The sequence below is a fragment of the Micromonospora parathelypteridis genome (genome assembly GCF_014201145.1).
GTDB classification, from domain to species: domain Bacteria; phylum Actinomycetota; class Actinomycetes; order Mycobacteriales; family Micromonosporaceae; genus Micromonospora; species Micromonospora parathelypteridis.
In genome coordinates this window covers 2,577,906-2,635,013 of sequence record NZ_JACHDP010000001.1, presented here as the reverse complement: position 1 = coordinate 2,635,013, position 57,108 = coordinate 2,577,906, and the positions used below count along the sequence as shown (strand labels likewise).

At 71.6% G+C, this 57,108-nt stretch carries 51 protein-coding genes (2 of these 51 running past the window's edge); 26 read left to right on the top strand and 25 right to left on the bottom strand.

Features of this window, described 5'->3' with window-relative positions:
* From HNR20_RS11645 to HNR20_RS11615, 7 genes are all read left to right on the top strand, one after another.
* Positions 1-42, top strand: the final stretch of a protein-coding gene (locus HNR20_RS11645) for an efflux RND transporter periplasmic adaptor subunit (protein WP_184178969.1). Its footprint begins 1,350 nt before the window's first position; only the last 42 of its 1,392 coding nucleotides appear in the window; its start codon lies beyond the left edge, outside the window; the stop codon is at positions 40-42.
* The gene (locus HNR20_RS11640; RefSeq protein WP_184178967.1) at positions 39-935 is read left to right on the top strand and encodes an ABC transporter ATP-binding protein; all 897 of its coding nucleotides are present in this window, start codon (positions 39-41) and stop codon (positions 933-935) included. The genes HNR20_RS11645 and HNR20_RS11640 overlap by 4 nt, the downstream gene beginning before the upstream one ends.
* A complete protein-coding gene (locus tag HNR20_RS11635; protein ID WP_184178965.1) occupies positions 932-2,116 on the top strand; it encodes an ABC transporter permease in 1,185 nt (394 codons plus the stop codon). The genes HNR20_RS11640 and HNR20_RS11635 overlap by 4 nt, the downstream gene beginning before the upstream one ends.
* A 212-nt stretch (positions 2,117-2,328) precedes the next feature.
* Entirely contained in the window at positions 2,329-2,538 is a 210-nt protein-coding gene (locus HNR20_RS11630; protein WP_110563213.1) for a helix-turn-helix domain-containing protein, read from the top strand.
* 214 nt (positions 2,539-2,752) lie between these two features.
* Complete coding sequence (locus HNR20_RS11625) at positions 2,753-2,854, top strand: 30S ribosomal protein bS22 (protein WP_007465623.1); 102 nt, start codon at positions 2,753-2,755, stop codon at positions 2,852-2,854.
* Between the two features lie 122 nt (positions 2,855-2,976).
* Positions 2,977-4,053: an NAD-dependent epimerase/dehydratase family protein gene (locus HNR20_RS11620; RefSeq protein ID WP_184178963.1), complete on the top strand. Its 1,077-nt coding sequence runs from the start codon at positions 2,977-2,979 to the stop codon at positions 4,051-4,053.
* The gene (locus HNR20_RS11615; RefSeq protein WP_229687088.1) at positions 4,050-5,048 is read left to right on the top strand and encodes a lysophospholipid acyltransferase family protein; all 999 of its coding nucleotides are present in this window, start codon (positions 4,050-4,052) and stop codon (positions 5,046-5,048) included. Before HNR20_RS11620 ends, HNR20_RS11615 begins: the two co-directional genes overlap by 4 nt.
* Positions 5,049-5,057: 9 nt before the next feature.
* Here the strand turns inward: HNR20_RS11615 and HNR20_RS11610 are convergent, their stop codons facing one another.
* From HNR20_RS11610 to HNR20_RS11600, 3 genes are all read right to left on the bottom strand, one after another.
* A complete protein-coding gene (locus HNR20_RS11610; RefSeq protein WP_184178961.1) occupies positions 5,058-5,933 on the bottom strand; it encodes an HAD family hydrolase in 876 nt (291 codons plus the stop codon).
* A gap of 125 nt (positions 5,934-6,058) precedes the next feature.
* Entirely contained in the window at positions 6,059-6,946 is an 888-nt protein-coding gene (locus HNR20_RS11605; protein ID WP_184178959.1) for a DUF5667 domain-containing protein, read from the bottom strand.
* Between the two features lie 280 nt (positions 6,947-7,226).
* Positions 7,227-8,177: an ECF subfamily RNA polymerase sigma factor, BldN family gene (locus HNR20_RS11600; protein WP_184178957.1), complete on the bottom strand. Its 951-nt coding sequence runs from the start codon at positions 8,175-8,177 to the stop codon at positions 7,227-7,229.
* A 646-nt stretch (positions 8,178-8,823) separates the two neighbouring features.
* On the opposite strand from HNR20_RS11600, the gene HNR20_RS11595 reads away from it, so the two are divergent.
* Positions 8,824-9,078 (top strand): glutaredoxin family protein, encoded by a 255-nt coding sequence (locus HNR20_RS11595; protein WP_110563209.1) that lies wholly within the window; start codon positions 8,824-8,826, stop codon positions 9,076-9,078.
* A 20-nt stretch (positions 9,079-9,098) separates the two neighbouring features.
* Positions 9,099-9,761: an HAD family hydrolase gene (locus HNR20_RS11590; protein WP_184178955.1), complete on the top strand. Its 663-nt coding sequence runs from the start codon at positions 9,099-9,101 to the stop codon at positions 9,759-9,761.
* Here the strand turns inward: HNR20_RS11590 and HNR20_RS11585 are convergent.
* On the bottom strand, positions 9,742-10,395 hold the full coding sequence (locus tag HNR20_RS11585) for a response regulator transcription factor (protein WP_184178953.1): 654 nt from the start codon (positions 10,393-10,395) through the stop codon (positions 9,742-9,744). The genes HNR20_RS11590 and HNR20_RS11585 overlap by 20 nt on opposite strands.
* A 58-nt stretch (positions 10,396-10,453) precedes the next feature.
* On the bottom strand, positions 10,454-11,758 hold the full coding sequence (locus HNR20_RS11580) for a sensor histidine kinase (protein WP_184178951.1): 1,305 nt from the start codon (positions 11,756-11,758) through the stop codon (positions 10,454-10,456).
* Between the two features lie 370 nt (positions 11,759-12,128).
* Here HNR20_RS11580 and HNR20_RS11575 point away from each other — a divergent pair, with 370 nt between their 5' ends.
* Genes HNR20_RS11575 through hemB form a run of 5 tightly spaced genes read left to right on the top strand, consistent with a single transcriptional unit; the run spans position 12,129 to position 17,840 of the window.
* Positions 12,129-12,899 carry a redox-sensing transcriptional repressor Rex gene (locus HNR20_RS11575; RefSeq protein ID WP_184178949.1) on the top strand — a complete coding sequence of 257 codons (771 nt, stop codon included), beginning with the start codon at positions 12,129-12,131 and terminating at the stop codon, positions 12,897-12,899.
* Positions 12,896-14,293, top strand: a complete 1,398-nt coding sequence (locus tag HNR20_RS11570) for a glutamyl-tRNA reductase (RefSeq protein ID WP_184178947.1) — start codon at positions 12,896-12,898, stop codon at positions 14,291-14,293. The genes HNR20_RS11575 and HNR20_RS11570 overlap by 4 nt, the downstream gene beginning before the upstream one ends.
* Positions 14,290-15,258, top strand: coding sequence for a hydroxymethylbilane synthase (gene hemC / locus HNR20_RS11565; RefSeq protein WP_184178945.1), 969 nt, complete (start codon positions 14,290-14,292; stop codon positions 15,256-15,258). Before HNR20_RS11570 ends, hemC begins: the two co-directional genes overlap by 4 nt.
* Positions 15,255-16,835 (top strand): bifunctional uroporphyrinogen-III C-methyltransferase/uroporphyrinogen-III synthase, encoded by a 1,581-nt coding sequence (locus tag HNR20_RS11560; RefSeq protein ID WP_110563202.1) that lies wholly within the window; start codon positions 15,255-15,257, stop codon positions 16,833-16,835. Before hemC ends, HNR20_RS11560 begins: the two co-directional genes overlap by 4 nt.
* A 21-nt stretch (positions 16,836-16,856) precedes the next feature.
* Entirely contained in the window at positions 16,857-17,840 is a 984-nt protein-coding gene (gene hemB / locus HNR20_RS11555; protein WP_184178943.1) for a porphobilinogen synthase, read from the top strand.
* A 122-nt stretch (positions 17,841-17,962) separates the two neighbouring features.
* Here hemB and HNR20_RS11550 read toward each other — a convergent pair whose 3' ends face one another.
* The 5 genes from HNR20_RS11550 to HNR20_RS11530 form a co-directional block, all read right to left on the bottom strand.
* Positions 17,963-18,904 carry a CU044_5270 family protein gene (locus HNR20_RS11550; RefSeq protein ID WP_184178941.1) on the bottom strand — a complete coding sequence of 314 codons (942 nt, stop codon included), beginning with the start codon at positions 18,902-18,904 and terminating at the stop codon, positions 17,963-17,965.
* A 17-nt stretch (positions 18,905-18,921) separates the two neighbouring features.
* Positions 18,922-19,491, bottom strand: a complete 570-nt coding sequence (locus HNR20_RS11545; protein ID WP_184178939.1) for an RNA polymerase sigma factor — start codon at positions 19,489-19,491, stop codon at positions 18,922-18,924.
* Between the two features lie 182 nt (positions 19,492-19,673).
* Complete coding sequence (locus HNR20_RS11540) at positions 19,674-22,952, bottom strand: lamin tail domain-containing protein (protein WP_184178937.1); 3,279 nt, start codon at positions 22,950-22,952, stop codon at positions 19,674-19,676.
* 93 nt (positions 22,953-23,045) lie between these two features.
* Positions 23,046-24,062: a GNAT family N-acetyltransferase gene (locus HNR20_RS11535; protein WP_184188328.1), complete on the bottom strand. Its 1,017-nt coding sequence runs from the start codon at positions 24,060-24,062 to the stop codon at positions 23,046-23,048.
* A 72-nt stretch (positions 24,063-24,134) separates the two neighbouring features.
* Positions 24,135-25,535, bottom strand: coding sequence for a lytic murein transglycosylase (locus tag HNR20_RS11530; protein ID WP_373291030.1), 1,401 nt, complete (start codon positions 25,533-25,535; stop codon positions 24,135-24,137).
* A gap of 160 nt (positions 25,536-25,695) precedes the next feature.
* Between HNR20_RS11530 and HNR20_RS11525 the strand changes: the two genes are divergently transcribed.
* Positions 25,696-25,911, top strand: a complete 216-nt coding sequence (locus HNR20_RS11525) for an FmdB family zinc ribbon protein (protein WP_184178933.1) — start codon at positions 25,696-25,698, stop codon at positions 25,909-25,911.
* 152 nt (positions 25,912-26,063) lie between these two features.
* Complete coding sequence (locus HNR20_RS11520) at positions 26,064-28,904, top strand: ATP-binding protein (RefSeq protein ID WP_184178931.1); 2,841 nt, start codon at positions 26,064-26,066, stop codon at positions 28,902-28,904.
* 97 nt (positions 28,905-29,001) lie between these two features.
* Here the strand turns inward: HNR20_RS11520 and HNR20_RS11515 are convergent, their stop codons facing one another.
* Both HNR20_RS11515 and HNR20_RS11510 read right to left on the bottom strand, forming a co-directional pair.
* The gene (locus HNR20_RS11515) at positions 29,002-29,541 is read right to left on the bottom strand and encodes a phospholipase (protein ID WP_184178929.1); all 540 of its coding nucleotides are present in this window, start codon (positions 29,539-29,541) and stop codon (positions 29,002-29,004) included.
* 186 nt (positions 29,542-29,727) lie between these two features.
* The gene (locus HNR20_RS11510) at positions 29,728-31,386 is read right to left on the bottom strand and encodes a glycoside hydrolase family 10-like protein (protein ID WP_184178927.1); all 1,659 of its coding nucleotides are present in this window, start codon (positions 31,384-31,386) and stop codon (positions 29,728-29,730) included.
* A gap of 203 nt (positions 31,387-31,589) precedes the next feature.
* On the opposite strand from HNR20_RS11510, the gene HNR20_RS11505 reads away from it, so the two are divergent.
* Positions 31,590-33,077: an amino acid permease gene (locus HNR20_RS11505; protein WP_184178925.1), complete on the top strand. Its 1,488-nt coding sequence runs from the start codon at positions 31,590-31,592 to the stop codon at positions 33,075-33,077.
* A gap of 53 nt (positions 33,078-33,130) precedes the next feature.
* On the opposite strand, the gene HNR20_RS11500 is transcribed toward HNR20_RS11505, so the two are convergent.
* The 5 genes from HNR20_RS11500 to arfA are packed head-to-tail and all read right to left on the bottom strand — an operon-like array spanning position 33,131 to position 38,899.
* On the bottom strand, positions 33,131-34,156 hold the full coding sequence (locus HNR20_RS11500; protein ID WP_184178923.1) for a glycoside hydrolase family 43 protein: 1,026 nt from the start codon (positions 34,154-34,156) through the stop codon (positions 33,131-33,133).
* Positions 34,153-35,010, bottom strand: a complete 858-nt coding sequence (locus HNR20_RS11495) for a carbohydrate ABC transporter permease (protein ID WP_184178921.1) — start codon at positions 35,008-35,010, stop codon at positions 34,153-34,155. The genes HNR20_RS11500 and HNR20_RS11495 overlap by 4 nt, the downstream gene beginning before the upstream one ends.
* Positions 35,011-35,020: 10 nt before the next feature.
* A complete protein-coding gene (locus HNR20_RS11490) occupies positions 35,021-35,986 on the bottom strand; it encodes a carbohydrate ABC transporter permease (RefSeq protein ID WP_184178919.1) in 966 nt (321 codons plus the stop codon).
* A 6-nt stretch (positions 35,987-35,992) separates the two neighbouring features.
* The gene (locus HNR20_RS11485; RefSeq protein WP_184178917.1) at positions 35,993-37,324 is read right to left on the bottom strand and encodes an ABC transporter substrate-binding protein; all 1,332 of its coding nucleotides are present in this window, start codon (positions 37,322-37,324) and stop codon (positions 35,993-35,995) included.
* Between the two features lie 60 nt (positions 37,325-37,384).
* Positions 37,385-38,899 (bottom strand): arabinosylfuranosidase ArfA, encoded by a 1,515-nt coding sequence (gene arfA / locus HNR20_RS11480; protein WP_184178915.1) that lies wholly within the window; start codon positions 38,897-38,899, stop codon positions 37,385-37,387.
* 147 nt (positions 38,900-39,046) lie between these two features.
* Here arfA and HNR20_RS11475 point away from each other — a divergent pair, with 147 nt between their 5' ends.
* Positions 39,047-40,054 (top strand): LacI family DNA-binding transcriptional regulator, encoded by a 1,008-nt coding sequence (locus HNR20_RS11475; protein ID WP_184178913.1) that lies wholly within the window; start codon positions 39,047-39,049, stop codon positions 40,052-40,054.
* A gap of 162 nt (positions 40,055-40,216) precedes the next feature.
* Here HNR20_RS11475 and HNR20_RS11470 read toward each other — a convergent pair whose 3' ends face one another.
* The 3 genes from HNR20_RS11470 to HNR20_RS11460 all read right to left on the bottom strand — a co-directional run bounded on the left by HNR20_RS11470 (position 40,217) and on the right by HNR20_RS11460 (position 43,084).
* Positions 40,217-40,942, bottom strand: coding sequence for a methyltransferase domain-containing protein (locus tag HNR20_RS11470; RefSeq protein ID WP_184178911.1), 726 nt, complete (start codon positions 40,940-40,942; stop codon positions 40,217-40,219).
* Positions 40,943-41,099: 157 nt separating this feature from the next.
* Positions 41,100-41,408: a hypothetical protein gene (locus HNR20_RS11465; protein ID WP_184178909.1), complete on the bottom strand. Its 309-nt coding sequence runs from the start codon at positions 41,406-41,408 to the stop codon at positions 41,100-41,102.
* Between the two features lie 38 nt (positions 41,409-41,446).
* A complete protein-coding gene (locus HNR20_RS11460) occupies positions 41,447-43,084 on the bottom strand; it encodes an ABC-F family ATP-binding cassette domain-containing protein (RefSeq protein ID WP_184178907.1) in 1,638 nt (545 codons plus the stop codon).
* A gap of 61 nt (positions 43,085-43,145) precedes the next feature.
* On the opposite strand from HNR20_RS11460, the gene HNR20_RS11455 reads away from it, so the two are divergent.
* The 3 genes from HNR20_RS11455 to HNR20_RS11445 all read left to right on the top strand — a co-directional run bounded on the left by HNR20_RS11455 (position 43,146) and on the right by HNR20_RS11445 (position 44,762).
* Entirely contained in the window at positions 43,146-43,916 is a 771-nt protein-coding gene (locus HNR20_RS11455; protein ID WP_184178904.1) for an ROK family protein, read from the top strand.
* Positions 43,917-44,018: 102 nt separating this feature from the next.
* Positions 44,019-44,387: a tetratricopeptide repeat protein gene (locus HNR20_RS11450; protein ID WP_184178902.1), complete on the top strand. Its 369-nt coding sequence runs from the start codon at positions 44,019-44,021 to the stop codon at positions 44,385-44,387.
* A 120-nt stretch (positions 44,388-44,507) separates the two neighbouring features.
* Entirely contained in the window at positions 44,508-44,762 is a 255-nt protein-coding gene (locus HNR20_RS11445; protein WP_007465523.1) for a Smr/MutS family protein, read from the top strand.
* A 140-nt stretch (positions 44,763-44,902) separates the two neighbouring features.
* Here HNR20_RS11445 and HNR20_RS11440 read toward each other — a convergent pair whose 3' ends face one another.
* The 3 genes from HNR20_RS11440 to HNR20_RS11430 all read right to left on the bottom strand — a co-directional run bounded on the left by HNR20_RS11440 (position 44,903) and on the right by HNR20_RS11430 (position 47,128).
* Positions 44,903-46,327, bottom strand: coding sequence for a hypothetical protein (locus HNR20_RS11440; RefSeq protein ID WP_184178900.1), 1,425 nt, complete (start codon positions 46,325-46,327; stop codon positions 44,903-44,905).
* Positions 46,324-46,854, bottom strand: coding sequence for a SigE family RNA polymerase sigma factor (locus HNR20_RS11435; RefSeq protein ID WP_184178898.1), 531 nt, complete (start codon positions 46,852-46,854; stop codon positions 46,324-46,326). Before HNR20_RS11435 ends, HNR20_RS11440 begins: the two co-directional genes overlap by 4 nt.
* Positions 46,855-46,972: 118 nt before the next feature.
* A complete protein-coding gene (locus HNR20_RS11430; protein WP_184178896.1) occupies positions 46,973-47,128 on the bottom strand; it encodes a hypothetical protein in 156 nt (51 codons plus the stop codon).
* A gap of 315 nt (positions 47,129-47,443) precedes the next feature.
* On the opposite strand from HNR20_RS11430, the gene HNR20_RS11425 reads away from it, so the two are divergent.
* Both HNR20_RS11425 and HNR20_RS11420 read left to right on the top strand, forming a co-directional pair.
* A complete protein-coding gene (locus tag HNR20_RS11425; protein ID WP_184178894.1) occupies positions 47,444-48,244 on the top strand; it encodes a 2OG-Fe(II)-dependent halogenase WelO5 family protein in 801 nt (266 codons plus the stop codon).
* 16 nt (positions 48,245-48,260) lie between these two features.
* Positions 48,261-49,202 carry a threonine/serine dehydratase gene (locus HNR20_RS11420; RefSeq protein ID WP_184178892.1) on the top strand — a complete coding sequence of 314 codons (942 nt, stop codon included), beginning with the start codon at positions 48,261-48,263 and terminating at the stop codon, positions 49,200-49,202.
* A gap of 4 nt (positions 49,203-49,206) precedes the next feature.
* On the opposite strand, the gene HNR20_RS32665 is transcribed toward HNR20_RS11420, so the two are convergent.
* Positions 49,207-51,357, bottom strand: coding sequence for a tetratricopeptide repeat protein (locus HNR20_RS32665; protein WP_184178890.1), 2,151 nt, complete (start codon positions 51,355-51,357; stop codon positions 49,207-49,209).
* A 280-nt stretch (positions 51,358-51,637) separates the two neighbouring features.
* Between HNR20_RS32665 and HNR20_RS11410 the strand changes: the two genes are divergently transcribed.
* The gene (locus tag HNR20_RS11410; RefSeq protein ID WP_184178888.1) at positions 51,638-52,126 is read left to right on the top strand and encodes a hypothetical protein; all 489 of its coding nucleotides are present in this window, start codon (positions 51,638-51,640) and stop codon (positions 52,124-52,126) included.
* 108 nt (positions 52,127-52,234) lie between these two features.
* On the opposite strand, the gene HNR20_RS11405 is transcribed toward HNR20_RS11410, so the two are convergent.
* Entirely contained in the window at positions 52,235-54,655 is a 2,421-nt protein-coding gene (locus tag HNR20_RS11405) for a M28 family peptidase (RefSeq protein WP_373291009.1), read from the bottom strand.
* Positions 54,656-54,945: 290 nt separating this feature from the next.
* Between HNR20_RS11405 and HNR20_RS11400 the strand changes: the two genes are divergently transcribed.
* Together HNR20_RS11400 and HNR20_RS11395 are read left to right on the top strand one after the other, a co-directional pair.
* Positions 54,946-56,145, top strand: coding sequence for a PP2C family protein-serine/threonine phosphatase (locus HNR20_RS11400; RefSeq protein WP_184178886.1), 1,200 nt, complete (start codon positions 54,946-54,948; stop codon positions 56,143-56,145).
* Positions 56,142-57,108, top strand: partial view of a sensor histidine kinase gene (locus tag HNR20_RS11395; protein WP_229687087.1) — the 5' portion only. The gene runs 773 nt beyond the window's last position; 967 of the gene's 1,740 nt are visible here — the first part of the coding sequence; it begins with the start codon at positions 56,142-56,144; the stop codon falls past the right edge of the window. Before HNR20_RS11400 ends, HNR20_RS11395 begins: the two co-directional genes overlap by 4 nt.

The window sequence follows — 57,108 nt, the reverse complement described above, 5'->3', positions numbered from 1 at the left end:
CGCGGCACCGATCAGGTGCGCGACGGCCAGGAGGTGCGGTGACCGGCGCACCGCCGGCGATCGAGGCGGTGGACGTTTCCCGGACGTACCAACTGGACGGGGTGTCCGTCGAGGCGTTGCGCGGGGTGTCGCTGGTCGTGCAACCGGGGGACTACGTGGCCCTGGTCGGCCCGTCCGGCTCGGGCAAGTCCACTCTCATGCACCTCCTCGGTGGGCTGGACCGGCCCACCGGTGGCCGGTTGGTGATCGGCGGGCGGGACGTCAACGCCCTCGCCCCGCCGGAGATGGCCACCCTGCGCAACGAGACGATCGGCTTCGTCTTCCAGGCGTTCCACCTGCTGCCGCGTACCTCGGCGGTGGAGAACGTGGCGCTGCCGCTGGTCTACCGGGGTGTGCCGGCCCGGCAGCGTCGGGAGCGGGCGGCGGCGATGCTCGGCCGGGTCGGCCTCGGGCACCGCCTCGACCACCGGCCCAACCAGATGTCCGGCGGTGAGCAGCAACGGGTGGCGATCGCCCGTGCGCTGGTCACCGAACCGACGGTGCTGCTGGCCGACGAGCCCACCGGCAACCTGGACAGCGTCACCGGCACGGCGGTGCTGGAGCTGTTGGAGCAGTTGAACGTGGAGTCCGGGGTGGCGCTGGTGATGGTCACCCATGACCAGGAGGTGGCAGCCCGGGCCCAGCGCCGGATCACGATGCGTGACGGTGTGGTCGTGGCGGACAGCGACACCAAGCATGATCGACCGCCGTCCGTTGATCACGGTCGACCTGCGACACTGGTTGCCGCTCCCAGCGCGGAGCCCCGGTCCGCGTCCGGAAGCGGCCCGGGGCACCCGTCCGGTGGCTCCGGTGGCGCCGCCGGAGCCACCGGGCGCCTTCCGCGGGAGGTCGACCCGGGCAGACCCGAGGTCGAGCGGCCGGGAGGCGCGGCGTGAGGCTCGCCGAGGCGTGGCGGGTGGCGCTGGACGCCCTGCGGGCCAACCGGTTGCGCAGCGCGCTGACCATGCTCGGAGTGATCATCGGGGTGGCCTCGGTGGTCCTGCTGGTGGCCATCGGCACCGGCACCAAACAGAAGGTCGAGCAACAGGTCGAGGGCCTCGGCTCCAACCTGCTGCTGGTCGTCCCCGGCCGGATCGAGGTCGGCAACGCCCCGGTGGTCTCGCCGCTGACCCTCAAGGACGCCGACGCCGTCAGCCGGGTGGTCGGCGACCCCGACCGGGTGGCCGTCACCGTCGCCTCGGGGGCGACCGCGCGGGCCGGCAACCGCTCCGACTTCACCACCGTGCAGGGAGTGCTGGAGACCACCCCGGCGGTGTTCACGCGGTCGCTGGCCCGGGGCCGCTACCTCACCGGCACCGACGTGGACACCAGCCGGCGGGTGGCGGTGCTCGGCGACGCGGTGGCCCGCACGCTCTTCCCCGACCGGGACCCGCTCGGCCAGCAGGTGGCGCTGGCCGGGGTGCGGTTCCGGGTGATCGGCGTCTTCGCGCCACTCGGGCAGAGCCTCGGCGTCGACCGGGACGACGAGGTGCACGTGCCGGTCACCGCCGCGCAGCGGCTCTGGGGCACCCAGCGGGTGGACGGCATCGCGGTGAAGGCACCGGACCGCGAGCGGATCGAGGAGCTGGGCGAACGGATCGTCGCCGAGCTGACCCGGCGCCACCCGGACACCGAGTTCAGTGCTGTCACCCAGCAGCAGATCCTCGGCGTGCTCGGCGACATCCTCGGAGTCCTCACCGGCGTACTCGCCGCCATCGCCGGCATCTCGTTGCTCGTCGGCGGCGTCGGGGTCTCCAACATCATGCTGGTCAGCGTCCGGGAGCGGACCCGGGAGATCGGGCTGCGCAAAGCCGTCGGTGCGCGTCCCCGCGACATCGGGGTGCAGTTCCTGCTGGAGGCGGTGCTGCTCACCACGATCGGTGGGCTCACCGGGATGGCGCTCGGCGTGGGGACCGCCCTGCTGGTCGACGCGCTGTCGCCGATCCCGGCCGCGGTCACCTGGTGGTCGTTGGCGCTCGCCTTCGGCGTATCGGCGGTGGTGGGCATCGTCTTCGGGGTCGTCCCCGCGCAGCGCGCCGGCCGACTCGACCCGGTGGTCGCGCTGCGCGCCGAGTGATCAGCGTCGGGCAACCGGGACGTCGGGCGCAGGCGGGGAGATACCGGAAGCGCGGATCGGGTGAACCGGCGAGGAGAATCATGATCAGTTGTACGAAGGGATCGCGCCGGTCACAGCCGCCCCGCTACCGTACTGGTAACACGCGCGTCGCCGCCCGGCCCGGAGCATCCGTCGGGTTGGCACGCGCCGGGCATGGGATGGGTTGGTGAGCCATGGCCGGGTCACAGTCCGACGGACGGCTGTCGGAGGTCAGGTTCCTGACCGTCGCGGAGGTCGCGACGGTCATGCGGGTGTCGAAGATGACGGTCTATCGCCTGGTGCACAGCGGTGAGCTCACCGCCGTCCGGGTCGGTCGGTCATTCCGGGTGCCTGAGCATGCGGTGCACGAATATCTCCGGGGTGCTTTTCAAGAGACCGCCTGAGTCACCGCCCCGCCCTCCGGGTGCCAGTTAACCGGCATCGACGGGGGCGCGTTGGTCCGGCTGACGCCCTCCGGCTACCCTGGAGCCCGACCGAGACCCCACCGGTGCGCCCCGCCGCCCAGACTGGTCCGGTCCGTTGTCCGCAAGCGGTCGCCGTCGCCACCTGCGTGGTGTCATCCGGTCCGCCCCGCACGTTGTATCGAAAGGCTGTCGTATGGGCTCGGTGGTCAAGAAGCGCCGTAAGCGCATGGCTAAGAAGAAGCACCGCAAGCTGCTGCGCAAGACCCGCGTCCAGCGTCGCCGTCTCGGCAAGTGATCGCCGCCGGGCTCAGAGCCCGGCGTTCGGCGTCACTTGCCAAACTGTCGACCCCCGGAGGCTCAGGTGATCAGGCCGTGGTCGTCCCGGCTCGATCCTCCCTGCCGGGGTAGGTGCGTCAGATGACCCCCGGTGGCACCTCAGGTGCTCCGGGGGTCGTCCTCGTCACCGGGGTGGGCCGCTATCTGGGTGCCCACGTGGCGGCCCGACTGGCCGCGGACCCGCGCATCGAACGGGTCATCGGGGTCGACGCTCCGGACTCCGGCACCGAGTTCACCGATCTGCTGGACCGGGTCGAACGGATCCGCGTCGACTCCGGCTCGCTCGGTGGCATCCTCGCCGACCTGGACGTCGACGCGGTCGTGCACCTCGCCCTGGCCAGCTCCGCGGACCCGCAGCACGGTGGCCGGTCCGCCATGAAGGACCAGAACGTCATCGGCACCATGCAGATGCTCGCCGCCTGCCAACGGGCACCCCGGCTGCGTAAGCTCGTGGTCCGCTCGTCGACCGCCGCGTACGGGGTGTCGTTCCGGGACCCGGCGGTCTTCACCGAGGAGACCGAGCCCCGCGAGGTGCCGCGCGGTGGGTTCGGCCGCGACATCCTCGACATCGAGGGGTACGTCCGTGGCTTCCGGCGTCGCCGGTCCGACGTCACGGCGACCGTGCTGCGTTTCGCCCCGTTCATCGGTTCGACCGCCGACACCACGCTGACCCGTTACTTCTCGCAGCCGTTCGTGCCGACCGTCTTCGGCCGTGATCCCCGTCTGCAGTTCCTGCACTTCGACGACGCGTTGGAGGTGCTGCACCGGTCGATCGTGGAGGACCATCCCGGCACCTACAACGTCGCCGGCCCGGGGGTGCTGTCGCTGTCCCAGGCGATCCGGCGAGCCGGTCGGGTGGCCGTGCCGGTGCTGGAGCCGAGTCTCTCCGGTGCCGCCACGCTGGCCCGCACCATGGGCTTCGGCCGTTACGGCCTGGACCAGGTCGACCTCTTCGTGCACGGCCGGGTGGTCGACACCACCCGGCTTGAGCAGGAGTACGACTTCACGCCCCGCTCCACGGCCGAAGCGTTCGAGGACTTCATTCGTGCCCACCACGGTGGGGTGGTGGTCACGCGGGGTCAGTTGGCCGCCGCTGAGCAACTCGTCCTGGACGGCATCCGCCAGGTGCGCTCCGCACTGCAGGAGCGGTTGTCATGACCGGGCCAGCGGCGGGGCGCGACCCGCAGGGGGTCGGGCGTTTCGACGTACCGCAGCAGTCGCCCACAGCCGATCCGGAGCCGGCGCGGCGCAACGGACATCGACCGGCGGTGCAGGTCCCCCCGGCCGAGCCGGCGGTGCCGGACCGGCCGGGCGACCACTGGGACCGTAAGGTCGCGAACGGCCTGGCGTTCCTGCGCCGACGGCTCTCCGGCGACTACGAGGTCGACGAATTCGGCTTCGATTCGGAGTTGACCGACGCCGTCTTCCACCCGCTACTGCGGCTGCTCTACCGCGACTGGTTCCGCACCGAGGTCAGTGGGGTCGAGCACGTGCCCGTCGACGGCCCCGCCCTGGTGGTCGGCAACCACTCGGGGACGGTGGCGCTGGACGCGTTGATCCTCTCGGCGGCGCTGCACGACAAGCATCCCGCCCACCGGTACCTGCGGCTGCTCGGCGCTGACCTGGTCTTCCGGATGCCGGTGGTCTCCGAGATCGCCCGCAAGACCGGCGGCACGGTGGCCTGCAACCCGGATGCCGAGCGGCTGCTCGGCGGCGGCGATCTGGTCGGTGTGTTCCCCGAGGGTTTCAAGGGCATCGGCAAGCTCTACGCCGACCGGTACAAGCTGCAACGGTTCGGGCGCGGCGGGTTCGTTTCGGCGGCGCTGCGCACCGGCACGCCGATCGTGCCGGTCGCCATCGTCGGCGGCGAGGAGATCTACCCGATGCTCGCCGACATCAAGCCCCTGGCGCGGCTGCTCAAGCTGCCCTACTTCCCGGTCACGCCGACCTTCCCGTGGCTCGGCCCGTTGGGCATGGTGCCGCTGCCCAGCAAATGGCTGATCGAGTTCTGCCCGCCGATCCCCACCGCCCACCTGACCGACTCCGCGGATGACCCGTTGGTGGTCTTCAACCTCGCCGACCAGGTGCGGGAGACCATTCAGCAGACCCTGCACACGCTGCTGGAGCGACGGCCCGACCCGTTCGGCCCGTGAGAGCCTGAGTCAGCCGGCGCGGCGACGGCGCTGCAGTGCCAGGCCGGCGGTGACCGCGCCGGCGACCAGACCGGCTGCCGCGGTCGACGGCACGGCGATCTTGACCGCCCGACGGCCGGTGCGGAAGTCCCGCACCTCCCAGCCGTGCTGGCGGGCCTGCCGCAGCAGGGCGCCGTCCGGGTTGACGGCCACCGCCCTGCCCACGGAGGAGAGCAGCGGCAGGTCGTTGGCCGAGTCGCTGTAGGCCGCGCAGCGGACCAGGTCGAGCCCTTCCACGGCGGCGAGTTGGGTGACCGCCTCGGCCTTCGCCGGCCCGTGCATCAGGTCACCCACCAACCGCCCGGTGTACGCCCCGTCCACCACCTCGGCCACCGTGCCGATGGCACCGGTCAGGCCGAGCCGGGCGGCGATCACCCGACCGATCTCCACCGGGGCGGCGCTGACCAGCCAGACCCGCTGGCCGGCCTCCAGGTGACGTTGAGCGAGCTGGTGGGTGCCGGCCCAGATTCGGGGAGCCATCATCTCGTCGAAGATCTCTTCGGCGAGGCGCTCCACCTCGTCGACCCGCCAGCCCTCGACGAAGGCCAGCGCGGCCTCCTTGGCCAGGGACATGTCACCGGCGTGCTCCCGGGCCAGCAGCCGGAACCGGAGCTGCTGCCAGGCGAATCGCGCCAGGTCGGCGGTGGTGAAGTAGTTCCGGGAGGCGAGCCCGCGGGCGAACCAGTAGATCGACGCGCCCTGCATCATCGTGTTGTCCACGTCGAAGAACGCTGCGGCCGTCGGGTCCGGTGCGGGGGCGGTGACCGGGGCGAGGTCGGTCTCCGCCCAGCCTGCGGTGTGCCCCTCGGCGTCGGTACTGACCGTCACCTTACGGCTGCGCGCCACGCGACTCCCTTCCTGCCTGGAACAACGGATGCCTCCAGCGAGGGTAGCCGCCGTACGCGGTCGACCGGCCGGGCACAGAGCGAACTGTGGCGCGGCCGGTCGGACGTGCGGTATAGGGGCGCGGGTCAGCGAGCCCCGGGGCAGGTGCTCGGATCGGGGCCGAGGGCATCGCTGGCGGTCGGCGCCGGGAGGCCGCAGGCGATCGCCGCGCGCAGCGTGTCCGAGCGCTCCCGGACGCTCTCCAGCAGGTGCAGCGACCGCTGCGTCCGGTCCCGGTCGACGCGGGTGCTCCCGTCGAGCAGGCCGCTCACCGCCCGGCGTTGGCTCGTGACGAAACTGTTGAGCGTGTCCAGGCTGCCCGACTCGGCCCGCTGCACCGCGGCGGTGGTCAGCAGGCGAACGCCCTGCCGGGTGTCGGCGTCCATGTCGTCGAGGACCGCGCTGTAGCCGATCCGGTCACCGCGCAGCTTGGCGGCCTCGCCGAGTCTGGTCCGGGCGAAGTCCAGGAAGAGCTGGCCACGGCTGATGTCGGAGCTGGCCAGCGCGAGTTGAGCCCGTTCGGTCGAGCGCTTCATCCCGTACAGCGCGTCGCCGGGCACCGCGTTCTCGCTGGCGGCGGAGATGCCGGAGACGGCGATGGCGCCGGCGGCGATGCCGACCAGGATCGCGCCCCGGGCTCGGGCCCGGCGGGCGGTGGCGGCTGGCAGCAGCCGCCCACGGGCGGCCGTGCTGGGCCGCGTGGCGGCCGGTTCGCTGGCCGCCGGTGCGGTGCCCAGCCCTTCCCGTTCGGCGGTGGCGAGCAGCATCGCCCGCAGGCCGGTCCGGAAGTCCTGGTCCACCTCGACAGCCGGTGGGTCGACGCTGAGCCGCTGGCCCACTGCGACGAGCGGCGCGAGTTGACCGTCCACCCGGGATCGCACGTGGTGTCGCCGAGCGCCGTTGGCCTCGTCGAGAAGCTGCGCGAAGCGCTCGGCGCGCCGACGGGAGAAGAGGATGTCGTCCACCGCAGGCACCTCCTCTCGCTGGTCACGGCCGGTCGGCCGCCGTCGTTGCCGACGACCGGGCGGCATTGTGACACCACGGAGGTGAGGTGCCGCCGGCATGCCGGTCGGACCTCGGTGACCCGGGCCTGCCGGGACGTCCACCGGTCGCACCCGGAGAAACGCGGCGGACCGGGCACGGGTTACGGGCCTGGCGGGGCGGAAATTACAGAAAGTGATCGTCGTCACCGGGCGGGACCGACTCTGAGCTGCACGGACGTCGATCGACGTCCATCGGTCCCGCCGCCAGAAACTACGGCTGGAAGCCGTCAGGCAGGAGTCGGGCCAGAGCGCGGACGGCCCGGTACTGGAGTGCCTTGATGGCACCCTCGTTCTTGCCCATCGCGCGGGCCGTCTCGGCGACCGAGAAGCCCTGCAGGAAGCGGAGCACGATGCACTCCTGCTGCTCCGGGTTGAGCTGCTTCACGGCGGTGAGCAGCGCGACGTTGGTGATGTGCTCCACCACCGCCGCCTCCGGGCTGCCCTCCGGGCCGCGGTCCTCCCGATCGGCGTCGAGCACGTCGCCGGTGGTGACCTCCAGCCGGTACCGGCCCGACTTGAAGTGGTCCGCGACCAGGTTGCGAGCGATCGTCACCAGCCAGGCGCCGAGGTCGCGGCCCTGCCAGGTGAAGCTGCCGATCCGCTTCAGCGCGCGCAGGAAGGTGTCCGAGGTCAGGTCCTCGGCGAGTTGGCGGTTGCCGACCCGGAAGTAGACGAACCGGAACACGGTGTCCACGTACCGGTCGTAGATCAGACCGAACGCCTCGGACTCGCCGGCCTGGGCCCGCTCGATCAGCGTCCAGACCTCGGTGGCCGGGTCGGACGGGTCCGGGCGGCTCGGGAAACCGGTCGGGGTGGTAGTGGCCGGCACTGCCGGAAGCACCGCTGTCTCGCCCGCCGCCGGGTCGGTGGTCACCACCGGTGTCTCGCTGCCCCGTCGACCCTGCGCAGGCATGGTCGGTCGGGCCGGAACGGCAACCCGGCCACCGGTCGGTCTCGCGTTTCCGCCGGGCACCGCGGGCCGCGGCGGCGGCTCGTTGTGGTGTGGCCGGCTGCGGATCCGTTGCGCCGCGCCGTCGCCCCGCACGGCGGGGCCGTGTGGTTCGTCCAGCGGGGCACGGGCCGCCGGTCGCTCGTTGACGTGGGAGCGTGCCGGCTGGCCGGTCAGGCCGACGGGGCGTTCCGCATAACCGAAGGTGGTCACCGGCTTGCCCCCGTCGGATCGGTCGCCGGACGGGCCGGTCTGTTCGTTGGGGCCGGTCTTTGTGTCGTCGGGGCGGACCGACCGGGCAGCCGGTCGGGCAGGACGGTCGCGGGGGTTGCCGACGGGCGGCAAATCCCCTGGAGGTGCTGGTCCAATGCGCTCACAGGCACGGGGGCCTCCTCGGGCTGAGGGGTGTCGACTCACGGCAAATGGGGTGACCCGACCCGAGTGATGATAGGGCCAACGTCACCCGCGCGTGGCAAGTCCGTTACACAAGGCGGAAGTATTTCCCGCTCTGCCGTACCGGCGGCGGACCGGTTGTCCGTCGTGTGCGATTGACTTTCCGTCGGGCCGGTGTTCCAGGATGGATACCCTGGTCGGAGCGGGTGGCCCGTTCGGCTGACCCGCCGCCCCGGGTGGCGACGCGGGCGCGGCCGAATCGGCCGCCGGCGACTCCGCGCATCCCATCGACAGGACCTGATCGTGCCGCCGGTGGCACACAGGACAGTCCCGTCAACGGGACTCTGCGACATCGCCGTCCGGGCGCGGATGAGACTGTGCCGACGTAACGTGGTGCCGGCGCCGGGGCGACCGGCGACGATGCCGACCGACCCACCGGCGATCGCCCACCCCACGGAGGTAACCGATGTCCAGTGACGCCCGGCTCGCCCTGATCACCCGACCCGGCTGCCACCTGTGCGACGACGCCAAGGCGGCGCTCGACCGGGTGGTGGCGGTCACCGGCGACAAGTGGGTCGAGTGGGACGTCACCGCCGACGAGGGCCTGGAGCGGGAGTACGGAGACCGGCTGCCGGTCGTGATGCTCGACGGCAAGGAGCACGGCTACTGGCGGGTCGAGGAGGACCGGCTGCTGCGGGACCTGACCACGCCGCAGCTCTGAGCGGTGCCTATGGTGCTCTGATGACCCCTGCGCACCCCCACCTCGTGTGGGACTGGAACGGCACCCTGCTCAACGACCTCAGTCTGGTGGTGTCCGCCACCAACGTCGTGTTCACGAGCCTCGGTGGGCCGACGGTCACCCTCGACGAGCACCGGGTGCGGTTCCGCAGGCCGATCGCCGAGTACTACGCCGAGGTGCTGGGGCAGGCCGTGGACGACGACGAGTTCGGCCGACTGGACCGGATCTTCCACGACGCGTACCGCACCGGGTTGACCACCTGTGAGCTGGCCGCCGACGCGCGCACCGCGATGGCCGCGTGGCCGGGCAGCCAGAGTCTGCTCTCCATGTGGTTCCACGAGGAGTTGGTGCCGACCGTGCACACGTACGGGTTGACCGGCCACTTCACCCGGGTCGACGGGCTGCGGGCGACGGTCGGCGGCGGCCGTAAGGCCGAGTCGCTCGAGCTGCACTTGGCGGAGCTGGGCGTGGACGGCGCCTCGGTGGTGCTGATCGGCGACTCCATCGACGACGCGGACGCGGCGCTCGCGGTGGGCGGCCGTGCGGTGCTCTACACGGGTGGGTTCACCGATCCGGCCCGGCTGCGCGCCTCCGGTCACCCGGTGGCCGACACTCTCACCGACGCGGTGCGGCTGGCCCGGGAGGTCAGTTCCGCAGATAGGTGAGGACGGCCAGCACCCGCCGGTGCTGCTCGGTGTCCGGTGGCAGGGTGAGCTTGGTGAAGATGTTGCGCACGTGCTTCTCCACCGCGCCGTCGCTGACCACGAGGGCGCGCGCGATGGCCGTGTTCGAGCGTCCCTCGGCCATCAGGGAGAGCACCTCGCGCTCGCGGGGGGTCAGCTCGCGCAGCGGGTCGTCCCGGCGGCGCCGGGCGAAGAGCTGGCCGACCACCTCCGGGTCGAGCACCGTGCCGCCGGCCGCGACCCTGCGCAGCGCGTCCAGGAACTCGTCGATCGCGGCCACCCGGTCCTTGAGCAGGTAGCCGATGCCGCCGCCGGCGCCGCCGGTGGTGGCCAGCAGGTCATCGGCGTACGAGACCTCGACGTACTGGGAGAGCACCAGGATCGGGCTACGCGGCACCAGCCGCCGCGCCTCCACCGCAGCCCGCAGCCCTTCGTCGGTGTGTGACGGCGGCATCCGGACGTCGACGATCGACACGTCCGGCCGGTGCTCCACGACTGCCTCGACGAGCGCGTCGCCGTCCCCAACGGCGGCCACCACCTGGTGCCCGCTCTCGGTCAGCAGCCGTACGAGCCCCTCCCGGAGCAGGACGGCGTCGTCGGCGATCACGATTCGCATGGCTGTGTTGTCTACCACGTTCGGCCCGTCCCGAGAGCGCGGCGCGGTGCCCGATCGGTCACAGCGGTAGCTCCGCGCGAATCTCGGTGGGGCCGCCGGCAGGGCTGACCACCATCAGTTCACCGCCGGCAGCCCGGACCCGGTCGGCGATGCCGGCCAGCCCGTGCCCCTTGGCCAGGTGCGCGCCGCCCTGCCCGTCGTCGCCGACCCGCACCTGGAGCTGGCCGCCCTGCCGGGCGACGGCGACCACGGCCTCGGTGGCCCGGCTGTGCTTGGCGACGTTGGTCAGCGCCTCGGACACCACGAAGTACGCGGTGTTCTCCACCGCCGGGTCGAGCCGCCCGTCCGGGGTGCCGAGCTGCGGGTCCACCTGGAGCTCGATCGGGATCAGCCCGCGCCCGGCGATCGCGGCCAGGGCGCTGGGCAGGCCACGGTCGACCAGGATCGGCGGGGCGATGCCCCGGGACAGTGCCCGCAGCTCGGCCAGCGTGTCCCGGGTCTGGGTGACCGCCTCGTCGATGGTCCGGCCGGCGGCCTCCGGGTCGGAGGCGAGCTGCATCCGGGCCCGGCTGAGGTCCATCGCCAAACGCACCAGGCGCTGCTGGGGGCCGTCGTGGATGTCGCGTTCCAGCCGGCGCAGCGCGGACGCCTCGGCGGAGACGGCGGCCCGCTTCTGCTCCTCCAGCACGGTGATCCGGTCCCGCATCTCGGCGACACCGGTCAGCATGGCCTTGGCGAAGCTGGCCTGGAGCAGCGCGCAACCCCGCACCACGATCGGCAGGGTGATCAGGAAGAACACCCCGAGCGCGGTGTACAGACCGATCCGGGCCGTGGTCGAGTCGCCCAGGCCGAGCAGTTGCGCCAGGTCCTGGTCACCCTCGCCGTCGGCTCGGGGCAGGGCCCAGTCGTAGGCCCAGTAGAGCGAGCCGGTGATCGCCGCCGCCCACCAGGCCAGGGCCACCACGAAGGTGCCAGCCGCCGCGATCAGCCGCAGGATGCCGTGTGCCAGGTCGAGCCAGGACTGGGCGTCCCGCATGGGCACGAAGATCCGCCGCCAGGCGTTGGCTCCCGCCTCGGGCAGCCGGTAGTGCGGCCGGATCCGGGGCTGTCGGAGCACCGAGGGCAGCCGCAGCCGCTCGATGTCGGCCAGCCCACGGGCGGCGTAGAGGGTGCCGCTGAGGATCGGCAGACCGATCACCGTGACCACCAGGCCGATGCCGACCGCGAGGCCGACCAGGAGGACGACGAAGCTGGCCACCGCCAGTGGCAGGCCGAGCAGCACGTACCCGGAGTCGACGAAGAGCTGGCGGGGGATGCTCGGTGCCAGGATCGGTTGGTCGCTGGTGGCGGCAACTGCGGTCATGCCCTGAAGGCTAGGCATCTGCGCTCTCCGTCCCCATCCCGAAGCCCTGCCTCTCCCTCGTAGTGCTGTCCCTACCACCTCGGGGAGGGCCGAGCGAGGCTCGGCGCGGGATTGGTCAGAGAAGTCGGGATTGAGCAATAATCGCCCGGGCGGCGAAGGCGAAGACCCGTCGGATCGATCTTGCGGAATGGAGGTGCTGGTGAGGTTGCGTCACGCAGCGGCAAGATCGCGATTTGTGCACGTCTTCACAAGCGCCTACTCTGTGACTCCGACGCGCCCTGCTAGCACAGCCGGCAACCTCGGTCGCCAGCGGGAGTCCATAAGCGGCCGACCAGCGGAGTTGGCCGAGGATCGCACCGCACGGAGTCTCATGAGTCAGCACCGTCACCCAGGCGCGCCCGGCCGCGCCGGTGCCGTACCGGCGCTCCCGGATCTGCCCGAGGCGACCGTCGCTCGGCTCCCGGAGTACCTGCGCGCGCTGCACAACCTCGGCGACACCGGGCACGAGACGGTGTCCAGCGAGGGTCTCTCCGCCGCCGCCGGAGTCAACTCGGCCAAGCTCCGCAAGGACCTCTCCCACCTCGGCTCGTACGGCACCCGGGGGGTGGGCTACGACGTCGCGCTGCTGATCGAGCAGATCGAGAATGTGCTCGGGCTCACCCAACGACGGGCAGTCGCCCTGGTCGGCGTGGGTAATCTCGGTCACGCTCTGGCCGGCTACGACGGCTTCGCCGGCCGAGGCTTCCGGATCGCCGCACTGCTCGACGCCGATCCCTCCCGGGTCGGCGAGGAGATCAACGGCCTGGTAGTCCGGCATGTCGACGACCTGCCGACGGTCGCCGCCGAGGAATCCCTCGCGATCGGCGTGATCGCCACCCCCGCCGCCGCGGCCCAGCAGGTCGCCGACCAACTGGTCGCCGTCGGCGTGACAAGCATCCTCAACTTCGCGCCGTGCGTACTCTCGGTTCCGGAGGGGGTCGACGTGCGCAAGGTCGACCTCGCCATCGAGCTGCAGATTCTGTCCTTCCACGAGCACCGCAAGGCGTCGCTGACCGCGCTGCCCGCCACCGGCGGGTCCGCTCTCACCGCCCTGCCGGGCGGGTTCGCGGCCACCGACACCCAGGAGGCGATCGGCACGTGAAACTGCTCGTCGTCGGCGCGTCCTATCGGACCGCCCCGGTCGCCACGCTGGAGCAACTGGCCGTCCCTCCCGCCGACCTGACCCGCACCCTCGACCACCTGATCGCCCAGCCGTACGTGGCCGAGGCGGTCATCGTCTCCACCTGCAACCGGGTGGAGGTCTACGCCGCAGTGTCCGGTTTCCACGGTGGGCTCGGCGATGTCTGCGCCACCCTGGCCGAGCAGGCCGGCAGCTCGCCGGCGGCGCTCGCCAACCACCTGTACGTGCACTACGACACCGCCGCCGTGGATCACGTGTTCCGGGTCGCCACCGGTCTGGACTCGATGGTGGTCGGCGAGGCGCAGATCCTCGGCCAGCTGCGCGACGCGTACCACTGGGCCACCGGCGCCGACTCGGCCGGCCGGCTGCTGCACGAGCTGATGCAGCAGGCGCTGCGGGTCGGTAAGCGTGCCCACGCCGAGACCGGCATCGACCGGGCGGGCCAGAGCGTCGTCACCGCCGCGCTGGAGCTGGCGGCCGGGCACCTCGACGGTGACCTCGCCGGCCACCCGGCCCTGGTGGTCGGCGCTGGCGCGATGGGCTCGCTCGGGGTGGCCACGCTGTCCCGGCTGGGCGCCGGGCCGCTCACCGTCAGCAACCGGGGCGCCGACCGGGCCGTGCGGCTCGCCGAGTCGTACGGGGCGAGTGCCGCGCCGATGACCGCGCTGGTCGACACCCTCTCCACAGTGGACATCGTAGTGGCCGCCACCGCGTCCACCGAACCGGTCCTCACCCGGGCGGTGGTCAGCGCGGCGCTGGCCGAACGGGACCCGGCCCGCGGCCCGCTGGTCCTGCTCGACCTGGCCGTCCCGCGCGACGTCGAGGAGGGCGTCGCCGCGCTGCCCGGCGTCGAGGTGATCGACATCGACCGGATGGCGGCGCTGCTCGCCGACGGTCCGGCAGCCGCGGACGCGGCCGCCGTCGAACGGATCGTGCTGGGCGAGGTGGAGAGCTTCCTCACCTGGTTGCGCGGTGCCGACGTGGCACCCACCGTGGCCGCGCTGCGCGGCCGGGCCGACGACGTGGTCACCGCCGAGCTCCGCCGGCTGGCTCAGCGTCGCCCCGACCTCGGCGACGACCTGCGGGCCGAGGTGGCCCGCACGGTGCACCGGGTCGTGCAGCGGCTGCTGCACCAACCCACCGTCAAGGTCCGCCAGTTGGCCGCGGAGCCCGGCGGCGACCAGTACGCGGCCCTGCTGCGCGAGCTGTTCGACCTCGAGGTGCCGCAGACCTCGCCGGTGGACACCGTCCCCGACGTGCTCACCCCCGACTTCGGCATGGCGCTCCCCGGCATCGATCCGGTGTCCGGAGCAGACGCCGCCGAGCCGACCCCACCTACCGGAGGTGCGCGATGACCGCCCCCCTGCGTCTCGGCACCCGGGGCAGCACCCTGGCGATGGCCCAGTCCGGCCAGATCGCCGAGGCGGTGACCGCCGCCACCGGCCGCCCGGTCGAGCTGGTCGAGGTGGTCACCGCGGGCGACCGCTCCAACGCGCCGGTGCACCGGCTCGGCGTCGGGGTGTTCGTCTCCGCGCTGCGCGACGCGCTGACCGCCAGGACGATCGACTTCGCGGTGCACTCCTACAAGGATCTGCCCACGGCTGCCGCCGGCGGGCTGCACATCGCGGCGGTGCCGGCCCGGCAGGACCCGCGCGACGCGCTGATCGCCAAGGGCGGCCGGACGCTCGCCGAGCTGCCGCCCGGGGCGACCGTGGGCACCGGCGCGCTGCGCCGTATCGCCCAGCTGCACGCCCTCGGCCTGCAGCTGGAGGTCACCCCGATCCGCGGCAACATCGACACCCGCCTGGCGCGAGTGCTCGGCCCCGAGGCCGACCTCGACGCGGTCGTGCTGGCCCGGGCCGGGCTCGCCCGGATCGGTCGGACCGACGCGATCACCGAGACGCTGGATCCGATGCTGATGCTGCCCGCGCCCGCCCAGGGTGCGCTGGCGGTCGAGTGCCGGGTCGATGACCAGGACCTGGTCGAGCTGCTCGCGCTGCTCGACCACGCACCGTCGCGCGCCGCGGTCACCGCGGAACGCGCGTTGCTGGCGACCCTGGAGGCCGGGTGCAGCGCACCCGTCGCCGCCTACGCCGAACTCGCCGAAGGTGACGACGGCGATGAGATCTACCTGCGCGGGGCGGTGATCAGCCCGGACGGCACTCGTGACCTCCGGCTGTCCCGCACCGGAACGCCCGCCGACGCGGCGGAGATCGGTAAGGCACTCGCCGCCGAACTCCTCGAACTCGGCGCCGACTCGATCCTCGGCCACGAAGGACACACCGGCCCGGGGACCCAGCAATTTGGGAGCACAGAATGACCCGCACCCGTAAGCCCGTCGGCCGTATCGCGTTCGTCGGGGCTGGCCCCGGTGACCCGGGTCTGCTGACCCGTCGGGCACACGACGCCCTGGTCGACGCCGACCAGGTGATCTACGACCGGGGAGTCCCGGAGTCGTTGCTCGCCGTCGTCCGTGCCGACGCCAGGGACGATGCCGAGTTCACCCCCGCCGAGGGCGCGCCCGGGGACGTGGCGAAGGTGCTGATCTCCGCGGCCCGCTCCGGGTTGAACGCGGTGCACCTGGTCGCCGGCGACCCGTTCGGCCACGACTCGGTGGTGAAGGAGGTGCAGGCGGTGGCCCGCACCGCCGCCCACTTCGAGGTGGTGCCCGGCGTGGGCCAGGCCGAGGGTGTGGCCACCTACGCGGGGGTCCCGCTGCCGGGTGTGCGTACGGCCGCCGACGTCGAGGACGTCAGCGCACTGGACTTCGAGGCGCTGGCCACGGCCGTCGGTCGGGGTTCGCTCGCGCTCGCCGTGGACGCCGGTGACCTCGCCGCCGTCCGGGACGGGCTGCTCGCCGCCGGGGTCGACGGCACCACCGGCGTCGGTGTGACCGGCGACGGCACCGGCGAGACCCAGTACACGACCACGTCGACCGTCGACAGCTTCGTGGCCGCCGCCCTCGGTTTCACCGGCCGGGTGGTGCTCACCATCGGTGTCGGCGTGGGTCAGCGCGACAAGCTGAGCTGGTGGGAGAACCGCCCGCTGTACGGCTGGAAGGTGCTCGTACCCCGCACGAAGGAGCAGGCTGGCGCGATGAGCGCCCGGCTGCGCGCGTACGGGGCGATCCCGTGCGAGGTGCCGACCATCGCGGTCGAGCCGCCCCGCACCCCGGCGCAGATGGAGCGGGCCGTCAAGGGCCTGGTCGACGGCCGGTACGCCTGGGTGATCTTCACGTCGGTGAACGCGGTCCGCGCGGTCTGGGAGAAGTTCGCCGAGCACGGGCTGGACGCCCGGCACTTCGGCGGCGTCAAGATCGCCTGCATCGGTGAGGCGACCGCCGACGCGGTCCGCGCGTTCGGCATCCAGCCGGAGCTGATCCCCGCCGGGGAGCAGTCCTCCGAGGGGCTGCTGGCCGAGTTCTCCCCGCACGACGAGATCCTCGACCCGGTGGGTCGGGTGCTGCTGCCGCGCGCCGACATCGCCACCGAGACGCTCGCCGCCGGGCTCACCGAGCGCGGCTGGGAGGTCGACGACGTGACCGCGTACCGGACGGTGCGGGCCGCGCCGCCGCCCGCCGAGATCCGGGACGCGATCAAGTCGGGCGGGTTCGACGCTGTCTTGTTCACGTCATCCTCCACCGTGCGGAACCTCGTCGGCATCGCCGGGAAGCCGCACGCGCGTACCGTTGTTGCCGTCATCGGGCCCAAGACGGCGGAGACCGCGACGGAGTTCGGCCTGCGGGTCGACGTCCAGCCGCCGCACGCTTCGGTGCCCGACCTGGTGGAGGCGCTCGCCGCCTACGCCGTCGAGCTGCGCGAGAAGCTGGCCGCCATGCCGGCCAAGCAGCGCCGCGGCTCGAAGGTGCAGGGGCCGACCGCCCTGCGCTTCCGGTAGTCGTCTTCAGGAAGGCCTCTCATGTCGTACCCCGAGATCCGGCCCCGCCGTCTGCGCCGCACCCCGGCGATCCGCCGGCTGGTGTCCGAGACCCGGGTCGACCCGGCCGAGCTGGTCGTGCCGATGTTCGTGAAGGAAGGGCTCACCGAGCCCCGGGCCATCTCGTCGCTCCCGGGGGTGCTCCAGCACTCCCGGGACTCGCTGCGCAAGGCTGCGGTCGAGGCGGTCCAGGCCGGGGTCGGCGGGATCATGCTCTTCGGGGTGCCGGAGCAGCGGGACCCGACCGGCTCCGGCGGCATCGACCCGAACGGCATCCTGAACGTCGCCATCCGCGACGTGGTCGCCGAGGTGGGCGACGCCACGGTGGTGATGAGTGACCTGTGCCTGGACGAGTTCACCTCGCACGGGCACTGCGGGCTGCTCACCGCCGACGGCGAGGTCGACAACGATTCCACCCTGGCCGCGTACGCCGAGATGGCGGTGGCCCAGGCCGCCGCCGGGGTCGGCATGGTCGGGCCGTCCGGGATGATGGACGGCCAGGTCGGTGTGGTGCGCCGGGCGCTCGACGCCGCCGGGCACCAGGATGTCGCCGTGCTGGCGTACGCCGCGAAGTACGCCTCCGCCTTCTACGGCCCGTTCCGGGAGGCGGTGGAGTCGGCGCTGGAGGGCGACCGGCGCACCTACCAGCAGGATCCGGCCAACCTGCGGGAGTCGCTGCGCGAGGTGGCGTTGGACGTCGCCGAGGGTGCCGACCTGGTGATGGTCAAGCCGGCCCTGCCCTACCTCGACGTGGTGTCGGCGGTCCGGGCCGCGGTGGACGTCCCGGTCGCCGCCTACCAGGTCTCCGGCGAGTACGCGATGGTCGAGGCGGCCGCCGCGAACGGCTGGATCGACCGGGAGCGGGTGATGCTGGAGACGCTCACCTCGATCAAGCGGGCCGGCGCGCAGGTGATTCTCACCTACTGGGCGGTCGAGGCCGCCGAGCTGCTCCGCCAGCGCTACTGAGCGGCCCGGAGGCCGCGATCGCGCTGCGGCTCGATCGCGCTAGAACAAGGAAATAATGGCCTCCCCCGCGGGAAAGGCCACTATTTCCAGGATCGAGCGCGATCATCGCCGCGTTCTGCCGGTCAGGGCTGCTGCCCCGAGTGGTCGACGATCGCCATCCGCATGATGGCGGTGCTCTGGTAGAGCGACTCCTTGCCATCCCGCACCTGAAGGTCGCGCCTGCCGAGGTAGGCGTGGGTCTCCCGGTCGAAGATCAGGTCGAGGTGCGCGCCGAACACGCCCGGTGTCCGCAGCGCCACTCCACGCCGCCCGGCGGCGTCCCGCACCTCGCCCGGCACGACCGTGGCTCCGGGCACCTGGGCCATCACCTGGAACAATGCGCCGAGCGACTGCGGCGGTACGTAGCCCTGGAGCATCACCATCCCGTCGCCGAAGATCGTAGTTGGTTCGTTCCTGATGGCCTCCAGGTCCGCGCCGGCGGGTAGATCCAAGGGTCTCGGGTGGTCCCGCAGGTGCTGCGCCAACTGCTCCGGCTCGGTAGGCAGGCCCTGGAAATAGCCGGGCGGCGGAGACAGGTGCGAGACGTCGTCGGTGCGCCACTCGTCGGGGCGGCTCTCCAGCCGCCGTCGCTGCTGCCAGGTCGTGCCGTCGCCGACCGGCACCCAGCGCTGCAGCCGCTCCTTGATGTACGGGCCGGAATCTGGCAGCTCCCGGTAGGTCAGTCGCATTTCGATGAAGAGGAACTGGCCCGGGCGTGCCACCAGGTCCGGCTGCTGCCGGGCGGTCTCCGCGGCCTCGTTCAGGATCTCGGCCGCGCTCGCCGTGGGTGGAGCGTCGCCCAGGGTCTGGGCCAGCAACCCGCCGACGGTCAGCAGGGCGACCAGGCCGCCTACCCCGGCCAGGCGCCAGCCTGGCGCGCGCCACCGTGCGCCCCAGCGGGTCGCGCGAACGGTGTTCGGCGTGGTCAGCGCCGCTTCGGCGGCGGTCCGGGTGGTGACGTGTTCCTTCAACTCGACGAGAAGTCGTTCCTCGAAGTTGCCCAGGGGCTCTTCGGTGTGGGTCACGGTGATCGTCCCTCCGATCAGGCGAGCGCGGATTCGGACTGCGCGAGTGCGAGGCGTACGGCCCGGCGGGCCCGGTGCACACGGACCCGAGCGGCGACCGGGGAGATTCCGAGCGCGCCGGCCGCGTCCGCCAGGGACAGACCGTCGACGGCGACAAGCTCCAGCAGGGCGCGCGTACGTTCCGGTAGGCCGCTGAGGGCCTGATAGGTGCGGCGGGCCAGCGACTCCGCGTCGATGCGCTCCTCGATGCGGGCGATGTCGTCGGCGTCCAGCAGCCGTCGTCCCGCGACGCGACCGCTGGCCCGCAGGAGGCGGGTCGCCCGGCGGTGCTCGGCCGCGATGACGTTGCGGGCCACGCCGAAGAGCCAGGCCACCTCGTTGCCCCGCTCCGGCCGGTAACCGGCTGCGGAGTCGATCACCGCCAGGAACACCTCGGCGGTGAGGTCCGCGGCGGTGTGGGGGTCATCGACGCGGCGAGCGACGAACCGGCTGATCGTCTCGATGTGTCGGCGGTAGAACCGCTCGAACGCCGCGGAGTCCGTACCGATGGCGGTGAGATCCCCGCCGCCGGGGCTCGGGTTGGTCACAGGCCGTCCTCTCGTTGGCCGTCCTTACACCCCTTCATTGGTCTGGCGGCGGCGCGGCGTTACATCCGCCCGCGCGGGACGGACCTCTCGGCAAGATCGTGCTGAAACAAAGATGTAGTGGCCTCCTGGTCGGCGGAGGCCACTACATCCTGGATCGAGCGCGATCATGCGAAGGGCGGACCTCAGTCGTCGTTGGTGATCGTCCCCGTTGCCAGCGGGTCGGCCAGCCGTAGACCGGGCACACCTGCCACGAGCAGGGTCAGCTTCTCGTCCGACTCCCGCTTCCGGTCACCGCGCACGGTCACCGGGAAGGCGACCGACGTCTGCCCGGCAGCCAACACCTTGCAACCGGCGTACGGGTCGAAGTCGGAGCCGCCCTGCGCGGTGAGGCCGACGGTGGCGGCGCAGAGCAGCACCGGCTGGGACAGCGGCCGGGACACGGTGGCGGTGAAGGTGAGCTGCCGGTTGCCCTGGTCGCCCTCGACCACCGTCGTGTCGGCGACGGTCAGCGACGCCCGGGACCGGAACCTCGCCACCTGCGGGTCATGGTCGCTCGAACCGCGCGACCCGTCGCCGGTGAACTCCGCCGACCAGTCGGCGTTGATGTGCGCCGCCCGCACCTGCACCAGGTCGCCGTAGAACGCGTCGTTGACGAACAGGTGGTCGAGCGTCTGCGCCTGCCCCTCGAAGCTGTACGAGTAGGCGGACGCCGGCACGTCGGCGACGAGGTTGTCCCACAGGTTGTGCAGGCCCGCCTCGTAGAGCGGGGCGAGCTGGTCCGACGGCGTCGGCTGGCTGCCGGTGGCGATGGGATCGTCCGGGCGGGGGAAGACGTTCAGGTCCCCGCCGTAGACCACCCGTGCGGTCTGGTCGGCCGCCTCGATCGCGGTGACGATCGCCGCGCCGTACCGCGCCTGCTCCCGCCGCTGCCCGACCCGGCTGTCAGGGCCGGAGGAGTAGTGGTTGCTGAGCGCGTACAGGGTGAACCGCTCGGTCGAACCGGGGGACGCGGCCACGCTGAACTTGCCCAACTGGGGAGCGCGGGTGAAGACGTTGTTCCCGTCCCGCCCGGTCGAGGTGTCCACGTCCGAGGGCAGCACCGCGTTGAGCGCCTTCGGGTTCTGCACGTCGGAGTTGGCCGGCAGCCCCGCGGCGCGGTACTGAACGGTCGGTGCCGAGCCGAGCAGCGGGTCGCTCGCCGTCGCGGCCGCCAACGACAGCCGGTCCGTGCGGTACAGGAAGGCGGCGGTGATACCGCGGGCGTCCGCGCCGGTCCGGTCATAGGCAGCCGCGTACGCCGGCCCGCCGGCCGTCGCCACCGCGAGCGCCAACTCCTGGATGCTGTCCGGAGCGCCGTCGGCGTTGTTGGTGTCGCCGCAGCTCAGCGCCGCCCCGGAGACCGTGCAGATGTCCTGGTCCTCGGCCTCCTGCACCAGGATCAGATCCGGTGCGTGCAGATCGGAGACGATCTGGTCGGCGAGCGCGCTCAGCTGCTCGCGGTACTCCGCCTCGCTGGCCGGCACGTAGTCGAACGGCGGGTCGACACCCGGGCAGCCCGCGTTACCGGTGAAGTCGCAACCGTCGAACGGGTCGTCCCGGTAGTCGTACAGGTTCTCCACGTTGTAGGTGGCGACGGCCACCTCCTGCGACCGGTCGGCCGGCTTGGGCGGGTTGTTCTTCGACGGGTCGGCCCCGGCGTCGAACTCCGCCCGCTCGACCTGGACGCCGTACTTCTCGAACGAGTAGTAGACCGCCCCCACCGCGTCCCCGCGCAGCGTGTCGAAGGTGTGCGCCGGCGGGAGCAGCGCGGTGCTGTCCCCGGCGGTGGCCTTCACGCCCATGCTGCCGAGCAGCACCCGCTGGCCGTTGCCGTCGTCGAAGCGCCGGGTCGGGTCGTTGTCCAGCGGGTGCGAGTCACGGAAGACCCGCCGGGCGTACGGGTCGGCGCGGTCCAGCAGCGGGTCGTCGCGGTCGACCACCCACAGCTCGGCGTCGGCGGTGGAGGAGAAGACGTCCCGTCCGCTTACCGCGCCACTGCCCGCCCGTACCCGCATCCGGGTGCCCTCGTGCCGCTCCCAGAAACGCTGCGCGTCGGTCAACTCGGCCGGCGGTACCGCGTCGGTCACCGCGACCGCGGCGTCCACGGCCAGGCCGCTGGCGATCCGGCGGACCAGCGAGGCGCCGGAGAGTTGGGTGAGGTTGAAGTATTCGGACACCCGGGCCCGGAGCACGACCTCGTCGCCGACCGTTGGGACGTAGCCGCCGATCAGCGACGTGAACGTGCCCATGAACACGAAGATGCCGTCGGAACTGGTCGGGTCTCCGTCGGTGTCGCCGGTACGGCTCTGCAGGAAGAAGCCGTGCTGCTCCGCCCCGGCCGAGGTGCGGGCCAGGGTCAACTGGGTGATCACGCCGCGAACGTCGTACAGCGTGCTGCTCGTGCCGTTGCCGCTCGCCGGTGCGAGCGGCGACCGGTCGGTCGGACCGGACTCGGCGTCGGTGGTCGGGCCCTGCACCTCGCCGACGGTCAACTCCCGGGTCACCTGCACGACCAGCGCGCAGGTCGCGGTGCCACCGCCCGCGTCGGTCGCGGTCAGGGTGACGGTGTACGCCCCGGCGGCGAGGTCGGCGCTCGTGCCGACCGTGGCGTGGGCGGTGCCGCCGACGCCCTCGGCGGGGGTGAACGCGGTGCGGGTGATCGAGCCGGCGGCCGGGGTCGGGCTGACCGTGGTCACGGCCAGGTCGACGATCGTGTCATCGGGATCGGTGGCGGTGACCTCCCGGCTGGCCGCCGTGCCCGCGGCGGTGACCAACGGGCCGCCGCAGGTCAGCGTTGCCGGCACGTCGACCGGGCCGCCGCCCTCGACGGTGTGCGCGCCGAGGCCGTCGAAGGTGTCGACCGGGAAGCCGGCCCACTGCGCGGCGGGGTCGAACGTGTCGGCCGGGTCGGTGTCGCCAGCGGTGACAGTCGACAGCCGGCGCAGGGTGTTGTCCGCGGTGCTGGTCGTGCCCGCACCCCACTCGGTGCCCGGATCGACGCCCACCTGCCCGATCGAGTCGAGCACGGTGGTGCCCCGGCGCAACACGATCGCGTCGTCACCGTTGAAAAGGCTCGCCCCGGTGGTCTGGTCGGCCTGGGCGAGGATGGCGGCCCCGGCCGAGGCGCTGGCGAACACGAACGCGTCACCCGCGGCCACGCTCCCGGTCAACGCGATCGTGGTGGCCGTGGTGGAGCCGTTGAAGTAGAGCTGGAGCTGGTAGCCGCCGGCGCTGAGGTCGACCGGGGCACCGGTGCCGTTGAACAGCTCGATCGCCTTGTTGTTCGACGAACCCTCGACGTACTCCGAGATGAACAGGTCGGTGGGTGCGGCGCTGGCCGCGGTGGGTGCGACGCCGAGCGCCGTGATGGTCACGGCGGCGGTGGCGGTCGCGAGCGCGGCGATTGAGCGGCGCGGGCGCATAGGGCCTCCACGATGGGTGGATGGGAGTCAACGCACGTTAAGGTGCGCGACTGTCCATCGTCCATCCCCTAGTGGACAGTTCCGTGAATTCCCTCAACGTGGTGGGTCGAGGCGGTGCACCAACTCGGCGACATCGACGCTGTATTCGCACCAGTCGCGGTCGGGCCGGTAACCCAGCTCGGCGTTGACCTTCAGCATCGCCTCGTTGGCCTGCGCGTTCCAGGTCTGCACCTCGATCAGCTCCGGCTCGGCGGAGCGCAGCTCCAGCAGCATCCGGGCCTTGATCGCCCGATCGATGCCGTAACCCCGGTGGTCCTGGGCGACGATCGTGTCGTACTGGTCGGCGCGGGTCGGGTGCTGCGCCGGGACCACCACCTCGGTCAGGCCGGCCACCTCGCCGCTCTGCTCGTGCCGGGCGAGCACGATGTACGGCTTCATGCCCCGCCGGTGCAGGGTGTCGAGGCTGTCGCGCAGCCGCTCCGGGTCGTAGGAGCTGGGGCGCAGCTCGCCGTCGTCGACGTCGCGCACCTCGGCCTTGGCCCGCGCGTACGCCTCGATCAGGTCGTCCGGTGGCCCGCCCGGGAAGAATTCCAGGTGGTAGCCCGCCGCGACGCCGGTGGCCATCTGGGTCAGTTCGGCCCAGTCGACCGTGGTCAGGTCGAGCACGCTGCGCGTCTCCACGTACTCCCGGGTGAAGCCGAGCGACTCGTAGAACCCGACCGCGGGCGTGTCGCCGACCACCTCGACGCCGATCGACCGGAAACCCTCCTGGTAGACCCGGCGGGCGGCACGCAACACCAGGTCACGGCCGAGGTGGCCGCGCCGCGCGGACGGGTGCACCAGCACCTCGAGTACGCCGATGTCACCGAGGAGCAGCACATGAACCTGGCCGAGCACCGCGCCCGGGTCGTCGGGGGAGGTCGGGTCGGCCTGCGCGATCCAGGAGATCCGCCGCTCGCCGGGCATCACCTCGGCGAGGTATTCCCGCAGCGAGGTCTCCCGCCACGGCGGGTCGTGCGGCAGATCGGTCGCCAGGACCGCGTTCAGCGTGGCCAGCAGCGACGCGATCTCGGCGGACGACGCGGTCCTCGGGTCCCACTCGCGCACCATCACCCGTCTAGCTTGCCGCTAACAGGTGCCGGGGGGAAGTGTCCAGTTCTCCAACGTATCGAGACGATCACGTCACGGGCGACTGGCCCGTCCGTACCGGTTCGCGGTGTCGTAGACATCCTGGGCGTAGCGGCGCACGTCGTTGTAGGACAAAATCGCGTTCCACCAGTCGGTCGGGATGCTCAGGTTACGGCCGCCCTTGCAGAGGTAGTTCCCCGCTGCCAGGGCGGCGTCGTCCAGGTCGTGCGGGTCCTTGACTCCGTCGTTGTCCGCGTCCGCGCCGATCTCCTGCCAGGTGCTCGGGATGAACTGCATCGGCCCGATCGCCTTGTCGAGGATCGTGTCGCCGTCGAGCTGCCCGCGGTCGGTGTCGATGATCCGCATCCGCCCGTCCTTGCCGTCCAAGGGCAGCCCGATGATCTTCGGTAGCGCCTTGCCGTCCTGCCCGAGCCGTGCGCGGTTTGCCGAACCGTGCCCCGATTCGACCTGACCGATCGCCGCCAGCGTGGTCCAGCTCAGCGCGCAGCTGCGGTTGGTCTGGGCGAGCATCAGCTCGGCGTAGCCGTACGCCTGCATGGCGACAGCCGGGACGCCCACCTTGGCGCCGACCTGCTGAGCCCAACCGGCCAGGGCGTCCGAGGGCCGGACTCCGGTCACCGGCCCGCCACTGGGATACCCGCTGGGAAGCCCGCTGCTGGGATACCCGCTGGGCAGCCCGCCACTGGGAAGCCCGCCGCCGGGTAGCCCGCCGGTCGGGACCTCGGACGGCAGGCCCGACGGTGCGGTTGCGCTCGGCCCGGCCGAGGAGTCGTCTGCGACAGTGCGGGGTGCACGGATCGTGGCCGGCACGAGCAGCGCGCCGGCCGCGGCGGTCGCGGCCACCAGCGCCAGAAGGAAGAGTCCGGGCAGGGTGAGCCGACCACTCGGGCGGCGAGCCCAGGCACGGGTCGCGCGGGCGGCGGAGGCTGCTGCCTGACGCGGCGGCAGCCGTACCGCGTGTGCGAACGGCACCCGCCGGCGCCGGGTGGGTGCGGACGCCGTTACGACGGGCACTTCGTCCACACTGGTTTTCGCCAGGTCCGCGGCGGCGACCACCGTGACGGTCTTCGCATCGTCAGCCGACGCGCCGGCGCTCGCGCCCTCGGTCTTCGGGCTCTCGGTGTTCGCGTCTTCGGCCTTCGTGCTGTCGGCCTTTGCGCCCTCGGTGTTCGCGTCTTCGGCTTTCGCACCTTCGGCCTTCGTGCTGTCGGCCTTTGCGCCCTCGGTGTTCGCGTCTTCGGCCTTTGCACCTTCGGTCTTCGGGCTGTCGGCCTTCGTCTCGGCCTTCGGGTCGGGCTCGGCCGGGGCCTTCGCCTCGGGTGCGGTGACGCTCGCACCCGATCCGGCGGGATCGCCAGGGCTGGACGTGGCGGCAGGTGCGGTCGGGGCACCCCCGGACCGGCCGCCCAGCCAGGGCCGGCGGGGGCGGGGCACCGCGCGCACCGGATCGGGCGCGGCTCCCGAGCCCTCCAGTGGCCCGTCCAGCGGCGCGGCCGGTCGTAACGGTTGCACACGCGTGTCGTCCTCGCCGTCCACCACCTGTCGAGTATCACCCATGCTCCGCCGAACGCCAGATCCACGTACCCTGGGTGCCATGCCCCGGTACGAGTTCCGCTGCCGCGCCTGCGGCGACACCTTCGAGGTCAACCGTTCGATGGCTGCGGCCGCCGACCCGGCCACCTGCCCGCAGGGACACGCCGACACAGTCAAGCTGCTCTCCGCGGTCGCGGTCACCGGCCGGGGTGGTGCGGCCGGTGGTGCCCCGGCGTCCGCCGGTGGTGGGTGCTGCGGCGGCGCCTGCGGTTGCTGATCTGGTCAGTTCGCCGCCACCTGGTGGGCTGGTCTTGCCGGGAGCGGGTCCGAGTGGCACTTTGAGGCGGCACCTGCCCGGCCGTTCTCACGATGTGTGACCACTCGGACTCAGGCAGCATGAACCCGACGTCACGGGCGGAGGTTCCACGCATGTCGCCACGGATCCAGCTCCCGAGCGGTTGGGTGACCTTCGTGTTCACCGATATCGAGGGCTCGACCCGGCTGGCTCAGCTGCTCGGGCCGGACTACCGCCCGGTGCTCGCCGAGCATCGACGGCTGCTGCGCCGGACGCTGGCCAGCACGGGCGGCGCTGAGCTGCTGACCGAGGGCGACTCGTTCTTCCTGGCCTTCGAGGACGCGGCGGCGGCGCTGACCGCGTGTCTGACCGCCCAGCGGGCGTTGTCCAGCCATGACTGGCCCACCGCGGAAGCCGCGCCCCGGGTGCGGATGGGCCTGCACACCGGCTACGCCGAGCCGCGCGACGGCGAGTACGCCAGCCCCGAGGTGCACCGCGCCGCTCGGGTGGCCGCCGCCGCCCATGGCGGGCAGGTGCTCTGTTCGGCGTCCACCGCCCGTCGGGCCGATCCGTTGCCGCCCGGTGCGTCCCTGCTCGACCTGGGCCTGCACCGGTTGCGCGGCTTCGACGACCGGGAACGACTCTTCCAACTGGTCGCACCGGGCCTGGAGCGGCAGTTCCCCCGACCCCGTACCGCCGACGCGGTGGCGCACAACCTGCCGACCCAGGTGACGTCGTTCGTTGGTCGGCAGTCCGAGCGCGTCGAGCTGGGGTTGTTGCTGGAGCAGCACCGCCTCGTGACCGTGCTGGGGGCGGGGGGCGCGGGCAAGACCCGGCTCGCGGTGGAGCTGGCCAGCGGGGTGGTCGAGGCGTACCCGGATGGGGTCTGGTTCGTCGACATCGCCACGGTGACCGACCCGGGGCTGGTGGCGTTCGCGATCGCCGCGGTGCTCGGCCTGCGACCCGAGCCGGGCCGGCCGATGGTGGACACCCTGGTCGAGCACGCGGCCGGCCGCCGCATGCTGGTCGTCCTGGACACCTGCGACACCCAACCGGCCGCCTGTGCGGAGGTGATCGCGCGGTTGCTGTCCGGCGGGGGCGGTGTGCGGGTGCTGGCGACCAGCCGTGAGTCGTTCAGCCTGCCGGGCGAGGTGGTGTGGCGGATCCCGCCGCTCTCGGTCGACCCGCAGGCGGACGGTGTGGAGAGCGACGCGGTGGCGTTGTTGCTGGACCGTACGACGGCGGCCCGCGGCGGCCGACAGCCGGACCCCGCCGAGTCGGCCGATCTTCGCCGGGTGGTGCAGCGGCTGGACGGGTTGCCGCTCGCCATCGAGTTGGCCGCCGCCCGCCTGCGGGTGCTCTCGGTCGGTCAACTCGCCGAGCGGCTCGACGATGTGCTCGGCACACTGGACGCCGGCCGGGAGGACCCGGATCCACCACCGGTGGAGCGGGGTTGGTCCGGCAATCAGCAGGACACGGTGGACCTGGTCGCCGCGGCCGCCGGGGCGTCGCCGCCCACCCCGGCGAGCAGGGCGGTGCAGCGCTCAGCCACCGAGCGGCACCTGACCATGCAGGCCACCGTCACCTGGTCGTACCGGACGCTGGGGCCTCGGGCCGCTCGTCTGCTGCGGTGGCTGGCGGTCTTCGCCGGGCCGGTGGACCTGGCGACGGTGGAGTGGCTGCTGGGTGACGACCCGCTGGATCCACTCTCGGTGCTGGTGGACAAGTCGATGGTGTTGGCCGAGCCACGTGCCGCCGGCAGCACCTACCGGATGCTCGACCCCATCCGGGCGTACGCGGCGCGGCGGTTGGTCGAGGCGGGTGAGGAGCAGGCCGCCCGGGACCGGCATGTGGCCTGGTCGGGGCATGCGGTGGAGCGGGCGCGCCTGGGCCAGGACGGCCGGCCGGTGACGCTGTCGCTGTACGCCCTCGATCCGCTGGCCGGGGAGCTTCGCGCCGCCCTGCGCTGGTGCGCGACCGGTGGCAGCGCCCGCGCCGGTCTCGGGTTGGCTGGTGGCCTGGACCAGTGGTGGCTTGAGCGGGGCTTGGCCCGGGAGGGGCGGCTCTGGCTGTTCCGGTTGTACGGGCGTCTCGCTGAAACGGGCGAGCGGATCCCGGAGGCGGAGCTGGCGGCGGTCTACCACATGCATTCGCTGCACGCCGGTGCCGACGGCGAGTTCGCCGAGGAGTTGCGCTACTCCCAGCGGGCGGAGGCGGCCGCCCGGCAGGCCGGTGATGCCGGGTTGCTGGCCCGGGTGCTCGCCGGCAGGGCCGCTCCGCTGGTGGACATGGGCCAGTTCGTCGAGGCCGAGCGGGTGTGCCGGGAGGTCATCGACTGGGCGCATGGGCAGGACGTGGTCGGCGAGGCACTGCTGGCGGTGTTCAGCCTGGCCGAGTTGCTCTGGCGGCGGGGCGCCCTGGAGGAGGCCGCGGATCTGCTGGGTGCGGTCCGCCCGGTGGAGGCGGTCCGTCCGGTCGAGCGGGGTCGGCGTTCGGTGGACATGCTGCTCGGGATGGTCGCGCTGGCCCGGGGTGACGTGATCGCGGCACATGAGCACCTGTTGGTGGCACTGCGTTCTCGGATGGGCCATGGCTATCACGGCCGGGCCTGCGACACGTTGAACGCGATCGCGGTGCGCTGCGCGATCGGCGGAGACCGGTTGACCGCCGCTCGCCTGTTCGGAGCGGCGCAGGCCACCCGGGCGAGCATGCGAGCGACCCCGGGTATCTACGGCAGCTACTGGGCCGAACAGCAGGCGGAGTTGCGCGCGGTGCTGGGCGACGCGGCCTTCGACGACGCGTACGGCGAGGGTGCGGAGTTGGGGTTGGACGAGGCCGCGGCGCTGGCACTGGACGTGGAGCATCCGGACCTGGCGGCGGATTCAATCCGTTTCAGCACCGGCCTGCCGGAGCCAACCCCGCTCAGCCCCGCCGACCCCGACCGCCATCCAGCAACCCGCACCGAACGCGCCTAACCCACCCACCCCCACCGTTGTTGATCATGAAGTTATTGCCGCGACACGCCGAGTAGGCGCGCGACAACTTCATGATCAACGCGGGTGGGGGGTGGGGTTAGGCGCGGGTGGCGGCTCGGCGTTCGGCGTCGGCCTTCATTCGGGCGGCGCGGTCGATGTCGGCCTGCTGGACGGCCGCTACCGATCCGAAGATGCTGACCGCCTGGTAGTAGGTCCAGGCCAGGCTGTAGCAGGCTGGCCGGACGATCGCGTTGTACGTGGCGCAGACGCGCTTCAGGTCCTCGTAGAAGGCGCTGTCCAGTCGGGACTTGTTGGCGGGGAACTGGCCGACCGCCTTGTAGTTGCGGTAGCCGAAGTCGTGCCGGTAGCAGCCCAGGTTGAAGGTGAACCCGAGTGGGTTGTCCGGGCTGGACGAGCAGTAGTCGGTGGACCAGTTGAAGTTGTACTCGGCCCAGGGGGCCCGGTTGACCCGGGCGCTGTTCCAGGAGTTGTAGCTGGAGGCGCTGGTCTGGGTCCAACTGGACAGCACGGAGAGCCGCTGGGCGGGGGTGACGGCGGCGGCGGGGGAGGCGATGGCGAGGGTGGCGAGCAGCGCTAGCGCGCCCGAGGCGAACAGGGTGGCGAGACGTCGGGGCACGGGTTACCTCCGCGGGGGTGAGCGGGCGGGACGGAAGTTACCGGCGGGTTACCGGATGTCGATGAGTCTCGATCAGCTGATCAACCGGTCGGTATGTGCCGCGCCAACTATTGATGACAGGCGTCGAAACAGACGAATGCCCCGGGAGCATTGAGCACCCGGGGCATTCGGCGAGGGACGGACGGGTCAGCGCAGGACGAAGGCCGGCGGGCTCGTCGGGCTCTCGTTGGCCGACCGGTCCAGCGCGGTCAGCTGGTAGGTGTAGCGCCGGCCGGGCACGGCCGAGGTGTCCACCCAGGACTGGGAGCCGCCCGGGGTGGCCCGGACGGTGTCGACCAGGTGTGCGGCGTCCGCGGTGCCGCACCGACCCGGCAGCGTGGTGCCGTCGAACCGGTAGATCGCGTACGAGGTGGCGGTGCCGAGTGGCCCGACGCCGTCAGCCGGCTGGCGCCAGGTCAGCCGGACCCCGTCGGCCTGCCGTGCCGCCTTGGTGACCACCGGGAAGAGCAGTGGACGGGCCGGCAGGTGCGGCATGGCTGGCACGAGCGCCGGACGGGAGTAGTGCTCGGCCGCGTAGATGTCGGTGGCGCCGAGCCGGTTGGCCCGCACCTGAACTGCCGAGAAGTGCACGTTGCCCTGCACCTCGGGGTACGCCTGATTGAGCGTCAGGTGGTCGGACAGCTCACTCGGGTTCTGCCAGAACGGCCCGTACGCCGCATCGCCGCTCTTGTAGTCGGCCTGGCCGATGTAGAGCTGTACGCGGGTGCCCCGCACGGTCTCGGCCCACCACGGCACGAGTCGCGCGTAGTCGGCCGCCGGGTACTGGCCGATGTACCAGTAGAGCTGCGGCACCACGTAGTCGATCCACTCCTGCTTGATCCACTTACGGGTGTCGGCGGAGATGATGTCGTACGACTGGCTGCCGGTGGTGTCCGAGCCGAGCGGGTCGACGGCCTTGTTGCGCCAGATGCCGAACGGACTGACCCCGAACTTCACCCACGGCTTCGCCGCCTTGATCTTGCCGTTCATCTCCTGGATCAGCAGGTTGATGTTGTCGCGCCGCCAGTCCGCCCGGTCGGTGAAGCCCCGGTTGTAGGCCGCGAAGGTGGCGTCGTCCGGCACCTGGTACGTGCCGCTGGGGTAGGGGTAGAAGTAGTCGTCGAAGTGCACGCCGTCGATGTCGTACCGGCTGACCGCGTCCATCATCGCGGTCTGCACGAACTCGCGGACCTCGGGGATGCCGGGGTTGTAGTAGAGCCGGCTGCCGGCCACGCCGGCCGGCGGGTAGGCGAAGGTCCAGTCCGGATGCTGCCGGGCCGGGTGGCCGGGGGCGAGCTGGGCGAGGTCCGCGCCGGCGCCGCCGGGCGCGGGCATCGAGACGCGGTACGGGTTGAACCAGGCGTGGAACTCCAGGTTGCGCCGGTGGGCCTCGGCGACCAGGAAGGCCAGGGGATCCCAGCCGGGGTCCTGCCCACGGATGCCGGTCAGGTATTCCGACCACGGCTCGTACGGCGAGGGCCAGAGCGCGTCGGCGGTGGGCCGGACCTGCACCACGACCGCGTTGTGGTTCAGCCGCTGGGCGAGGTCGAGCAGCTCCCGGTACTCGGTCTGCTGGGCGGCGACCTGGTCCGGGCTGGTCTGGGACGCCTTGCTGGGCCAGTCGATGTTGACCACCGACGAGATCCACATGGCCCGGAACTGCCGCTTCGGCGTGGCCGGGTCGGTGGCGCAGGTGGCGGTGGTGGTGCTGGCCGCGTCGGGCGCGGCGTTGGCGGGGGTGCTGGTGACGAGCGTGCCGAGCAGGGCTGCGACCAGCCCGGCGGCACCGAGTCGTGTGGCCTTCATGCGGTGTGTCCCTTCGTTGGGGCTCCCGGGTGTCCAGCGCGGCACTGCCGGCAAGATTCGCCGCTCATCCATGCATCGCTAGTAGAAAATTTTCACAGTCTGGTCATTGCCGCAAGGGTTCACGGTTGATCAATCCCGCCACTGGGTAGCAACGCCGGCTACCGGCCGCCACGGGGTGGTCGCACGGTGGGAGGGGTGACCGCGTGTCCGTGCTGCGCACCAAACCGATCAAGGACGTGATAGCCCAAGGTGAGGCAGACGGCTCGGACGGTCAACTCGGGCTGAAGAGACGGCTCGGTGCGGTCGACCTCACCGGCTTCGGCATCGGCATCGTGATCGGCACCGGCATCTTCACGCTCACCGGGATCGAAGCCCGGGACAGCGCCGGACCGGGCGTGGTGATCTCCTTCGCCATCGCCGGCCTGGTGGCCCTGCTCGCCGCGCTCTGCTACGCCGAGTTGGCCTCCAGCGTGCCGACCGCCGGCAGCGCCTACACGTACGCGTACGCGACGATGGGCGAGATCGTCGCCTGGATCATCGGCTGGGATCTGCTGCTGGAGTTCGCGCTCGGCGCGGCCGTGGTGGCGCGAGGGTGGTCCGGCTACCTCGCGGAGCTGCTCGACCTGCCCACCCGCTGGTTCGGCGAGGAAGGCAGCACGGTCAACGTCGGAGCCATCGCCATCGTGCTGATCCTCGGCGTCGTGGCGATCGTCGGCATTCGGGAGTCGGCCCGGATCACCAACCTGTTGGTGCTGGTCAAGGTGGCCATCTGCGTCTTCGTGGTGGTGGCCGGTCTGTTCTTCGTCAAGGCCGCCAACCTCACTCCGTTCATCCCCCCGGCCGAGCCCGCAGGCAGTGGCGACGACGGCATCAAGCAACCTGTCACGCAGGCGCTCTTCGGGCTGGAGCCGTCGGTCTTCGGCTTCGTCGGGGTGCTCAGCGCCGCTGCGGTCGTCTTCTTCGCGTACACCGGCTTCGAGGCGGTGGCGAACCTGGGCGAGGAGACGAGGAAGCCCAAGCGGGACCTCACCCTGGGTCTGCTCGGCACGCTGCTGATCTCCACCGTGCTCTACATCGGCGTCTCGCTGGTGGTGGTCGGAATGGTGCCGTACACCGAGATCGACCGGGGCGCCCCGATCGCGTCGGCCTTCGAGGCGGTCGGCGCAGGCTGGGCTGCCGTGCTGGTCTCCATCGCGGCGGTCGCGGGCCTGACCAGCGTCATCCTGGTCGACCTGGTGGCGATGGGCCGGATCGGCTTCGCCATCGCCCGGGACGGGCTGATCCCGCCCTCGATCGCGAAGGTGCATCCGCGCTGGGGCACCCCGTACCGGATCTCGGCGATCATGACGGTCGCGGTCGCGCTGCTCGCCGGCTTCCTGCCGCTGTCCGCGCTGGCCGACCTGGTCAGCATCGGCGCGCTCTGCGCGTTCGTGCTCGTGTCGACCGCGGTGCCGATCCTGCGCCGCAGGCGCCCGGACCTGGAACGGCCGTTCCGGGTGCCGTTCTCCCCGGTGTTGCCGATCATCTCGGCGCTGGCCTGCTTCTACCTGATGCTCAACCTGTCGGTGGAGACCTGGCTGCGGTTCCTCGCCTGGATGCTGCTCGGCGCGGTGATCTACTTCGGCTACGGCTACCGCCGCAACCGGCTGGCCCGACACGATCCGGCCGTCGCCCCGGCCGCTGACAGCTGACCCGGAAATGCAGTAATGGCCTCTCGCGGATCGCGAGAGGCCCTTACTGACGGTCAGGGGCGGGGCTGCGGCGCGGCGGTCGGGCCCTGGACCACCGGCTTGCCGTCGACCCACGTCACCTCGTCGAGCCAGACCTGCCGACCGGGGTCGGTGCTGCCCTCCTGGCCGGGCGGCCAGGCGTGGTACAGCAGCCAGGTCCGGCCGTCCTTCACGACCATCGAGGCGTGACCGGGGCCCGAGGCGGCATCCTTGCTCTTCAGGATCGGGTTCTCGGCGGCCTTCACACACGGGCCGGTCGGGCTCTCGCAGACCGCGTAGCCCTCGGCGTACTCCGCCCTGTCATAGGCGTTGGCGGCGAAGAAGAGGAACAGCCGACCGTCCTGGCGGTGGAAGAACGGCCCCTCGATCAGGGTGCCCTCCCACGGCTCGGTCTGCTTGAGCAGCTTCGTCGGCTCGCCGACGAGGGTCAGGCCGTCATCGGCGAGACGCTGGGACCAGAGCCAGGTGTCCACCCCGATCGCGTTGCCGTCGTTCTTCCACAGCAGCCAGAGGCTGCCGTCGGTGTCCCGGAACGGGCTGGCGTCGATCGCCCCACCCAGGTCGGCCTGGCAGATCAGCGGGCCGCTCGCGTCGTCCCGGTACGGCCCCTGCGGCGCGCTGGCCACGGCCCGCCCGACGCACTGCCGCCCGGACTCCCGCCCGGCGACGGTGTAGTAGAGCAGGAACCGGTCCGGTGCCAGCTGGATCGCCTCGGGTGCCCAGGTCTTGCCGGCGTCCGCCCAGTCCGGCAGCGTCGGCAGAGCGTCCTTGGCCTCGGTCCAGTCGACCAGGTCCGTCGACGTGTGCACCGGGACGTTGCGGCCCTCGGAGTTGGTGTGGAACAGGTACCAGGTGTCGCCCACCTGGATGGCCTGCGGGTCTGGGGCGTCGGTCTTCACGACGGGGTTGGTGAACATGCTGGGGTCGCTCCCGCTGCTCGTGGGGGTGGGTTCGCTGCTGTCGGCACAGCCCGCAACGAGCAGCGCGGCGGCGATGACGATCGCCGCCGCGCCGCGTCGACAGACGGTTGTGCGCGTCATCCCTTCAAACCGCTGCGGGAGACGCCCTGGATGATGTGCCGCTGGGCGAGCACGAAGAGGATCAGCACCGGCAGGCTGGCCAGCACCGCACCCGCCATGATCACCGGGTAGTCGGTGACGTACGAGCCCTGGAGCAGGCCCAGGCCCGGCGGCAGGGTGAGCTTCTCCGGGCTGAACAGCACGAAGATCGGCCAGAGGAAGTCGTTCCAGTTGGTGAGGAACGACAGCACGGCCAGGGTGGCCAGCGCCGGCTTGGACAGCGGCAGCACCACCTTGACGAAGATCTGCCACTGGTTGGCGCCGTCCAGCGTGGCGGCCTCCTCCAGCTCGTCCGGCAGGGAGAGGAAGAACTGCCGCAGGAAGAACACCCCGAACGCGCTGGCCGCGCCGGGCACCACGATCACGGCGAGGGTGTCGATCCAGTTGAGCTGGTCGACGATCAGGAAGTTCGGGACGATCAGCGAGGTCGGCGGGATGAACAGCGTCCCGACGATCAGAGCGAAGGTCACCCCGCGTCCCCGGAACCGCAGACGAGCCAGGGAGTACGCGGCCATCGAGGCGGTCACCAGCACCAGCAGCGAGTGCAGCGTGGCCGCCACCATGCTGTTGAGGAACCAGCGCAGCACCGGGTTCGCCGAGTTGTTGATGACCTGCTCGTAGCCGTATCCGGCGAGCGGGTTCGGCAGCCAGCTCGGTGGGATCTGCTGGGCTGCGGTGTAGGTCTTCAGCGAGGTGATGACCATCCACAGCAGCGGAACCAGGAAGATCAGGGCCAGCACGACCAGGGTCGTGTAGAGCCCGACCCGGCGCAGCCCCGATGCGGAGCCGCCGGTGGTGGGCGTGGGCGTCGTCATGGCGATCCCCTCAGTCTTCCTTGTAGCGGAAGAGACGGAAGTTGGCGAGGCTCACGACCGCCAGCATCAGGGCGAACACGATGCTCATCGCGGCGGCGCGGCCGGCGTCGTTGTCCCGCAGGCCCTCCTCGACGATGAACCACACCACCGTCCGGGTCTCCGTGCCGGGCGTCCCCTGGGTGATCAGGAACGACTGGCCGAACATGTTCGCCGAGGCGAGCACGGTCGTGGTGATCACGAACAGCAGCACCGGGCGCAGGCCGGGCAGCGTGACGCTGCGGAACCGCTGCCAGGCGTTCGCGCCGTCCATCCGGGCGGCCTCGTACAGCTCAGGCGAGATGTCCTGCAGGCCGGCCAGGTAAATGACCGCGTTGAAGCCGGAGGTCCACCAGACGGTCACCCCGACCAGGGAGATCCAGGCCCACGGCATGTTGGTGACCCAGGGGGTGTCCGACGGCAGCCCGACAACCCCGAGGAGCCGGTTGACCAGGCCCAGGTTGGCATCGAGCAGGAACCGCCAGAGCAGGCCGATCACCGCGACGCCCAGCACGTACGGCGCGAAGTAGACCGCCCGGAAGAAGGTCCGGCCCGGGAAGGAGCGGTTCAGCAGCAGCGCCAGCCCGAGCGGTACGACCACCAGCAGCGGCACCGACAGCACCGTGAAGATCGCGGTGGCCCGGACGCTCTCCCACCAGTCGCCGTAGACGGCGGAGTCGCTGGAGAACAGCTCCTTGTAGTTGTCCAACCCGACGAACGGCCGGTTGGGCAGTTGGAAGTCCCACTGGTGCACGCTCAGCCACACGCCGAGGATGATCGGCAACAGGCCGAAGACCCCGAACAGGACCAGGTAGGGGGCAAGGAACAGGTATGGCGTCGCCCGTCTGGTCCGACCCGCCGAGGCGGCCCGGCGGGCTGCTTTGGCCGCCGGGGGCGGCGCGTCTCCGCGCGCCGCCCCGACCTCGATCACGTCCGCCACTAGTTATCAGCTCCCGTACTTCTTGCGGTTGTCCTCGAGCTGCCGGTTGGCCTTGGCAACGCCGTCGTCCAGCGCCTGCTTGGGCGTCTTCTTGCCCAGCGCGGCCTCGTTGAACGAGTTGTAGAAGGTCGTGATGACCTCGCCCAGGCCGGGGGCCGCCGGCGGGAAGGCCGCGTACTCCAGCTCGGGGGCGAGCACCGAGATCTCCGGCAGCGCCTTGAACTCGGCGCTCTCGCGTACGGCCTTCCGGGCCGGGATCTGGCCGCCCTTGGCCCAGTCCAGCGAGTGCTGGCTCAGCCAGTTGATGAAGACCTTCGAGCCGGCGATCTTGTTGGCGTTGTTGGCCTTCTGCTTCACGATGGTGAAGTTGTGCGAGTTGGCCCAGGTGGCCTTCTTGCTGCCGATCTGGGGGAGCGGGGCGACGCCCCACTGCACCTCGGGGCTCTTCTTCAGATCGTTGATCTGCCAGATGCCGTTGAAGGTGAAGGCGTTCTTACCGCTCTTGAACGCCAGGTACTCGGCGTCCTGGCCGACGTTGGCCGGCGAGTGGCCCTGCCTGATCATGTCGACCAGCCAGGTGCAGGCCTCGACCGCCGGGTCGGAGTTGAACGTGGCCTTGGCGACGTCGGCGTCGAAGAGGGTGCCGCCCCACTGGTTGAGCAGGGAGTAGAACGTCATGCCGCCGGTGAACTGGAACGGGCTGATCCAGAAGCCCTGCACGCCGGCCTTCTTGAACTCGACCAGCGCCGCCGTGAAGTCGTCCTTGGTGGTCGGCGGCTTGTTCGGGTCCAGGCCGGCCTGCTGCATGACGGCCTTGTTGTAGTAGAAGCCCAGCGGGTGCATGTCCAGCGGGATGCCGTACCGCTTGTTGTTGTAGAGCCCGCCCTGCCACACCGTGGGCGCGAAGTCCGCCTCGGAGAGCTCCAGGTTCTTGGCCACGTCGTCCAGCTCGCTGATCACGCCGCGGGCGGCGAAGGTGGCGAGCTGGTCCATGTGCATGACCGCGATGTCCGGGCCGTTGCCGCTGGAGGCCGCACCGGGGAGCTTGTTGTAGTAGTCCTCCCACTGGTACGTGGCCACCGACACGGCGATGTTCTGGTGCTCGGTGTTGAACTGGTTCACGAGCGCCTTGAAGATCTCGCCGTCACCGCCGGTGAAGCCGTTCCAGAGCTTCAGGTCCACCTTGGGACCGGTGTACTCCTTGCCACCGTTGCCGGCGGCCGGCCCGGAGGCACTGTCGTCGCCGCCGCCGCAGCCCGCGAGGGTCAGCGAGGCCGCAGCGCCGAGTCCGAGACCGAGGCCGAGCAGGCGCCGCCGGCTCATGTCGTTCTGGATCATGCTTTATCTCTCCTTGAGGGGGGACGGTATGAATTGTGCCTGCTCAAGCCCGGCGCGATCTCAGGCGCTTGCCGGGCCGAAACGCAGCACGTTCCAGGACACGGCGGGCAGGCGCACGGTGCACCGACCGCCGTCGGGGGTGGGGGTGGGCAGGTCCCGAGGCGTCACCCGGTCGGGCTCGGCCTCGGTGTTCGTCGCTGACGGGTCAGACCCGGCAGCGATGCTCTGGAACGACAGACCGGACATAGCCGGCAGGCCGCGCAGATCGATCTCCAACGGGAGGTCCGTCTGGCCGCGGTTGACCGCGAACACGGTCAGCTCGCCGGTCTCCTCGTCGTGGACGGCGACGGTGTCGAGCACCGGCACGTCCCCGTACTTCTTCGTGTCGTAGCGCGGCGACACCGGCTCGGTGCGCAGCACGGTGCCCCGGGCGTACCGGGCGGTCAACGCGAACGGGTGGAAGATGCTCTGCCGCCAGGCCGGGCCGCCGTTGCGGGTGCGGATCGGCGCGATCACGTTGGCCAACTGGGCCTGGGCGGCCACACCAACCCGGTCCGCGTGGCGCAGCAGGGTGATCAGCAGGTCGCCGACGACCACCGCGTCGACCGCGGTGAAGTTGTCCTCGATCAGGGCGGGAGCCTCGACCCAGCCGCGCCGGTCCAGGTCGGCCTTTAGGCGGGACTCGTACCAGACGTTCCACTCGTCGAAGGAGATCTTCAGCTTGCGCTTGTGCCGCTGCTTGGCGGCCACGTGGTCGGCGGTCGCGACGACCTCGGTGATGAAGTTGTCCATGTCGACGGCCGAGGCCAGGATGCTCGCCTGGTCACCGTCGGACGGGTCGTAGTAGGTGTGCGCCGAGATGTAGTCGACGTGCTCGTAGGTGTGCTCCAGCACGGTCGCCTCCCAGGAGGCGAAGGTGGGCATCCGCCGGTTGGAGCTGCCGCAGGCGATCAGACTGATCGACGGGTCGATCATCTTCATCGCGCGGGCGGCCTCGGCGGCGAGGCGGCCGTACTCGTCGGCGGTCTTGTGGCCGACCTGCCACGGGCCATCCATCTCGTTGCCCAGGCACCACAGCCGCACCCCGTACGGATCCTCGGCGCCGTGCTTGCGCCGCAGGTCGGAGAGCTCCGTGCCGCCCGGGTGGTTGGCGTACTCCAGCAGGTCCAGTGCTTCCTGGACGCCGCGCGTGCCGAGGTTGACCGCCATCATCGGCTCGACGCCGGCCTCGGCGGCCCAGGTCATGAACTCGTCCAACCCGAACGCGTTGGTCTCGATCGTCTTCCAGGCCAGGTCGAGCCGGCGCGGCCGGTTGCCGACCGGGCCAACGCCGTCCTCCCAGCGGTAGCCGGAGACGAAGTTGCCGCCCGGGTACCGGACCACCGAGACGCCCAGCTCACGGGTCAGTTCCAGAACGTCGCGGCGCAGGCCGCGGGTGTCGGCGGTGGGGTGGCCGGGCTCGTAGATGCCGCCGTAGACGCACCGCCCCATGTGCTCGACGAAGGAGCCGAAGAGGCGTCGGTCGGCCGGGCCGATGGAGAAGGCCGGGTCGACCGTCAGCTGCGCGGTCCGCAAGGGGGTGCCACCTTTCCTCAGTGCCGTTGCCCGGGTGAGCGCAGTCACGGTTCACCCGGTGTCCTTCGTTTCTACAACGTTGTAGGCAACGTTGTAAAGGGCTGATGAAGAGGTATGGTGCGCTGGGTTACATCGGGAGGTTGCGGAATGCGACACAGGCTCAAAGACGTGGCCGAACGGGCCGGCGTGTCGGTTAAGACCGTCTCCAACGTCGTCAACGGCTACGTGCACGTCCGGCCAGACACCCGTGCCCGGGTCGAGGAAGCGATCGCCGAGCTCAACTACCGGCCCAACCTCTCCGCCCGCCACCTGCGCAAGGGCCGCACCGGCGTGATCGCGCTGGCCGTTCCGGAGCTGGACATCCCGTACTTCGCCGAGTTGGCCCGCCACGTGGTCATCGCCGCCGCCGACTACGGCTGGACGGTGCTGATCGACCAGACCGGCGGCCGGCGTGAGCAGGAGCGGGTCGTCGCCTCCGGCATCACCGACCACCTGATCGACGGGCTCATCTTCAGCCCGCTGGCGCTCACCGCCGAAGACCTTGCCAGCCTGGACGGCACGCCCATGGTGCTGCTCGGCGAGCGGGTCGAACACGGCCCCGCGGATCGCGTGATGATCGACAACGTGACAGCGGCCCGGGAGATCACCAGCCACCTGATCGAGCTCGGCCACCGCCGGATCGCGGCCATCGGCGCACAACGCACCGACGAAGGCGCCAGCGCCCGGCTGCGACTGGCCGGCTACACCGACGCGCTGCGCGCCGCCGGGCTCGACTACGACGAGGCCCTGGTGGCGCCCGCGCCGGCCTGGCATCGCGCCGACGGCGCGGCCGCCATGCGGGGCCTGCTCACCTCCGGCGTACGCCCCGACGCCGTCTTCTGCTTCAACGACACACTCGCCCTGGGCGCCCTGCGCGCCCTGCACGAAGCCGGCCTGCGGGTTCCTGAGGACGTGGCGGTGGTTGGCTTCGACGACATCGAGGACGGCCGGTTCTCCATCCCCACGCTCAGCACCGTCGCCCCCGACAAGGAGCAGATCGCCCGCCTTGCGGTCGAACTCCTGGCCAACCGCCTGGACGGCGACCGCACCGCCCCCGCCAAAGAGCTGAAGGCCCCCCACCGCCTAGAGCTCCGCGAATCAACCCAAACCCCCTAACCCCACCCCACCCCCACCCCCACCCCGCGCGCCCCCTCCCCCAGGCCTGTCCGGTGATCAAGAGGTTTGCGTCAGAAATTGCGCTCCCCTTGACGCAAACCTCTTGATCACCGCGCTCGACGGGTGGGTGGGTGAGGTGGGTGGGGTGGGTGGGGTGGGTGGTTAGTCGAAGAAGCGGGCTAGGTGGGGTTGGGGTGCGGGGTTGGCGTCTGGGGGGAGGGGGGTCAGGTCCGCGAAGATGGAGGCACCGTCGCAGCCGGCGTGCAGCGGGTACCACCGCGGGGTGCCCGGCGGCCGGAGCTGGCAGATCCCCTTGAACGTCTGCACGTCCATCAGCCGGACGTGAGTCGGGTCGGCCACCGCGTTGACATGCCCCCACCAGGGGCTCATCACGTGCAGCACACCGCCCGGGCGGAGCACCCGGTGGCACTCGTCCACCAGCGGCAGGAAGTCGATCAGGTGCTCCAGGATGTGTACCGCGAAGAGAACGTCCACCGAGTTGTCGGCGAGCGGCAGCGAACCGGACAGGTCCGCGACCGCGTCCACCCCCGGCGCCGGGTAGATGTCCAGCCCCAGGTTGCTCGACCACTGCTTGGTCGGCCCGCAGCCGAGGTCCACGACCACCGGCGCCCGCCCGTCGACGCCGACCCGGCACCAGACGCCGTAGACGCCGGCGAGCCGCCCCACCAGGTCCCGTACGAGCCGTAGTTCGGCGGGTTCGGCGACGTCTCCGCTGAGGTGGGCCACCCCCCGGTCGAACCGCACCTCGACCGCCAGGCCCTGCAGCCGGTCGTCGTGTCGTACCTGGTCCGCCCACGCCTGACCGAGGAATTCGTCGATCGCCCGCAGCCGGTCGGCCGAGGGTGGAGTTTGTGCCAACGCGACCATTCGGGTCACCTCCCGCCGCGCGTTACCCGCATTCGCGCCCGGTATGCCCCATGATCCACTCCAGATCGCCGATCTGGGGGTATCCGGGGCGCGGGATACACCAACATCGGCGATGTCGTGTCGATCATGTTGCTGACGCGCGCAGGGTGCGGCCGAGTCAGCCCGAGACGGTACGGCGGCCGCCGCGTATCCGTTGGCGGGGTTGCGGGGCGGCGGGCTTGGGCCGTTTGAGGTGATAGCGGTGCAACTCGTGATGGCCGGGCAGGGACGGGTCCTCGCTCATCGCGACCAACTCCCAGCCCTGGTCGCCGGCCCGGTTCAGGTGGGCCAGCGCGGTGTCGCCGTACGGCGTCACGTCGACCATCGAGCCGTCCGGGCCGTACCAGACGAAGACGACCTCCCAGCCGAGGTCGTTGGTCGCAGCTTGGCGGCGGCGGACCAGCAGGGCGTACTCCCACTTGAGCATGGCGTCATTCTCACCCCGCGCTGGCCCGCTGGCACGGATCAATCTTCGGCGATCCGCCCGGCGTCGACCCGGAGTCGGCGGTTCGTCTCGATGGCGGCCAGCATTCGCCGGTCGTGGGTGACCAGCAGCAGCGTTCCGGGGTAGCTGGCCAGCGCCGATTCGAGCTGCTCGATGGCGGCCAGGTCCAGGTGGTTGGTGGGCTCGTCGAGCACCAGCAGATTGACCCCACGCCCCTGCAGCAGCGCCAACGCCGCCCGGGTTCGCTCACCGGGGGAGAGGGTGGCCGCCGGTCGCGGCACGTGCGCCGCTCGCAGCCCGAACTTGGCCAGCAGGGTCCGCGCGTCCGCCGGCGACATGTGGGGTACGGCCGCCTGGAACGCGTCGATCAGCGGCGCGTCGCCGAGGAACAGCCCTCGTGCCTGGTCCACCTCGCCCACCACCACCCCGGGGCCGAGCGAGGCGGTGCCGGCGTCCAGCGGCAGCCGCCCGAGCAGCGCGGCCAGCAGGGTGGATTTGCCCGAGCCGTTCGCCCCGGTCACCGCGACGCGGTCCGCCCAGTCGATCTGGAGGTCGATCGGGCCGAGGGTGAACCCGCCGCGACGTACCACCGCACCTCGCAGCGTGGCCACGACGGCGCCGGCGCGGGGGGCGGCGGCGATCTCCATCCGCAGCTCCCACTCCTTGCGGGGCTCCTCGACCACGTCGAGCCGTTCGATCAGCCGTTCGGTCTGCTTGGCCTTGGCGGCCTGTTTCTCGCTCGCCTCGCTCCGGAACTTGCGGCCGATCTTGTCGTTGTCGGTGGCCTTGCGCCGGGCGTTCTTCACGCCCTTCTCCATCCACCCACGCTGGGTGCGGGCCCGCGCCTCCAGGCCGGCCTTGGTGTCGGCGTACTCCTCGAAGTCGGCGCGGGCGTGCCGGCGGGCCACCTCCCGCTCTTCCAGGTAGGCCGCGTAACCACCGCCGTAGTGGTGCACCTGCTGCTGCGGCAGGTCCAACTCCAGGATTCGGGTCACCGTGCGGGTGAGGAACTCCCGGTCGTGGCTGACCAGCACCGTGCCGGCCCGCAGCCCGGTGACGAACTCCTCCAGCCGTTCCAACCCCGCCAGGTCCAGGTCGTTGGTCGGCTCGTCGAGCAGGAACACGTCGTAGCGGCTGAGCAGCAGCGAGGCCAGCCCGGCGCGGGCCGCCTGGCCGCCGGACAACCCGGTGGTCGGGTGGTCCAGGTCGACTGCGAGCCCCAGGTCGGCGCTCACCTGCTCGGCGCGTTCGTCCAGGTCCGCGCCGCCGAGGGCGAGCCAGCGCTCCAGCGCGTCGCCGTACGCGTCGTCGGCGCCGGGCGCCCCGGCGGTCAGCGCCTCGGTCGCCGCGTCCAGCGCCGCCTGCGCGGCGGTCACCCCGGTCCGCCGGGCCAGGAAGTCCCGTACCGTCTCGCCCGGTCGCCGTTCCGGCTCCTGCGGCAGGTGCCCGACGCTCGCGGTGGGCGGGCTGAGCCGCACGGTGCCGGCCTCGACCGGCAACAACCCGGCGAGGGTACGCAGCAGCGTCGACTTGCCGGCCCCGTTCGGCCCGACCAGGCCGACCACGTCACCGGGGGCGACCACCAGGTCCAGTCCGGCGAAGAGCGGGCGGTCGCCGTGCCCGGCGGCCAGGTCCTTGACGATCATCGTGGCGCTCATCAGGACGGCAGCCTATCCGGCTGCTGGCATACGACCCGACGGCAGCGGGCAGACTCATGGCGTGGTGACCACACTGGCGATCGACTGTGGCGGCGGAGGCATCAAGGCTTCCGTGCTCGACGAGGCGGGGACGATGCGGGCCCGGCCGTTGCGGGTGCCGACCCCGTACCCGTTGCCGCCTGCGCTGTTCGTCCGGACCCTGCTGGATCTGGGTGGGCGCCTGCCGGCGGCGGACCGGCTGACGGTCGGCGTACCCGGGATGATCCGGCACGGTGTGGTGGTGACCACACCGCATTACGTGACCCGCAACGGCCCACGCACCCGGGTCGACCCGGACCTGCTCACCGAGTGGTCCGGCTGGGACGCGCGGGGCGCGCTGGCCGACGCGTTCGGGGTGCCGGCGCTGGTGCTCAACGACGCCGAGGTGCACGGCGCCGGGGTGGTCGCCGGCACGGGCTGCGAGCTGGTGCTGACCCTGGGAACGGGGCTGGGCAGCGCGCTCTTCGACGGCGGGGTGCTCGCACCGCACCTGGAGCTGTCCCACGCGCCGGTGCGGTGGGGCACCACCTACGACACGTACGTGGGTGAGCCGGAACGCCGGCGGCTCGGCGACGCCTTCTGGTCCCGCCGGATCCGGCAGGTGGTGGACGGGCTTCGCCCGGTGTTCCGCTGGGACCGGCTCTATCTGGGCGGGGGCAACTCCCGGCTGATCCGGCCCGAGCAGCTGGCCCGGATGGGCGACGACGTGGTGGTGGTGCCGAACACCGCCGGGATCGTCGGCGGTGTCCGCGCCTGGGAGCTCGCCGCCGGACGCCGGGACGCCCGTACCTGACCCGATTCGGCCCGGGCTCCCGGCTCCCGGGAACAGTCGCCAAACGCCCAGCGTTGTGCCAGCGTCGGAACAGGTGACGGTGCGACCCGAGGAGGTGGGCAGATGGATCTTCTGGCGGACTACCGGCGGGCGACCATGTTCTTCGAAACCGGTGATCCCAGCGGAGCGGCCCGACTGCTGGAGCCGATTGTCGCCGCCGAACCCGGCAACGCCGCGGTCCGGCAGTTGCTGGCCCGGGCGTACTTCCAGTCGGCCCAGCTCAACCGGGCTGAGGAGCATCTGCGGGAGCTGGTCGATCGGGACCCGAGCGACCACTACGCCCACCACGTGCTCGGTCGGACGCTGGAGCGGCTGAACCGGCACACCGACGCGTTGCGGCACCTGCGGATCGCCGCAGCGATGTACGCGACCAACGACGACTACCGGACGGCGCTGGAGCGGGTGGAAACCCGCGTGGGCGGCACGCGCTGAGCGTGCACCGGTGACGTGGCGGGGCGGTCCTTCGGGGCCGCCCCTCCGTCGTCCGGCGGGTGGGCCGCCGGGCGTGCCTAGGATGGCGGACATGGGACCTGACCGGCCGGGGGCTGCGGCATGAAGCTCAAGCTGGACCTGCACGAGATCTTCAACAAGGGGCAGGACATCGACCGCGCGTTGCGCGGGATCATGGACGAGGCGGTGGCGAAGAAGGCCACCCTCGTCGAGATCATCCCTGGCAAGGGGTCCGGCCAGCTCAAGAAGCGGGTGCTGCGGTTCCTCGACCAGAAGGACGTCAAGCAGCTCTACCACCGCGTGGAGAAGGACTCCAAGAACTTCGGCCGGCTCTTCGTGCACTTCCGCTGGAAGTAGCGCCGGCGCTCTGCCGACCGCAGCGCGCTCGATCCACTCCATTTCGCCGACGTTGCGGTATCCGGGCGGCTGGATACCGCAACGTCGGCGAAATGGTGTCGATCAAGCGGCCCGCTGTTCGGCCTCGCTTTCGGTTCTCGTCAGGGGGTGACCCGGGTGGCCGGGCTGTCGCCCGGCAGGCCCGACATATCAGCCTCGACCGGTGGCAACGGAGTGGTTCCGAGGACGCGACCGTCCGCGGCGTACGCAGTGAAGGTGGCTGACTGGTCCGGCGGAATCCGCGTGGTGCCGGCGTTCGACACGTCGAGGGTGACCGGGGCCGGAGGAGCGCCGCCGGCCGTGACGGTGACCCGAGCCGCGTCCGGCGGAGCGATCACCCGTACCTGGTCCGTCGGCGTGCCGGTGCCGATGTCTTCCCGGATCCGCCAGCCAACTGGTCGCTGGTCGGCACCCTCGGCCGGCAGCAGCAGCCGCAGGTCCGTCCACCAGCCGGTTCGTTCGTCGCCATGCCTGGCGTACGCGATCACGCCGCCGCCGACGGGCTGCACGGTGAGCAGCGCGGCGGCCTGGCCGTGCTCGCTGCTGGACCACCGCACCCGTACCGTCGTCCCGGCCGCCGGGAGGCGACTGTCGACGAGCGCCAGTTCGATGTAGTTGCGCAGGTTGGCATCGTCCATCGGCGTGCCTCGGGCACCTCGTCGGGCGGCGGTGAGCAGGGCGTCCATCTCCTGCCCGGTCGGGTCGACACCGGCGTACGGGCCGCCGCCCAGGCCGCCCTGGTAGAGCACGTGGTCGCCACGGCTGACCCGGACGACGGGTTCGCCCGGAAGCGGCACAGCGGGCAGGGCGGCAAACCCAACCCCGCGGCCGTCCGCCCTGGCGAGGTCCTCGTACTCCAGCGTTCCCGCTGGGGTGTATCGCGGCTCGCCACTGATCGTCACGGTCGAATCGACGGGCCCGACGACGACCGCGAACCCGCTCCGGCCGGGCTCGGCCTGCATCAGCGTCATCACCGGTTCGTTGACGTCCTCGCTGTGGCCGGCGTAGCGCATCTGTTGGGCGTCGGTCCCGGCCGGACCCACGTACCAGACCAGCGCCTCCTTGGTCAGCAGGCCGAACCGCAGTGGCACCGCGACCAGCGCGACCCGGTGGCCCGGCTGGTCACTGCCGTAGAGCAGACGAATCCGGTCGCGATCGCCAACCTTCCAGATTCCGTCCCGGCTCCCGCCACCCAACGGGATGTCGGTGCTGATCCGCGCCCGCAGCGTCTCCAGCCAGGCCCGATCGCCGGCCAACGAGCCCCGAGGTGGCGCGTCGAGCAGCGCTGCCGGGGCGGCGGCGACCGCGATGCCCGGCGCCCACCCGGGCAGGGGCACCACATTGGTCTGGACCCCGACGAGCGCGACCCCGACCGCGGCGGCTGCCGCCGCCCGGATGAGCCGGGTCCGCCGGTGCCGTCGCTCGCGCCGGGCGAACCCCGGCCACGGGTCCTCAGGTACGTCGACGGCGTGCGTGGCCTGCCGTAGCGCAGGGCTCAGCGTTGAATTCGCGAAGCTCTCGGTCATGCGAGTTCCTCCTCGAGCCGCACCGGGGACTGCGGGGCGGGTGGGGCCAACTCGTTCCGCAGCCGGGCCAGTCCGCGCGACGCCTGGCTCTTCACCGAGCCGATGGAGCAGTCGAGAACCTTGGCGGTGTCCGCCTCGCTGAGGTCCTCGAAGTAGCGCAGCACCAGGACCGCCTGGGTCCTGGGCGGCAACCGCCGCAGTAGGGTGAGGAGCAGTTGCCGCTCCTCCACCTGCGCGTACGCGTCAGTTGTCGGCGCGCTGTCGGAGGTCAGCAGCGGCACCTCCAGCGGTCGCCGTCGACGCCGCCAGGAGATCGCCGTGTTGACCATCGCCCGGCGTACGTAGACCTCGGGCGCGTCCCTGCGCAGCACCCGCCCCCAGCGCCGATGGGTCTTCTCCAACGCCGACTGCGTCAGGTCCTCGGCAGCCCCTCGGTCGCCGGTCAGCAGGTAGGCCGTTCGGAGTAACGGCCCCCACTGTCGTTGTACGAACAGCCGGAACTGTTCGTCGTCCTCGTGCCGGCTCACGCCACCTCCAGGTCGCGTCCGCCTCGCGTTCGCGTGCGGATGCAGAGTGAGACGCGACCGGTGGTGCCGGGGGTTGAGTGGGAACCGTACGTGCGTGTGCCGAGCGCTGCTTGCTGGGTCAGCCCGCGAGGGCGTCCGGGCGGGCGCCGTGGCCGGCTGGGTGCCGGGACCAGCACTGTGGCCGTTGCCGGACGGCCAGCTCCAGTGCCTGACGGTCGGACTCGATCATTTCCCGGGCGATTCGACGCGCCATTTCCAGGCGGTCGACCTGCATGTCAAGATCCGTCGGGCCGGCCCCAGCCATATCGAACTCCTCGTCAGCGTTCGAGCTAGTCGCATCATCTGTCATGCCGGGATTCGTCACCATTCCCCGATCGGTGGAAAGCTTTCGCCGTACGGCTCGGTATCGCGAAACCCGGTTGGGCCGATGGTAGCGATGCCCGCGCCACCCTGCCCGGAACTGCGGAAACCCTACAGCGCATGTGTCGCGGTCAATGATCGGCATTGCCGGAGGTTTGTACATTGCACGGTGCGCGGATCGGGGGGCGCGACATGTCCGGTGAGGGATCTTCGTTACGGGAGGACCGCCGTGCAGCATTCGAGCAGGACCGATCCATTGTTCGTCGCCGTCGAATCCGATTCGATCACTCGCGCGGATGTCGCCGGGCTCATCGCGGGGCGGCTGGCCGCCGTCCGGGTGCCGGGGCTGCTGGCCGCGGCCCGCTGCCACGCGATCACCGCGGCTCTCGCCAACGCCCCGATGGACCGGTACGACGAGAGCCGGGTCTTTCCCGTCGTCGCCAAGTTCGGCCCGGCCATCAACGACCACCGGGACGCCGGTGACCTGCGCGAGGACTACTGGGACGCGGCCCGCGCGGCGGAGAAGAGCTGGTCCACGCTGGGCTTGGCGGACGCGCCACGGGAGCTGTGTCTGGCCGCGTTCCGGGCCGCGTGGCCGGACGTCGCAGCCGGGCGGCGGCAGCGTCGGGACATGCACGTCGGCATCGTCCGGGAGATCAACGCGGGGCTCCAGGTGCATTTCGACGACGCGGTCCGGGAGTACGCCGGCCGGCTGCTCGACAGTGACGTGGTGGCGCAGTTGGCGTTCAACATCTACATCCGGGTGCCGCCGGCCGGTGGGGAGACCGTGCTGTGGCGGCGGCGCTGGCAGCCGAACGACGAGGACCTGCGGATTCCCGGCGGGTACGGCTTCCACGAGTCGGTAGCCGCCGACGCGCAGTCGTTGACACTGCGACCCACGCTCGGGGAGGGCTTTCTGTTCGACCCGCGGCACTATCACACGGTGCGTCCCGCGACGGATGGCCGGCGGATCTCCATAGGATGTTTTGTCGGGCTCACCGACGATGGTCGACTGGCCCTCTGGTCGTAGTGAAGGGCGTTTCCCCATGGTGGACAGAAGCGACGTCGAGGCCGCCGCCGCACTGGTCGAGGGGCGGGTCCGGGAGACCCCGGTGATCGCCGTCGACGGTGCCGACCTGGGCGTGCCCGGGCAGCTCAGTCTCAAGCTGGAACTGCACCAGCACACCGGCTCGTTCAAGCCGCGTGGCGCGTTCAACCGGATGCTCCAGGGGGCGTTGCCGTCGGCCGGGGTGATCGCCGCCTCGGGTGGCAACCACGGCCTCGCCGTCGCGTACGCGGCCCGGTCGTTGGGCGTTCCGGCGGAGGTCTTCGTGCCGGTCACCGCCTCGCCGGTGAAGGTGCAGCGGTTGGCCGGGCTGGGCGCGCAGGTGCGCCAGGTCGGTCAGCACTACGCCGAGGCGTTGGCCGCGAGCACGCAGCGGGCCGGGGAGACCGGCGCGTTGGTCGTGCACGCGTACGACCAGCCGGAGGTGGTGGCCGGTCAGGGCACCGTTGGCCGGGAACTGGAGCGGCAGGTCGGCGGGATCGACACCGTGCTGGTGGCGGTCGGCGGCGGTGGGTTGGTCTCCGGCATCGCCAGTTGGTTCGGCGGGTCGGTACGCGTCGTCGCCGTCGAGCCCGAGCAGATCCCCACCCTGCACTCGGCCCTCAAGGCCGGCCGGCCGGTCGACATCGAGGTGGGCGGCATCGCCACGGATTCGTTGGGCGCCCGTCGCATCGGCGAGATCGCCTTCGACACCGCGCGCCGGACCGGGGTGGTCTCCGTCCTGGTCCGTGACGAGGACCTGGTGCGCGCCCGTCGCCTGCTCTGGTCGGAGCTGCGGGTCGCCGCCGAGTTGGGTGGCGCTGCCGCGCTGGCCGCGCTGGTCGGCGGCGCGTACGTGCCACAGCCGGGGGAGCGGGTGGCAGTGATCATCTGTGGCGGCAACACCGACCCGAGTGACCTGGGCCCGGCCGCGCCGCACTGACCAGTCAGCCGCCGTTGCGCAGGCGGCGCAGTGCGTGCTCGACCTGGAGGGTGTCCAGGTGGGTGTCCCCGAGTAGTCGTCGACGGTCGGCCAGCAGTTGCTCGTACGCCTCGATCGCCGGGTCGAGCCGCCCGTCGAGCAGGAGCACGGCGGCCAGGGTGGCCCGGATGGCGAGCACCTCGCTGCGGTCGGCGTGCCGGGGCTCGACGGTGGCCAGGGTGGCTCGCAGCTCCGCCTCCGCTTCGGCGAGGCGGCCCTGCTCCTGCATGCAGCGGGCCAGCGTGTGCCGGGCCTGCCAGGTCTCCGGTTGGTTGAGCGGCCAGGTCCGGTAGCGGACCTCCAGGATCGCGTGCAGCATCTCCTCGGCCTCGGGGGCCCGCTGTTGGGCGAGCACCGCCAGCGCGAGGCTGTGCCTCACGATCATGGTGTCCCAGTGCTCCGGGCCGCGGACCTGGTCCTCGGCGGCGACGATCTGCCGCAGCTCCAGCTCGGCCTCCGGCCACTGGCGTTGCGCCATGATCGCCTTGGTGAGCTTGTGTCGGCTGGCGAGGGTGTCGGCGTCGTCGCTGCCCAGCACTCTGGTGCGGTCCGCGATCACCTCGCGGAGCACCCGGTCGGCCATCTCCGGCTGGTTGCGTTCCAGCCAGGTGCGGCCCAACTCGTGGCGCAGCGCCAGCACCTGCGGCCGGTCCAGATCGTGGTCGTACGCGGCGCAGCCGCGCACGATCGGGTCCAGGATGTCGAAGGCCGAGCCGGGTAGGCCGACCGCGATGAGGTAGCGGGCGGTCAACCGGGTCAGCTCCAGCGCGCGGCGTACCGTCTCGGGGTCGTGCTTGTGGTGCTGCGGTACCAGGTATTCGCGCACGGCCTCGACCAGGTGCGGCACCAGCACGTCCCAGTTGGCCCAGGCCGCCGAGTCGTCCGGGCTCTGCCCTGCGGTGGCGGCGAGCAACAGCTTCATGACCACGCTGTGGTATTCGGCGATCTGCTCGCGGACCTCGTCCCGGTCGCGGAACATCGCGTGCACCAGCGGGTGCAGCGACAGCACGTGCGCGAACGCCGGGTCGGTGACGTCCTCCCGGACGTCGAAGTCGACAAGGGCGAGGTCTCCGATGCCCTCCAGCACCTTCACCCGTTGCCGGCTGGTCAGCCCCGCGAAGAGCGGCGACCCGGCCAGGATGGCCGGCCTGAGCACCACCTCGTAGGGCACCGGGGAGACGCTCAGGCAGGCCAGCACGTTCAGCAGCGGCCGGCTCTGCTGGAGCTGGCGGCGGGCCAGCAGGTCCAGTGAGATGTCGTCGACCTCACGGACGATCTCCAGGCCGAGCGACTCGTCGAGGTCGACATCGGTGGCGTCGCGTGGTGAGCGGAACCGACGCTGCACGGCGGACCGATAGTCGGCGAAGGTGGTGATGGTGGACGAGCCGCGCCAGACCGGGCTGGCGTTGACCGACCGCAGGTAGTTGCCGGCGGCGCGCAACGCCAGCGGCAACCCGCCCAGCTCCCGGGCCAGCTCACGGGCGTCGGTCAGGTCGCCGGCCTGCTCACCGGCCCGGTCGATCAGCACCTGCGCGCCGGCCTCGGCGTCGAGCGGGCGCACCTGGTGCAGCGTCGACCAGGTGCCCCAGGTGGCCCGATTGCCATCCCGGGTGGTCACGACGACCACACCGTCATCGGCATCCGGGCGGCGCAACCAACCGGTGCCGTCGGCGAGCACCCCGTCGGTGGGGCCCAGCGTCGCCGGCTCGTCCGCACTGTCGAAGATCAGCAACCAGGGTTGGGCTGCCTGGTTGAGGTAGCGCCACACCAGGTCGGTCGCGCTGATCATCCCGGCCCAGGCCTGGTCGACCTGGCTCTCCGAGGCGCCGAGTTGGCTGACCACCTCCCGCATGCCGGAGTTGAGCCGCCCCGCCTGCACCCACCAGACCGTCCGGCCGTCGGCCCGGGCGCGGCGGGCGATCTCCAGGGCAACGTGGCTCTTGCCGGAGCCACCCATGCCGCAGAGGATGTGCACCGAGGGCCGTCCCCCGGCACTTCCCGCTGGCTGCACGATCTCGTCGATCAGGTCGTCGCGCCCGTGCAGCGGGCTGTCCAGCCGTCCGAGCGGTGGATCGACGGAGACGCGACTCGGCCGGTCGTACGCGGGCCGGGGCACGCCGGCATCCTCGGGTGGAACGTCCGCAGTCAATGCGGTCCCCCTTCGGTGGCGAAATTGCAGTGGCCGGCGGCAGAAGATCCTGTCCATCTGGTGGACAGTCGGAGGGATTGTCGCCCGCACCACGTCAACCGCAAGGGTATCCACCGCCGTACTGGGTTGCACACTCTCCGTTTAGGTCGGCCGGCTCACCGGAATCGGCGTCGGGAGTCCCAATTCGCCGCTGATTCCGGCCGATCCGTCGTGCTCGACGTTCGACAGAGGCCTCCACGATGGACTCATGAACTGGTCGCCAATCCAGGACGTGGTCGACTGGGGTTCCGTACCGGACTGGTTCGGCGCGGTCGGCTCCATCGCCAGCGTGCTCTTCGTCTATCTCGGGCTGCGCCGGGAGATCCGCGCCCGCCGCACCGACGACCTGCGGATCCGGGCCACCCAGGCCCGGCTGGTCTCGGCGGTGGCCGAGATTCGGGGCACCTCGGTGCTGCGAGTCACCGTGGCCAACGAGAGTGACGCCCCGGTACTGGACGTGGCGGTGCTGGCCCGGCTCGTCCCGCCCGACGATCCGGACGGCTCACCCGTCGGGCTGGCCGCGGCCAAACAGGTCCGCCGGATTCCTGGTCACGACGTTCACGACATCTTCGTCACCGTCACGGCAGAACACCGCCTACGCGCGGCCGACACCGTTCTGATGGAACTCACCTTCACCGATCACGACGGAAATCGCTGGCGGCGGATCGGCGCCGGTCAACCCGAACCGGTGGGCTGATGAAATTTGACACCGGATCGATCCGAATCGGCGGGTGACAGTTTCGGTCGTTTCGAATAGCCGGTGGTCCGGGGGCGAAATCGCTCCACCGGACCACCGCGCTGTCCGTCAGATGGGATAGGTGCGCGCGACCGCCAGCATCTCGGAGCTGTGCGACCCGACGACGCCGACGGCCGCCGGTCGGGGGCGGAAGCCGGGCAGCGCCTCCAGGCCGTCGCTGGCGTCCATCGCCCGCAGCGCCACCTGGCCGCCGGTGGGCCGCAGGGTCAACGCGACCTCGATGCCCTCCGTCGGCGGGGCATGGAACACCAACCCGAAGCCCCACTTCCCCGCGCGCGGCTCCACCGGCACCGACCGCCCGGCCACCTCGGCCCGCAGCACGGTGGCCGTCGACGTGTCGACGTGCAGGGTGGCGAGCCGGGCCGTCCGCTGCGGGGTGAGCCGCAGCCGCAGCGTGCGTTCGCCGCCGGAACTGTTGTCGGCCAACACCTCCAGCTTCGGTGCCGGCAGATTCGCCGACTGTGCCGGCCCAGCCCGCAGCTCACCGCCGCCGAGCCCGGGGAAGTCGTCGCTGACGTCGGTCAGCCCGTCCACGTAGCCGTCCGTCCACGACTGCGGGTCGCTCTCGTGGCTGAGCCAACGGGCCTGGCCGGTGCCCGCGTCCAACGCGTACATCAGGTGGGTTGGCGCGGGATGGGCGGCGTCGAACCGGTCGACGCCCAGCCCGACCCCGGCGAGCACCACCGCCGCCACGGCGGCGGCCGTGGCCGGCAACATGCCGAGCCGGCGGGCCCGCAACGCCCGCAGGCCGCGCTGGCCGCCGGCCTGCGGGTGCAGCAGGTCGACTACCGGCAGCGCGGTCAGGCCGAGCAGCACCGCGACCAGCGCGGCCACCCCGCCCATGGCCATCCCCAGCGCGGGGAAGAGCAGCACCACGGTGGGCAGCAGGATGACCACGCCGACGGCCGCGGCGGCGGTCACCGCCACCACCGGCCATGGCCCGGTCTGCCGGGTACGCAGCGCGACCAGCCCGCCGAGGGCGCCGGCCAGCGCCGGCAGGGTGGTGAGGTACGCCCCGCCGGGCACCGCCACGGCGAGCAGCACCCCGAACAGGGCCAACCAGGCCAGCCCGCCGACGGCGAGCGCGGCCGGGCCGATCCGGCGGCGGGTCAGCGCGTACCAGGTGAACAGGATGGCGGTGGCGAGCGCCAGGACGGCCAACCGGTACCAGATCGGCCGGTACGGGTCGAGCAGCTCCGCGTACCCCGGTCGGATCGTGGTGATCGCCAGCCAGAGCAACTGCGCGGCGACCGGCGCGGCCACGATCGGCACCAGAGCCAGCCCGAAGCCGGCGGCCAGCCGGCCGGTGCTGGCCCGACCGCTGCGACGGGTCAACCAGCCCAGCGCGGCCACCGCGGCCACCGCGAGCAGGGCCAACGGCAGGGTGAGCCAGCCCGGGTAGCGGACCAGCCCGCCGGGGACCGGGAAATAGGTGGCGTCGTGCCCGGAGCGCAGCTCGGTCAGGTCGGTCCGGCCGAACTCCCGGGCCAGGCCCAGCGCGTTGTCCCCGTGCTGCTGGAGGCTGCCCCGGTCCATCGCCGCCGGGGTGTCCAACGGCGTGTGGTAGATCGCGCCCCCGTCGATGTACGCCGAGTTCAGCCCGACGAACTTCTGGTCCAGGAACGCGGTGAAGTCGGTGTCGTTGGGCAGCGCGCGGTAGATCTCCACCGCGAACGAGGTGCCGACCGGATGCGGGGCGGACCGGCCGAAGACGTCCACCAGCTTCGCGTTGTTCCGGGACGTCTCAAACATGATCACTGGCCCGGTCGAGCCCCGCGCCTCCAGGTTGAGCACCACACCGCCGTCGGCGGCGAGCGGGTGACTGGCGGCGAACGCGGCCGCGCCGCAGAGGCACGCCTCCTCGGCGTCGGTCAGCACGAAGACGATGTCGTTGCGGGGTCGAGGGCCGGTGCTCAGCGCGCGGGCCACCTCCAGGATGGCCGACGTGCCGGCCGCGTCGTCGTTGCCGCCCGGCCCGGTCTGCACCGAGTCGTAGTGGGCGACCAGGAAGACCCGGCCCGTCGAGTCGGTGCCCGGCATCCGGGCCACCACGTTGCGGACGCGGGCCAGGGTCGCACCGCCCGCCGCCCCGCTGAGCTGGCCGGCCTCCGGTGCCACGGTGTCCTGCACCTCGGTCTCCAGGCCCAGCCCGCGCAACTGCTGCTCGAGGTGGGCGCGAACCTGGTCGTTGGCCGGGCTGCCGGCGACGTGTGACCGGGCCGCGATCACCTGGACGTCCTCGTACGCCCGGGCGGCACTGAACTCACCCGCCGGCGCGTCCGCCGGCTTCGGCGTCGGCGTGCGCAGGTCGAGCAGGCTGCCAGCGCCGACGGCGGCCAGCGCCACCAGCGCCGCCGCGGCGGCCACGAGCCGCCGCCGCGGCCGGGTCAACGCACGGTCGGCAGGGGGTACGCCCGGAGTCGGCCGGGCCGGCGTGCCCGTCGTGGCCGGGGTGGTCGGTGCGCCCACGGAAACTCCTCGGGGGGTGGTGGGGCCTGGGGTGGCACCATCCTGCCCGTCGGCGGCCCCGGATGGGATGGCCGGTACGCCCAACGCCGACCGTCCGCCCGGTTTGTCATTCCGCGGGCAGTGATGCGGCCCATCCCCGCCCGCGCCGCAGGCGTCGTGTTGTGTGCGACCGTTGTCTAATACAGGATCAGCAGGGCACTCGGAAGGAGCCCGACATCACCAGCGAACTCCCGCGTCTCGCGGCGGTGACCCGGCCGCACCGGGGGGCCGGCTTGGCCGGTTCCCCAGTTGTGCCGTACCCCCACGGCGGCCTGGCGCGGCACGCCAACCTGCCGCCCGGCGAGCGGTTGCGGGTGCTGCTGGTGGAGGACGACGAGGGCGACGCCTTCCTGGTCGGTGAGCTGCTCGCCGAGACGAACTCGATGATCGATCTCATGGTCGCCACCAGTCTCAGCGAGGCACGGCAGCGGATCGCCGACGTCGACTGCGTCCTGCTCGACCTGGGCCTGCCCGACGCGCAAGGGCTGGACGGACTGCGCCAGGTGCTGGAGATGTCCAGCGGCGCCGCCGTGTGCGTGCTGACCGGTCGTTCGGACGAGCACCTGGGCGTCGTGGCGGTCGCCGAGGGGGCACAGGACTATCTGGTCAAGGGCCAGGTCGACGGGGTGCTGCTGACCCGGGCGTTGCGCTACGCCGTGGAGCGCAAGCGCGCCGACGAGAACGCCCGCAGGCTGCGCGAGGTCGAGCTGCGCCAGGCGGAGTCGGCCCGGCTCGAACGCGGCCTGCTGCCCCAGCCGCTGATGACGACAGACCAGGTCGCGGTGCACACCTTCTACCGGCCCGGGCGGCACGCCGCGCTGATCGGCGGGGACTTCTTCGACGTGGTGCAGACCCGGCCGGACCGCCTCGACCTGATCGTCGGCGACGTCTGCGGGCACGGGGTGGACGAGGCCGCGCTCGGTGTGGAGCTGCGGGTGGCCTGGCGTGCCCTGGTGCTCGCCGGAGTGCCGGACGACGAGGTGCTGCCCGCGCTGGAGCAGGTGCTGATGAGTGAGCGCCGCCTGCAGGAGATCTTCGCGACGGTGGCCACCACCAGGCTCGACCTGGACGCCAACCGGGCCACCGTCCGACTCGCCGGGCACCCGCCGCCGCTGCTGCTCTCCGGAGGCCGGGTCGCCCCGGTGCCGGCGCCCGGCGGCCTGCTGCTCGGCGTACGACCCCGCCGGCCGATCGCCTACGACCTGGAGTTCGACACCGATGACTGGTCCCTGCTGATGTACACCGACGGCCTGATCGAGGGGCGGGTGGGTGCCGGCAACGAGCGGCTCGACGTGCCGGGCCTGAGTGGGCTGCTGGACGAGCCGGCCAACCGTGCGGTGTCACTGCCCGAACTGCCGGCCTGGCTGGTCGGCCGGGCCGAGCACATCAACGGTGGTCCGCTCGCCGACGACGTGGCCATGCTGCTGGTCAGCCGGGGTGGTGGCCGGTGAAGCCGGTGGTCGGCGGCTGGAGTCTGCGCCGTCGGGTCATCACCCTGCTCACCGTCGTGGGTGTGCTGCTGATCGGCCTGGCTGGCGCGGAGGCGGCGATGGCCGCCCGCAACCGCACCCAGATCGACGCCATCCTCAACCAGACCGGCCCGCTGCGGGTGCAGTCGCAGGAGCTGCTCAACGCGCTGCTCGACCAGGAGACGGCGATCCGCGGGTACGCGGTCAGCGGCGACCCGGCCGACCTGAGCCCCTATCGGCAGGGGCTCGACCGGGAGAAGAGCGTTGTCGCCTCGATGCGGACGCTGCTGGGCGACTATCCGCAGATCGGCCAGGAGTTGCAGGCTGTCGAGGAGCGCACCGCACAGTGGCGGCAGTCGGTGGCGGAACCGGTCATCACCACCACCGAGCAGAGCGGCACCAGCGCTGGCCAGGCGCTGGTCACCGAGCAGGCTCGCCAGCAGTTCGACCAGGTGCGGGCGGCGGTGAACGACCTCCAGGAGGAGATCCTGGCCGCCCGGGAGCAGGCCGCCGCCAATGTGCGTACCAGCAGCAACGTGCTGGTCGTCCTGTTGATCGTCGCCGCCCTGGTGGTGGTCGTGGCCGGCGCGGTGCTGCTGCTCTCGCTGGACCGGATGGTGATCCGGCCCCTGACCGGGCTGGCCACCCAGGTCCGCGAGGTCGCCGAGGGTGACTACCAGCACGGCATCGCCACCAGCGGCCCGCCGGAGTTCATCCGGCTCGGCGAGGACGTGGACGCGATGCGCCAGAAGATCGCCACCGACCTGGCCGAGGTGCGGGCTGCCCGCGAGCGCATCGAGTGGGTCAACAACCAGCTCCAGAAGCAGGCCGAGGAACTCACCCGGTCCAACCGTGACCTGGAGCAGTTCGCGTACGTGGCCTCGCATGACCTGCAGGAGCCGCTGCGCAAGGTGGCCAGCTTCTGCCAGCTGCTCCAGCGCCGCT

Coding starts and splice junctions, on each gene's coding strand:
- HNR20_RS11630 (WP_110563213.1), top strand. CDS start 2,329: ATGGCCGGGTCACAGTCCGACGGACGGCTGTCGGAGGTCAGGTTCCTG.
- HNR20_RS11625 (WP_007465623.1), top strand. CDS start 2,753: ATGGGCTCGGTGGTCAAGAAGCGCCGTAAGCGCATGGCTAAGAAGAAG.
- HNR20_RS11620 (WP_184178963.1), top strand. CDS start 2,977: ATGACCCCCGGTGGCACCTCAGGTGCTCCGGGGGTCGTCCTCGTCACC.
- HNR20_RS11615 (WP_229687088.1), top strand. CDS start 4,050: ATGACCGGGCCAGCGGCGGGGCGCGACCCGCAGGGGGTCGGGCGTTTC.
- HNR20_RS11595 (WP_110563209.1), top strand. CDS start 8,824: ATGTCCAGTGACGCCCGGCTCGCCCTGATCACCCGACCCGGCTGCCAC.
- HNR20_RS11590 (WP_184178955.1), top strand. CDS start 9,099: ATGACCCCTGCGCACCCCCACCTCGTGTGGGACTGGAACGGCACCCTG.
- HNR20_RS11585 (WP_184178953.1), bottom strand. CDS start 10,395: ATGCGAATCGTGATCGCCGACGACGCCGTCCTGCTCCGGGAGGGGCTC.
- HNR20_RS11580 (WP_184178951.1), bottom strand. CDS start 11,758: ATGACCGCAGTTGCCGCCACCAGCGACCAACCGATCCTGGCACCGAGC.
- HNR20_RS11575 (WP_184178949.1), top strand. CDS start 12,129: ATGAGTCAGCACCGTCACCCAGGCGCGCCCGGCCGCGCCGGTGCCGTA.
- hemC (WP_184178945.1), top strand. CDS start 14,290: ATGACCGCCCCCCTGCGTCTCGGCACCCGGGGCAGCACCCTGGCGATG.
- HNR20_RS11560 (WP_110563202.1), top strand. CDS start 15,255: ATGACCCGCACCCGTAAGCCCGTCGGCCGTATCGCGTTCGTCGGGGCT.
- hemB (WP_184178943.1), top strand. CDS start 16,857: ATGTCGTACCCCGAGATCCGGCCCCGCCGTCTGCGCCGCACCCCGGCG.
- HNR20_RS11540 (WP_184178937.1), bottom strand. CDS start 22,952: ATGCGCCCGCGCCGCTCAATCGCCGCGCTCGCGACCGCCACCGCCGCC.
- HNR20_RS11535 (WP_184188328.1), bottom strand. CDS start 24,062: ATGGTGCGCGAGTGGGACCCGAGGACCGCGTCGTCCGCCGAGATCGCG.
- HNR20_RS11525 (WP_184178933.1), top strand. CDS start 25,696: ATGCCCCGGTACGAGTTCCGCTGCCGCGCCTGCGGCGACACCTTCGAG.
- HNR20_RS11520 (WP_184178931.1), top strand. CDS start 26,064: ATGTCGCCACGGATCCAGCTCCCGAGCGGTTGGGTGACCTTCGTGTTC.
- HNR20_RS11510 (WP_184178927.1), bottom strand. CDS start 31,386: ATGAAGGCCACACGACTCGGTGCCGCCGGGCTGGTCGCAGCCCTGCTC.
- HNR20_RS11500 (WP_184178923.1), bottom strand. CDS start 34,156: ATGACGCGCACAACCGTCTGTCGACGCGGCGCGGCGGCGATCGTCATC.
- HNR20_RS11495 (WP_184178921.1), bottom strand. CDS start 35,010: ATGACGACGCCCACGCCCACCACCGGCGGCTCCGCATCGGGGCTGCGC.
- HNR20_RS11485 (WP_184178917.1), bottom strand. CDS start 37,324: ATGATCCAGAACGACATGAGCCGGCGGCGCCTGCTCGGCCTCGGTCTC.
- HNR20_RS11475 (WP_184178913.1), top strand. CDS start 39,047: ATGCGACACAGGCTCAAAGACGTGGCCGAACGGGCCGGCGTGTCGGTT.
- HNR20_RS11470 (WP_184178911.1), bottom strand. CDS start 40,942: ATGGTCGCGTTGGCACAAACTCCACCCTCGGCCGACCGGCTGCGGGCG.
- HNR20_RS11465 (WP_184178909.1), bottom strand. CDS start 41,408: ATGCTCAAGTGGGAGTACGCCCTGCTGGTCCGCCGCCGCCAAGCTGCG.
- HNR20_RS11460 (WP_184178907.1), bottom strand. CDS start 43,084: ATGAGCGCCACGATGATCGTCAAGGACCTGGCCGCCGGGCACGGCGAC.
- HNR20_RS11450 (WP_184178902.1), top strand. CDS start 44,019: ATGGATCTTCTGGCGGACTACCGGCGGGCGACCATGTTCTTCGAAACC.
- HNR20_RS11445 (WP_007465523.1), top strand. CDS start 44,508: ATGAAGCTCAAGCTGGACCTGCACGAGATCTTCAACAAGGGGCAGGAC.
- HNR20_RS11440 (WP_184178900.1), bottom strand. CDS start 46,327: ATGACCGAGAGCTTCGCGAATTCAACGCTGAGCCCTGCGCTACGGCAG.
- HNR20_RS11430 (WP_184178896.1), bottom strand. CDS start 47,128: ATGCAGGTCGACCGCCTGGAAATGGCGCGTCGAATCGCCCGGGAAATG.
- HNR20_RS11420 (WP_184178892.1), top strand. CDS start 48,261: ATGGTGGACAGAAGCGACGTCGAGGCCGCCGCCGCACTGGTCGAGGGG.
- HNR20_RS11410 (WP_184178888.1), top strand. CDS start 51,638: ATGAACTGGTCGCCAATCCAGGACGTGGTCGACTGGGGTTCCGTACCG.